The sequence below is a fragment of the Halobacillus aidingensis genome, assembly GCF_900104185.1.
In the GTDB taxonomy this organism is placed as follows: Bacteria; Bacillota; Bacilli; order Bacillales; family Halobacillaceae; genus Halobacillus; species Halobacillus aidingensis.
Map to the genome: position 1 here is coordinate 111,801 of NZ_FNIZ01000007.1, position 57,671 is coordinate 169,471.

Consider the following 57,671-nt stretch of genomic DNA (forward strand, 5'->3'; position numbering starts at 1 on the left):
CTATCTCTGGCTTATTTGTGATGGGATCCCCATACTGGGGCCTGGATAAAGAGTGGTTTAACCGGGAATTTGAACTCTCAAATGATTTTTCTTCAAGAGTTTCACAAATCACGCAAATCTATCTATATCAAAGCCGTAATGATGATGTTGTTCCTTTTAGTCATTTCGAACACTACGAATATAAGCTTCCACACGCGAAGACTAGGGTCTTTGAGAATTATGGACACTTATTTCAGAATGACCTTCCTGAACTTGTTCTTGATATTGAGTCTACTCGATGAGTATAAAAAGTGCCTGACCCCCACTTCGCTAAAGTGTTAACGTGGTGGGGATCAGGCACTTTCAAGCATTCAGTATATCCGCGTTAATATCAGGAGGGTAGGAAAAAGTTATGTTAGGTATCATACTGTCGTCTTTACCCCATATTTTCATAGGAGCTTTGATTGCCTCTATAATTATGGTTAATGATAATGGGTCTTTTCAGAATAAAATAAGGACATTTGTATTTTGTAGTGTTGTTGTAATGTCTCCGGATGTGTTGAAAGTTTTAGGAGTTTTATCTAGTCATGCTTTGTGGCTGTGTCCCGTTTTAGGAATGTTTTTTTCGATTACATATGTTTATATTACAAAAGGAGTAAATTTCTTTATATATTGGATAAAGCTTTCTACCATTATTTTAATTGGACATTTATTTATTGATTTCATTGGAAATGGTGCGCGGTTACTATATCCTTTTGTTAAAGAGGAATTTATATTCAGTATTGTAAGTAAATTGGATTTTATATTTATAATGTTCCTTGCCTTGTTCATGGTTGTTGTCCTTATAACTCCTAAAAAGAAAGGAACAGCATTCGTATGTCTAATGATTATTCTTATGTACTTTAGCTCTCTCACAGTATCCAAAATACAACTGGAGTACAGTTTAAAAGAGAAATATAAAAGTGAGGATATTGTTTTGTTACTTTCCTATCCCAACGAAAGTTTCCATTGGAGTTATCAAGTTAGAACAACAAACATGATAGTCACTGGAAGATCTCCTGTTTTTAGTGGAGAAATTAATGTAGAGACAAAGAGAGAATTTTAATTTTAATGAATAGCTCATTTGTTGAAGAAAAAGTGCCTGACCCCCATTTCGCTAAAGTATTAACGTGGTGGGGGTCAGGCACTTTCATTGAAAAGATACGGCGTCACTATCTCCAGATGGCGTGTTACGAAGTGTTGTGATATTGGTAATTTTTCGAATAAGGGGGAATAGATGTATAAAATTGTGCTGCTTCTTTGGCTTCCTGATTAAACCACAGATGGGGGACAATTTTTTGATTGGTGATTGATATTCCTCCTTTTCATTATGAATGATATCTTACTGATTTTATACTAGTTATTTAACTTCTTTCAGATGCTCTTCCAGGCGGTTCCAAGTTTCTGTGATGCCCTGCAGCATGCCCATATCCATGACTTTATTGAGAGCTTCCGCAGATTCATACTCTGTCCGGTTAATTAGCTTCGTCATTCCATCCATATCGATGAATTCCAAAGTGATCTCGGATGAAGGCATCGTTTCGTCAATATTACCATCAGCATCCGAGAAATAATCGGTATAAGTAATCATCTCTGGTTCAATAATATCCTTGTAAACGACTTTTCCCCAAGACTCCATCCCATAATATTCTCCTTGACCCTGATCCATACACTTCATACAGAAATGCCAAGTGCCACCCGGTCGGAAATCAACGTGGCATACTGGAAGTTCCCAGCCATTTGGACCCCACCAATGCCTGAGATGCTCAGGTTCTTTAAACATTTTAAACACGAGGTCGCGCGGGGCATCGAAGTTGCGCTCCAGTACTAGCACCCGATCGTTCTCTACTCTAGATTTTAATTCATTGATTGACATTATAATTCCTCCCTCGAAATGTATAAGTTTCTTCCATTTACTCTTCACCTGTACAGCAAAGTCATTATCTTCATGATCGTAAAAGTTAAATACTCCTAGGGAAAGGATGACTATAAGTCACAAAAGTTGCTATTTTTACTTGTGAGTCTTTCCATATAAGTTATAAGGGGGCACTGCGGGATGTTTTTTTGTTTTCGTTGCCTAATTATCAATTCAGTGTTTTTTTTCCTTTAAACTATTGAGATAACCTTCCAACCGATCCATCCGCGATTCCCACATTCGACGGTGGGAGTCAAGCCACTTATCCATCTCTTGAAGTGGTTCTGGTCTTAGCTTATATATCCGACGATTAGCTAGCGGCTGAACCTCAACAAGACCAGCTTCGCTCAAAACGCGAAGGTGTTTTGAAGTTTGAGGCTGATTTAGGTTTAACTTCCCCGCAATCTCTCCCACTGGAAGAGGTTCGTCAAGTAGAAGGTCGACTATAGCAAGACGGTTGGGTTCTGCCAGTGCACTAAATGTTTGTACGTTCATGATGAATTTTCTCCTAACATGTGTATTTTTCATAAATAGTGTATGGTGTTACATTATGGATCACCTCCAAGTTTTTCACTTTAATCTATGTCGCTCTTTGGTGTTAAATTAATTATTCCTTATAAGGAATATTCCCGTCAAGGAATGTTCGGGAGTTTTCTCAGAACGATAGGAAATACCTATAAAAAATTTTTCAACATCTCATCATGAAAAGATAAACTTATGAGGTGGTGCTGAGGCGGCTATGTAGAAATTTTTGCTTTAGGGTAGGGAATGGGAAGCTATTCCTTTCTATGAAGCTACTCTTTTAATAAAGGGAGAGTTACATAAGCGTACATATGTACAGTAAAACACTTTAGCAAAAAAATTATCTTCAAAGTTAGATATACCATATTACGAATTAAATAATGTAGTTTTGATAAGGCATAAGTCTAGATATGAGAAGAACTGAACAAGAAAGAGAAAAGATCTAAATAGTATAATACAATCTGAAAGTTGGGTAATTGAAGGAGTTCACAATGAGTATTGGATAAGTAACAGTTTTCATAATGCAGATATGATCATTTTTTTGATACAAGATATTCAATAAGACCTAAAGTTAATTTTTTTAACATCTATGGCATACATAAGGACAAGGTAGAAGTTACTAAAAACGCTAAATTAATCAAGAAATACTTAACTAAAGTCTGTGTTAGTTAAAGACTTATTCAGAGGTATCCTGCATTCAAGTCTTCATATATTCACAAAGGATGGTATTGATTGGGTTAGATTCATTGGGATGAGTCTCGGGGGGATAGTAATTGTAAATAAACTCAGTAAAGTATTTGGGAAAAACGGTAAGAAACCTTAAGAAATATTTAATTTTATAAATATTGATGCTCTATTTATAGATTTACACAAAACACCTCGAATTCGAGTCTTTCAACTATCGGGGGCACATCTTGAATAAGGATTTGTGGTTTCTTTGGTTAAAGCATGTTGGATATGGGAGGGGAATTTTTAAGCACGTCGAAGTTATATTCGGAGGCAACCTTCGGTAAGTCGAAATGATAATGGTTTTTTAATTCAGCTCCTTAATTGCAGCTGGCTAGAGTGAAAATAATTAGACCTGTGGTGATGCGTATCAAACTTCGGTAGTTTGAATAATTCTAGGGCAATAGCGAAGACATTTGTCAGAATGGTTGATTTATTGGGTTTTTGGAATTCTAAAAATCAAGGAGGAGATGACTTTGAAACACATTAACTTATTATTAAACATTCTAGATTCAACATTCGATAATGAGAATTGGTATGCACCATTCAAACACGCAATTGAAGGAATCACAGCAGAACAAGCCAATTGGAAGCCCGCTGGAGAGGCGACCAAATCAATCTGGGAAAACGTCAATCATCTCATTTACTACAAAGAACGACTTGCTGCAAACTTGGAAGGGCGTGAGTGGACACACAACCTTGATGGTGATGCGACCTTTTATTATATCCCACTATCTAATGAAAATGAGGATTGGAAAATAGTCGTTGAACGTGCAGAGACTGCTCACCATCGGTTACGAGAGGTACTGAGTAAAACTTCTGTTGAGAAGCTTGAGAAAAATTCACTTGAAGAGAAGCTATTAGACATTTTTCTTCACGACGCCTATCATACAGGCCAAATTATACAAATCAGAAAATTGCAAGGGTCGTGGCCATCGAATCGTTAACCGTTGTTTATTCATTATAGATCACTCTAGTCAAATAAATGCTTGGATTAACAATATCCTATCCTTAATCATGCGCTTATTACTTATTATCCCGATATCAAGTCTTCAAGTAAAGGGGTCTTGCCTTCAAAAAAAGACGAGACGTTACTGTTTATCTTGGATATAGAGTGAAAAAGTTATTTAATAGGTAATCAAATTTATATTTAATAAGGAGATGTTTCAATGACTCCAAATCAAAATATTAGGATATGCGACAAAGGGCACAAATATTATAAAACTAGCGATTGTCCAACTTGTCCAATCTGTGAAAACGCGCGAAAGCCTGAAAGTGGATTCCTTTCATTACTGCCAGCGCCGGCTAGAAGAGCCTTGGAAAACAACGGTGTAACTTCCTTGGAAATTTTATCAACATACAATGAAAAAGATGTTTTAAAATTTCATGGCATGGGTCCAGCGTCATTACCGAAGCTGAAATCAGCTTTGAAAGAGAAGGGATTATCTTTTAAGAAATAACTTTACTTATTCTGTATCGTTTATATATTTTATCTTGAAACCAAGTCTTATAGGAACGGGGGCGATTGTTCAATATAGGCAATCGCTTTTTTCTAACTACGAAGGACGATTGAGTAATGTAGATACTCTTAATAAGGGGTGAGAAATTCAATGGCAAATTCTGAGGAAGAAGAAAAGCTAGCTGGAGGGAATGTCTCAAATGTATATGTATTTGAAGATACTGTTCGAAGAGAAATAAAACCTGGCAGTTTGAAGATACATAGATTGTTACAGCATTTAGAGAGTAAAGGTTTTAATTATGCCCCGAAGTTTTTAGGTATGGATGAAAAAAATAGGGAGATATTATCCTTCATTGAAGGAGAAGCTGGAAATTACCCTCTGAAAAGATATATGTGGTCAAATGATGTATTAAAAGAAATAGCACAAATGCTTCGTCTTTATCATGACGCAGTTAGTGACTTTCCGTTGATAGATGAGTGGAGTCCAATTGACAATACTCCAAGTAATAGAGAGGTTCTATGCCATAATGATTTTGCTGTGTACAATATTATTTTTAATCATGAACAGCCAGTAGGCATTATTGACTTTGATGTTGCAGCTCCTGGGCCAAGACTTTGGGACATAGCCTACACGCTTTATACATGCGTTCCTTTAAGCAGACTTTATCATAATGAAGCAGGTGAAGCCGTCTATTATAACGTTTCACATGATGCAGAACGGATCAAAGCAAGAATTAAGATATTTTTTGATTCTTACGGTATTGAAGGTATAGATGAAGGCTATTTAGAAATAGTGTTGTTGCGGTTAGAAGGGTTATGTAAATACATGAAGAGAAAGTCAAATGAAGGAGATACTGCATTTCAAAAAATGATAAACGAAGGTCACCTGGATCATTATGAAAAGGATATTGAATTCATTCGTGAACATGGAAGAGAGTGGATTTGATCAGAATTATTAAGTGAATCATGAGTGGCTATTGCTAGATTTTCTGATATCTCGAATCAAGTCTTACAGTAAAGGGGGCCATTTTTAAATATGTGGATCATATTAGGGGTTATTGCTATAGTAGCGACTTTTATAAATCTTTACATGTATAAAGCAGGAAAGGATTATAAACTTGCTATGGCGATGGGATTATCATTTACAGCATTAACAATTTGTGCAGATTACAGTTATCTATCTCGGTGGGTAAAAGCAGAAGATTGGGCAGCTTTATCGGATGTCATACCTGCTATGGCAAGGGCATTTTGGTTTTTGACAATTGTTTCTATATTACTAAATATAGCACCCATATTTTTGGAACGAATACATAATAAATAATGACTTAATACACATCATTTATTTAATATTCAACCATTGTGTAAGTCTTTGTATATAACTTAAGGGTGCGTTAATTCAAGGTAAACTCGAAGATATCTCGACTTCGAGTCTTCAAGTAAAGAGGGCATTTCTTGAATAAACATATTTACAAGAACATCACAGGGGGATATTAAATGATTGATGGAATATATGAATGTATAAGTCAAGCACAGTTAAAAAAGTATGCAGAACTTGCTGTACGAGCTGGTGTAAATCTGCAAAAAAATCAACTATTGATTATTCATAGTGATATACAAAATGCTGCGTTTGCACGTCTAATCCAAACGGCAGCCTACGAGGCAGGAGCTTCAAATGTATTTATAGATTGGACAGATGAACAGTCTACCAAAGAATTTTACCTAAGGGCAGCAGATCGCGTCATTGATCACTTTCCTGATTGGCAGGCTGCTCGTTTTAAGGAATGGGACGAGGCAGGTGCTGCTTACATACATATCATTTCTGAGAACTTAGATGTCTTTAAGGAAGTTTCTACAGAAAGGATCAATCGTTTCCAAAAAGCTTCTCGTACTAAATTGAGGGATTATTATGCAAAAATTAGATCCCACGAGATACGCTGGTGTCTTTTAGCTGTCCCAAACGTTGAATGGGCAACTAAAGTATATCCCAACCTGAGTAAAGAAAGAGCTTTACAATCATTATGGAAATTAATTTTAAAAGGATCTCGGGCAGATGGGAAAAATCCTATAAAAGATTGGGAGAGTCACAATAGAGCCTTCGAGTCTCGAAAAAAAAACCTAAACGAGAGCCAATTTGAAGCCCTGCATTTTACAAATAGCCGTGGAACTGATTTATTAGTTGGTCTACCTAAAAATCATTTCTATATCGGTGGGGGTGTCACAGATAAAAATGGAATACCTTTCTTTCCGAACATTCCTACGGAAGAAATATTTACTGCTCCCCATAAAAATAGGGTGAACGGCAAATTGGTAGGTACTAAACCTCTGATCTATGGGGGAAGGGTCATCGATGAATTTTATCTTATTTTTAAAGATGGCCGGATTACAGACTATTATGCCGCAAAGGGACAGGAAGTGTTACAAAATCTCATCGAAACAGACGAAGGTTCACACTATCTGGGTGAAATTGCCTTGGTCTCTAATAAATCTCCTCTTGCTCAGGCAGATACTCTTTTTTACAATACCTTGTTTGATGAAAATACGTCCTGTCATATTGGAATCGGAAATGCATCGCCCTCCAATATCCAAAATGGCATTGACCAATCCGAGGAAGAGTTGAAGGTAGCGGGTCTGAATACTTCACTATTGTCAGTCAATGTGACCTTTGGTACCGAAGATATGAAAGTAGTAGGTATTAAAAAAGGTGGAACTGAAGTCCTGCTAATGGAGGATGGGGATTTCCAATTCTAAGAGCCGAATCGGCAGTGACCTATATTTAAGGTAATTGAGGAGGAACAACAGTATCACACAAACAAAGAGAAAGGAACGACCTTTCTCTTTGTTTGTTTACTTATTTTCTTTACCTATTTCAGGAAGGACGGTTCTCGCTACTTTTTTGTCCAATGCTTCATAATCGTAATACTTAATGGTTTCATATAGTTCTTCACGTGATTGCATATCCTCAAGCTTTTCTTTTTGAGTATCGGAAGTCATAATCTCTGTAAAGATTCGTTCATAAGCTTTGGCAGCAACACGAAGGGAGGTGACTGGATAAATGACCATGTCCATCCCGAACGAGCTGAAGTCTTCGCCTGTGAAATATGGTGTCTTGCCGAACTCGGTCATGTTTGCTAACAGGGGAGCTTGAATGGCGGAAGAGGCATGGCGAAAATCTTCCTCACTCGTTAAAGCTTCCGGGAAGATCGCATCAGCCCCTGCTTTTACATATTGGTTCGCACGGTCAATGGCTTTGTCCATACCTTCTACAGACTTGGCATCCGTCCGTGCTATGATGACAAGGGTTGGAGCGACTTCTTTGATCGTGCGGATTTTTTGCATCATTTCTTCAGATTCAATCAGCTTTTTACCATTTAAATGACCACATTTCTTCGGTAATAGCTGATCTTCGATTTGTACAGCGGCCACCCCGGCTTCGACCATTTCCCTTGCTGCTCGGGCTACATTAATGACGCCACCATAACCCGTATCGATATCAACAAGCAGGGGGAGGTCCGAGGCTCGGATAAGTTCCTGTGCTTTTTCCGCCATTTCGTTCGAATAGATGAGTCCTAAGTCTGGAAGCGCTCGACTTGCTGTATAGGCAGCTCCGGATAAATAAATGGCTTGGAATCCGACATCTTTTGCAATTTTTGCTGACATACCATCGTGAGCACCTGGAATTTTCAACAATTCTGGTTGATCAATCAGGCGTTTGAAAACTTCTGCTCTTTCTGGCTGGGTAGATGTGGATTCGAATATCCATGACATATGGTTTTCCTCCTTACCATTTAAATTCTAAACAGCTCCATGAATTGGTTGACTGGAGTATCCGTCAGCTCATCATAATCCTCACAAAGGTTAAGGATACGGTTCACTTGACGGAATGGAAAGCGTGTCTTTAAATTATTTTGAAATTTATTCAATAGGAGCGGGATTCCTTCGTCACGGCGACGTCGATGGCCGATCGGATACTCGATAGCGATCTCTTCTGTAGAGGTGCCATCATTAAAGAACACTTGAACGGCATTGGCGATGGAACGTTTGTCAGGATCAAGGTAGTCTTTGCTGTACTGTTCATTTTCAATGGTAACCATAATGTTTCGCAGACGGTCGATTTCAGGATTCGCGGCTACCTCGTCTTCATAATGGTCTGCATTCAAAGATCCATATAATAGACCGATGGCTGTGATGTATTGCAAACAGTGATCACGGTCCGCAGGGTTATGCAGTGGTCCTTTTTTATCAATGATTCGGATAGCAGATTCATGTGTCGTAATGGTTACACGCTCGATCTCGTCGATTCTTCCTTTGACCTGGTCATGAAGTTGTATAGCTGCTTCTGCTGCCGTTTGGGCATGAAATTCAGCTGGGAATGAAATCTTGAATAAGATATTTTCCATCACATAAGAATCGAATGGACGTGCTAAGGTGAGTTCTTTTCCTCCGAAAAGTACATCCTGAAATCCCCAGCCAGGTGCAGACAAGGCAGTTTTGTATCCCATTTCTCCGTTCATCGTCATCAAGGCGAGCCTTACACCACGGCTTGTTGCATCTCCGGCCGCCCATGATTTTCGGGAGCCTGTGTTTGGGGCATGGCGGTAAGTACGAAGACTCGAGTTATCAATCCAGGCTTGGGAAACTGCGTTCACTACGTCTTCTTTACTGCCACCTAACATGGCTGTTACGACTGCTGTTGTGGCTATTTTTACGTAGAGAACATGGTCAAGCCCCTCACGGTTGAGGCTGTTTTCCAAAGCTAAGACCCCCTGGATTTCATGAGCTTTTACAATATTCTCAAGAACATCATCCATTTTCAGCGGTTCTTTCCCCTCTGAAATTCGTTTACGGCTGATGTAATCGGAAATTGCCAGGATTCCCCCTAAGTTGTCGGAAGGATGTCCCCATTCTGCGGCAAGCCATGTATCATTGTAATCGAGCCAGCGGATCATGCATCCTATATTAAAAGCTGCGTGGACGGGGTCCAATTCATAGGACGTACCGGGTACGCGGGAGCCATTCGGAACGACGGTGCCAGGAACAATAGGTCCTAAGTGCTTCGTACATTCCGGATAACGTAAGGCTAAAAAGCCGCAACCTAATGTGTCCATCAGCACGTATTGGGCGGTTTCTAAAGCTTCCTCGCTTGTGATGTTCCCGTAAACCGCGTACTCTGCAATGCGATCCATCACTTGATCCGTCGACTGAGCCGTATTTATTTTCACTTCTGTCATTTTCATCGCCACCTTTTTTATTTTTAAAATGATGTTTGTAAAAGCCGACCGGGACCAGCCCGGCAGCTTGCGATTAAGGGTGCAGACCACGAGGCCCCGTATAGAGAACTCTCGGCCTGAACAATTTGTTGTTGGTATATTGTTCAGATACGTGAGCACACAACCCAAGCGTGCGGGCAGCAAAAAATATCGGGGTGTACAAATCAATCGGTATACCTAAGAGATAGTAGACGGGTGCGGCATAATAGTCCAGGTTCGGATATAAACCCTTTTCTTCTTTCATCAGCTGTTCTCCTGCTTCGCACATCTCAAAAAGATCTTCGCGTTTTCTCTCTACAGCCAGTTCACGTAACGCTTCTTTCATAAGAGCTGCTCTAGGGTCCATCTTCTTCATGTACACACGGTGTCCGAAACCCATGACTTTTTCTTTATTATTAAGTTTTTCATAGAGAAGATGGCGGAATCCATCCGTTGTTTCTCCTTCTAACAGCATGTGCATGACTGCTTCATTCGCTCCACCGTGGAGGTTTCCTTTCAATGAAGCCACTGCTCCAGTGAGGGCTCCATAAATGTCAGCGTTTGTCGAAGCGATCACACGTGCTGCGAAGGTCGAATTTGGCATTTCATGTTCGCTATATACCATCAAAGACTGATCAAAATAGTCTGCTTCCGCTTGAGTCGGCTCTTTTCCTGTAATCATGTATAAGAAATTGGTACTATAGGGAAGTTCCTGTTTGGGTTCGACGACAGCTTCATCATGAAGGATGTGATAGCTGTTCGCCACGATATTTGGAATTTTTGCCAGCAGCCTGAGAGCGGTCTTGCTGATTTCCTCCTCCCGCCGTCCATCTAAATTTTTTTCGTACCCTGCAAGGGCAGATATCCCTGTTCGTAAAGCGTCCATCGGGTTGGTTTCTTTAGGCAGTTTGCTGAATAGGGAAAAGAAATCAGCAGGCAGGTCATATTCTTTTTTCAATTCTTGTTCAAGAGAGGAGCGTTGTTCGTCATCAGGGAGTACACCTTGAAGTAAAAGCTGGACTAAATCAAGATATTGTTTGTTCTCGGCTAGCTCAATGAGTTCATATCCACGAAGGACGATTTCTTCCGCATCAACATCTAAATAAGACAGTTTTGTTTCGGTTGCAATGACACCGTCTAAACCTGGTTTGTAGGCTGTTTGCTCTGCCATGAAAATTCCTCCTTTTTTGTTAACGCTTTCAAAATAAGTATTTAAACTTTTGAAGGCACCTGCGGATATCCACTCACTTCCTCATGAACAAGGGTATAGGCGGCATCGAGATTATCCATCTCCTGCTCTTGGCCGTCCTCACTGGGTATCTCTTTTTTTAATTCGTTATAGGTCGATTCGAGTGAACAGGAAACGGAAGAATACAGGTGATTCATAATACAAGCTTTGAATCTATTGACGTAATACTCGGTTGCAATGGTCAAAGAAAAACACCTCTAATCAAATGGAAATGAAGGCAATAAAAAAACAACTTTCAGAGAAAGTTGTTAAGTTGAGATTTGCAATTTAATAGAGTATAAAACCAATACATCAGGTATAGAGCACCCACTGGTCCAAACTCTTTCACTCGCACTTAACACCTCCTATCCTCGTAGGTATGGATGTTCGCTGACAAAGGCAGGTCTCCTGGCTTATGATCATCACTCCCTGGCTCCTTCCCATTCCCGTTTTTAACGGAGAACAGTGGTCTTTCCAGTTTGCTCCCAAATACAGTTGCGGGACAGCATCGGATTTACACCGATTTCCCTTTTAAGCAAATAAGCTTGAACAAGCTTATTTGCACCTGAGTCTGAAACATATTCAGTTATGACCTTTTCAATATAACAAAGATTTTGAAAATAGACAATTATTTCTAAAATATGAGTGATAAACAAGGTGATTGAAATCTTTTAGTAAGACGGAAAGTGAAATTATTGATATGTTTAAACCTCATGGCTGTAAGAATGGAATCGATTCTATTATGAAATCTATTTTAAAAGCCGAGTGTTACTATTCAAAAAAAGTGCCTGGCCCCCACTGCTAGTGATTGAGTGGTGGGGAAGGCATTTTTTTAGGCTCATTTGGGAATAAATTATTTGCTTTTCTTCTTCTTAAGGTAACTTATATATATGGCTATTACTCCACCTAATGTAAAAGCATGTACAGTAAAAGCTGAAATCTGAGTACTAGGAAGGTCTCTGTTAAAAATGTTATATAGTGATATAGCTGCTATTAATAATAAGCCTATTAGACTTAGAGTCAATTTCAATTAAAAACCTCCTGGTAAATATTTTCTTGTCTCACTATACAATAGACTAATTCACACGTAAAAACAGTAATGGAATTTTGCGAAATAACGCATAAAAAAGTGCCTGCCCCCATATCGCTAAAGTTTTAACGTGTCGTGGTAGGGGACCACTTTTTTTCATGAATTCAAAGTCATTTTCTATTTCATAAGCAAAAAAAGATATATAAAACACATTGACGAAAACGTTTACATGGAGTATAGTCTACTTAAGGTAATCGATTACGTAAACGATTAAGTGAGTTTTAGAAATGAGGATTAACCATGGTTTCTATTAAAGATGTTGCAAAAAAAGCCCAAGTCTCTACAGCAACCGTATCTCATGTGATCAATGAGACCAGATTTGTAGCCGATGAGACCAAACAGAAAGTTTACCTGGCGATGAAGGATCTGAATTACCAGCCGAACCGGATCGCAAGAAGTCTTAGAAGCCGTAAATCGAATACGATCGGACTTTTAGTTCCGTTAGTTGCCGAAGATACATCGAATTTCTTCTTCATGAGCATTGCGAATGGAATTGAAAAGGTGTTGAAAGAAAATGGATATAACTTAATACTTAGCAATTCCGATGAAGATGAAGGAACGGAAAAAGATCAAATCCGCGTTTTCAATACACAATTGATTGACGGATTGATCATCGCTCCTGTCAACGGGAAAGATTCAGCGTATAAGCAGGAATTAACCGGTGACTATCCCGTTGTTTATATCGACCGACATCCGAGCGGCATTGAAGGGGACATGGTTCTTGTTGATAACCTTCGCGGGTCGTATGAGGCAGTCGCTGCTCTCCTTAACAAAGGGTACGAGCGGATCGGCTTTATCACAGGCACCCTCGGGATTACGACTAGTGATGAACGCTTGAATGGGTATAAACAAGCCCTGGAAGAAAAAGGGCTTCCCGTAAGGAACGAGTTTATCAAAGAAGGGCCAGCCACCTTTGAACTAGGCTATCAGTTAGCGAAAGAGCTTCATGAAGCAGGAGTAACGGCTTTGTTTATCGCCAATAATGTCATGACGATGGGAGCTGTTTCTTACCTTAAGGAACATCAGGTTCAAATACCTGAGGAAATCGGCATTATAGGCTATGACGATTATGATTGGATGAAGATCACGTCACCACCTTTATCTGTCGTCAGGCAGCCGGCGTTTGAGATTGGAAAAGTCGCTGTTGAGCAGCTGCTTAAGAGAATAAATGGATCACAAGAGAAATATACAGAAGTCATGCTCGATTCAGAGTTGGTACAGAGAGGTTCCTTTTAAAGAGAACCTTCTCTTTTTAACCATAAAGTAAACGATTACGTAAACGTTTTTATGGAATGGAAGGTTGGTTGTCAGCGTTCAATTATGAAATGGGAGGTACGGAGGATGAAAAAATTATCATTGTTGTTGGCAGGGGTTTTAGTCGTGTTGATGCTTGCGGCTTGTTCGAGTGACAGTAACGCGAACTCAGAAGGCGAAAGTGGGAGTTCCGGGGAGAACACAACAAGTGACACTGTAGAAACGGGCTCTGTTGAAACAAGTGTTGAAGCTACAGGGGACGAAGAGGTGATGCTTGATTTCTGGATTCACCAGACAGGTGAAGACGAGACGAATGCGTACATTGAGTTGATTGATGCTTTCAACAAAGAGCATGAGGACATTCATGTCAACGCAGAAGTCATCATTGATGACGGAGCAAGTGCTTACAGTGACAGCATCAATGCCGCTCTTGTAGCAGGCAACCTTCCAGATGTGATGGCCGTCGACGGCCCTTACGTCTCAAGCTTTGCTGAAGCTGGAGTGATTCAGCCGATTGACGAATATATCGACGAAGAAACGAAAAGCCAATATGTAGATTCGATCATTCAACAAGGCACATACAACGATCAATTGTATTCCTTAGGCGCCATGGAAGCTTCCGTCATGCTTTATTACAACAAAGACTTGTTGGATGAGGCAGGGATCGAGCCGGCTGATTCTATCGAAGAAGCGTGGACATGGGATGAATTGATGGAGAATTCCAAGAAAATGACGACCGAAGACCGTTATGGACTGAACTTGTTCATGAACTATGGCGTTGGTGAATGGCTGACGTTCATGGGAGCACCGCTTGCCTGGTCGAACGGAGGCGCATTGATTTCCGAGGATGGTACGACAGTTGATGGTTATCTGAATAGTCCTGAAACCATTGAAGCATTGAACTATGTAAAAGAGCTATTCGCTGAAGGTGTGGTTACTGATAGTCCTGGGGAGATGCAGTTTGAGGAAGGAAATGCAGCCCTTGCTTTAGGCGGTCCATGGATTGCCGTTTCTGCTGAAGACGCCGGCTTGAACTGGGGAATGATGCCGTACCCTTACAAAGATGAAAAAGTGTCTCCATCCGGAAGCATGGCTTATGCGGTAACGAATAACACAGAAAATCCTGAAGCAGCTGTCGAGCTTATGAAATGGATGACGAATGAAGAAGCAACGATCAAAATTTCGAAAGCCACAGGCATGCCACCGGCACAGAAATCTGCGTTCGAAACCATGGAAAAATTCAATGAGCTTCCATGGAGCGTTATGAAGGAACAAGTGATCCAAACCGCCCATGCCCGCCCGTCTACACCAGCTTATCCGGTATTGACAGATGCATTTGCTCAATCTTTCCACGCTGCTGCTCTGGGTGAAGATGTCGAGAGTGTGGTAGAACAGCAGGTCCAGCGTGTCGAGCGTGAATTGAAACGTTTTGAAGAATAGTCCAACGATTGGACGGGGCCTGTGAGTGCTGCAGGCTCCCTCTGATTTTTAACGACCGTCTACGGGTTTGAAAGAGAGGGTGAACACATATGAAAGGGAACAGTTCTTCTGCAAAACCACTGACCGATCACGATCACTATAAGGCTCCGTCAGAACCATCGATCAAAAAGGTGCCGCCAAAAAGGAAGAAAAGAAGAAGGTCACAGGCCTTCCAGGAAGCTGTGACAGGCTACTTCTTTCTAGCTCCTGCATTAATTCTTCTGGGTGTATTCCTTTTGTATCCGATGGGGGCCGCTTTCTATTATAGTTTTACAGATTTCTATATTTTAAAACCGGATGATATTTCATTTATCGGGTTCGAGAATTTTTCTTATATATGGCAGGATGCTCAATTCCGGCAGGCCTTTTGGAATACCGTTTACTTTTCTGTCATCGTCGTTCCTGTCCAGCTGGCGGTCGCGTTAGGGCTAGCCTTGCTCATTAATAAAAAATTAAAGTTTCGCGTGTTTTTCCGAACAGCGTTTTTCTCGCCTGTCGTGATGTCTTTGGTTGTGGTATCGATTCTCTGGACGTTCATGTACAATCCAAACGAAGGATTGATCAACCAGCTGCTCGGACTTATAGGGATTTCCCCACAACCATTTCTTACAAGCCCGGATCAGGCTATGAATTCCATTATTGTCATGTCTGTCTGGCAGGGGGCCGGGTTCCAGATGATGATTTTCCTGGCAGGCCTTCAAAACATACCGAACCATTTGTATGAAGCGGCAGATATTGATGGAGCAAGCAATTGGCAGAAGTTTTTACATGTCACTCTGCCAGGTTTGAAAAACATTGCACTGTTCATTTTTATCACCATCAGTATTGCTGCCTTTAAATTACTCGTTCAGCCGATGATCATGACACAGGGCGGACCGCTTGGGTCTACCAAGTCTCTCGTCTATCACATCTATGAAACGGGATTCAACTACCGTGATGTCGGTTATGCCTCAGCCATGGCTGTCGTATTCACATTGATTGTCCTTACCATCACCATTATTCAGCGTGTACTTATTCGTGAGGAGAGGGGGTAAAAGCTATGAAAAGAAAGAAAGGAATCCAGCGAGTCGTCTTATATGTTTCTTTGACTTTACTCACATTCATCTTTCTCTTTCCATTAATATGGATGCTCGTTTCATCGTTGAAAGATGAGTTTCAGATTTTCAGGGATATGAAATCACTGAAAGCCTTTCTGCCTCCGGCTCCGAGTGAAGTTGAAGGGGGATATTTCGCCAACTATATCGCCGCTTTTCAACGTGTCGACCTTATGAAGTACATTTTGAACAGCTTGATTTATACGACCGGCATCATTGTCTTTGGGCTTATTGTCAACTCCATGGCAGGTTATGCCCTGGCACGGTTTCGTTTTCCACTGGCCGGTTTCTGGCTTGGTGTCATTATCGCGACCTTGATCATCCCGCCGGAAAGTATCTTTCTGCCCCTCTACGTTTTGGTGTATGACCTTGGATGGGTGAATACGTACACAGGGTTGATTGTCCCGTTTATCGCGAATGCTTTTGCCATTTTTTTATTCCGGCAGTTTTTCCTCGACTTTCCTAAAGAATTGGAGGAAGCGGCCAAAATCGATGGCTGTTCTCAAATCGGCATTTTCTTCCGGATTATTGTCCCGCTTTCTAAACCGGTCTTTGCGACTGTGGCGATCGTCTTATTTATCAACCACTGGAATGATTTCCTCTGGCCGCTTGTTGTCGCTTCGGATGAGAGTATGCGTACGATCCAGATTGGGCTGCAGTACTTCATGAACGAACCACCAATCAAGTGGGGGCAGGTGATGGCTGCGTTAACGATTGCCACTGTGCCGATGCTGTTGATATTTGCTTTTCTGCAAAGATACTACGTCCAAGGTTTAACACACACCGGTTCAAAAAACTAAATGATTTTATCGTTAATGTCAGGCGAAAAGTGGAAAAACGCCGACTGATAATAAGGACTAATGATTGTTGGAAGGAGTGCCATAACATATGATTCAAAGCCAGCCTGTAACGACGAATGGATATTATGAGGAGAGGTACCGGCCTCACATCCATTTCACCCCCGAACAAATGTGGATGAATGACCCCAATGGTCTTGTTTACTTCGAAGGGGAATATCACCTCTTTTATCAATACCATCCAGATAGTAAGCAGTGGGGGCCGATGCACTGGGGCCACGCTGTCAGCAAGGATCTAATCACGTGGGAACATCTTCCTGTCGCTCTCTATCCGGATACTCTCGGCATGATTTTTTCAGGGAGCGCTGTGGTCGACCACAAGGATACGAGTGGTTTTTTCGATGGAAAACCGGGGCTTGTTGCTGTGTTTACCCACGCCGATGGAGATTTGCAAAGGCAGAGCATCGCCTACAGTAAAGACCATGGGCGGACATGGGTGAAATATGACGACAATCCGGTGATTCCAAACCCCGGCATCAAAGACTTTCGTGATCCGAAGGTTTTCTGGCATGAGGAAACTGAGAAGTGGGTGATGGTGCTTGCGGCAGGGAGAAAAGTTCAATTCTACACATCAACGGATTTGAAGCAGTGGACCTATGTCAGTGAATTTGGAGAAGGGTGGGGCGAGCAGAAAGGAGTCTGGGAATGCCCGGATCTGTTTTCGCTCACGAATGAAACGACCGGGGAAAAGAAATGGGTGCTGCCGATCGGGATAGATGCAGGTGCGCCTTCAGGTGGATCCGGCACGCAGTATTTTATCGGCTCTTTTGATGGCAAGCACTTTGTTCCTCATCAGTCAAAAGAAACGGTGCGCTGGCTTGACTATGGCAAAGACTTTTATGCGTCGCAGTCCTTTTCCGATCTCCCGGGGAGGAGAGTAGTCCTTGCCTGGATGAGCAATTGGCAATACGCCAATGACGTGCCGACAGATCCGTGGAGAAGTGCGATGACGATCCCAAGGGAATTGACTTTATCGATGGTGGAAGGTCAGGAACGCCTGATTCAGAAACCTGTCGCAGAGCTTACAAGCTTGATAGAAAAGAAAATGGAGAAGGAGCCTTTCTTCCTTCAAGAAAAGCAGTCCACCGAGCTGGACCAGCCTGCTTCTCCTTTCATCTGGGAATGGGGTGTGGAAATCGAAAAGGGCGGCGTTTTCGAAGCACGCTTATTTGGAAAGCAGGATGGAGGTCTCCGCGTTCGCATTGATCGCGGGAAAAATACGCTATACGTTCAAAGAGACAGGGCGGACCTTGATTTCTCCAAGGAATATGCATGTACTTGTCAGGCACCATTGAATGGTGATCATTCGTCCTTCCATCTCAAGCTCGTTTGTGACCATTCCTCGGTCGAAATCTTTCTAGGTGATGGAGAAATAAGCATGACGAATGTATACTTACCGGCAGCTGATCACGAAGCGAAATTAAAGATGGAAGCTGTCCGCGGAACGGTAGAAGTGAAACAATCGTCGGTTTCAGAATTGAAATCGATCTGGAAGCCCAACGCTTAAAGAAAGAAGAGGAGGATGAAGATGAAAGGTACGGGGAACCTTATCTACCTTGTTTGTGACTGGTTGATGCGGCTTGCGATTTTAAATGTATTGTGGATCACTTTTACACTTATGGGTGGCGGAGTTTTCGGTATCTTTCCTGCTTCTGCCGCCTGTGTCGCTTTATTGAAAGAGTGGATCGCGGACCGGCGCCCTCATCCGGTAGCGTTTTATTGGGACGTTTACAAACGCTCCTTTCTTTCTGCGAATGTCGTGTTCCTATGTACGTTTGTTTTAATGATTCTTTTAGGCTTCAACATCTATACCAGTCTTCAATTCACAGGGGTATGGTTCTACCTTTTTTTCAGTGGTACCGTGTTTTTGGGCGCGGGGGTGTTGATGACGGCCATCTTAACGTTCAACCCTCTCAGTCATGGCATGAAGGCAAAAGAAGCTTTGAAAAATGCGCTTCATCTTCTGTTGCTTTACCCTGGTCGTCTGCTTTCTTTTATCGCCGGGTTTGCCCTGCTTCTCGTCTGTATTCGGTTCATTCCTGGCATCCTGCCGTTGTATTCCGTCAATATCATTCTATTGTTAACCGTCCTTTTGTTTCCTTTTCAACAAGAAGCTCACAAGCCCGTCTGACTGGATGCAAGAACAGACGGGTTTTCTTTTACATGGGTTTTAAAAAATTCGCGCACTATTTTTTGACAGCGCTTACAATTCTAAAGGAGGAAGATCATTTGAGACGTGCGATCCGTCGTTCCACCACCGTTTTGACGATTGCCCTATTAATCTTGGCTTTATTTCCGACCTATCCAATGGCTGAGGAGGGGGCACAGGAGAGTCAGGAAACTTCGCTTGATCCATACAGATCCCAATTTCATTATTCACCTGCTGAAAATTGGATGAATGACCCAAATGGAATGGTCTATTATGACGGGGAATATCACTTATTCTATCAGCATAACCCAACCGGGAATCAATGGGGGCCGATGTACTGGGGCCATGCGGTCAGTAAGGATTTAATCAACTGGGAAGAACTCCCTATCGCGTTGTATCCGGATGAAAAAGGGTTTATCTGGTCTGGGAGTGTCGTCGTAGATAAACAGAATACCGCAGGGTTCCAGACAGGTGATGAAGCGCCTATGGTCGCTGTTTTCACTCATGAAAAAGCAGGACACCAAACCCAGAGTCTTGCGTACAGCAATGATAAAGGACGAACCTGGACGAAGTATGAAGGCAATCCGGTCATGGACATGCCTGACGATACGGATGTTTTCAGAGATCCAAAAGTCTTCTGGCATGAAAAGACAGGTCAATGGAAGATGGTTGTGTCCGCAGGGCAGAGCATCGAATTTTACCAATCTGATAATCTAAAAGATTGGCAGCATACCGACAGCTTCCAACGTCCGGCAGATGCTGAAGGGGTTTGGGAGTGCCCGGACCTTGTAGAACTGCTGGTCGACGGGGATGGAAACGAAAAGAAATGGGCGCTCATCATGAGTGTGAGTGAAGGTTCTTCTGCCGGTGGTTCTGGTATGGAGTATGTCGTGGGAGATTTTAATGGAGAATCTTTTTCCACAGAAATGAATCCGGTTCCTTTGGATTATGGGGCAGACATGTATGCCGGAGTCACGTGGAACAACCTGCCGAAAGAACAAGAGCGTACGGTTTTGCTTGGCTGGATGAACAATTGGCAGTATGGGCAGGACATACCGACAGAAAACTTCCGTGGAGCGATGTCCATTCCGCGTGAATTAAAGCTTCGTACAGCAGAAGATGGAACATACCAACTCCAACAGCAGCCTGTAGCTGAATTTGAACAATTGAGAGGAGAAACCGTAGAGCGAAAAGATGAAGTAGTGAAAGAAGGAAGTCAGAAGCTCGGCGATTCAGTCAATGACTTGCTTGAAATCACCGCTTCTTTTGATATCGATCAGTCGTCAGCGGATTCCTTTGGGTTTACGTTGACGAACGAAAGCGATCAATCGACGACAATCGTTTATCACACCAAAGAGGAGAAGATCGCCCTTGACCGTACGTCATCAGGGGAGGACGACTTTTCAGCAGATTTTGCCGCCGTCCATGAAGCACCGATGAAAGTCGAGGACGGGAAAGTTCAGATGAGAATCCTTCTGGATCGCTCGTCTGTGGAAGTGTTCGGAAATGAAGGGACGACCGTTCTGACCGATCAGATCTTCAGAGATGAGTCCTCTTCCACACTGGAAATGTTCAGTACTGGAGGAGAGGTGTACCTTAGTGAATTAAATGTGACGGATTTAAACAAGGCGAACGTGGAACCTATGAAAAGGATGATTCCTGAAGACGTTCCGAACACCTTGGAAAATGGGGGCTTCGAAACGGGCGATTTAACAGGATGGACGCCGAGCGGAAGTGCTTTTACCCACGGCGTTTCTCAAACAGAAACGTACTGGGACGGTAACCCTTTTGAACAAGAAGGAAACTACCACCTTTGGGGTTTTTCTGAGGACGTGAGCGATTCCGATTTTAGGACAGGGACGCTTCAATCTGATCTTTTTCAATTAAGCGGAAAAGGGCAGGTGGATTTTCTGATCGGTGGTGGGCAGGATAAGGAACGCTTATATGTAGCGCTTGTCCGAGCATCAGATGGAAAAGAACTCTTCAAAGCTACAGGAGCGAACGACGAGAAATACCGCCGTGTCTCCTGGGATGCAAGTGCTTACCTTGGTGAAACGCTGTACTTGAAAGTCGTGGATTACCATAATGATGGATTCGGCCATATTAACGTCGATGATTTTCAAGTGTACACAGAAGGAGAGCCTATCGGAGAAGAGCTTGAGAACGGTGATTTCGAAACGGGTGATTTAACAGGATGGACTGTCGTTGAGGGAGATGCTTTCAGCCCGGCTGATGTTACCAATGATACGGATTGGGGCTGGGGTGGACCTTTCAACCACCAGGGAGACTACCACCTTTGGGGTGCTAAAGATGGTGGGGATGAGCAAACCGGCATCCTGCGTTCCTCTTCCTTCGTTTTATCTGGAACAGGGACAATCTCTTATTTGATAGGTGGGGGAAATGACCCTGATCGATTGTATGTAGCCCTTGTACGGGCGGCCGATGATGAAGAATTGATGAAGGCAACCAATACCGAATGGAACGACACCGAAGAGTATTCGAAAATCGTTTGGGATGCGTCCGAGTATGTAGGGGAAGAAGTGTATTTGAAAGTCGTGGACAATTCTACAGAAGGATGGGGACATATCAATGTAGATGACTTCCAAGTGAAGCAGACCGGCCCGCTTGCTCATTGGTCATTTGATGAGCAGGAAGGGAAGGTTACGAAAGAGGAAGTCAGTGGACAATCTGATCCTGTTCACTACGTGTTTAATGACGCAGTGTATAAAGCATCTTCTGATCCGTTATGGCGGCCGGGACTGGTAGGAAACGCCTTATTGTTTGATGGATATTCTACGTGGGTGACACGTGAGGATGATCAATTTGTCCAGCCCGAAGATGCCCTTACGATAGAAGGTTGGGTAGCTCCACGAGCGTATGAGTGGGGAGACCTAAATCAAATATCAGCGATCGTCAACAAGCATGACAAGTCTAAAGGGGAAGGGTTTCTTTTAGGAATGGGACGTCACGGAAAACTTTCCTTCCAGGCAGGGATCAATGGCGATTGGCAGGAGGTTTCCACAACGTCTGACGAAAGGTTGGAAAAGGATCAGTGGTCTCATGTGGCCGCTACTTTTGATCGGAATGACCAATCGATGAAACTTTACTTGAATGGAGAACTAGTTGGCCAGACAGAAACGCCCAATGGAAAGCTAACAGCATCCAGTGAAGATCTTTTGATTGGGAAACACAACCAGGCGGCCCTGGTTAATGGAGTATTTGATGTCAATATGTTCAATGGTTTGATGGATGAAGTGAAAATCGCAAATGAGGCGAAGACAGCAAAAGAGATTCAGCAAGCGTATCAGTCGATGGTAGAGAGTTTCGACGATCAGACGCTCCCTGAACCAGCACTGGACTGGGACCGCACGCGTTACGATGGCGATCAGCATCGACCACAATATCACTTCATGCCTCCGGAACATTGGATGAACGAACCACACGCACCAATCTATTACAACGGGAAATATCACATCTTCTATCAAAAGAACGCGCAGGGACCGTATTGGCACCATATTCACTGGGGACATGCGATTAGTGAGGATCTTGTGCATTGGGAAGAGCTTTCTACGGCTCTTGCACCTGAAGCGGGCTCAGTGGCTCCAGACGGGGTATGGTCCGGCAGTGCGACCCTCGATGAGAACGGGGAACCGGTCCTATTCTTCACGGCAGGGGATGACAGTAAATTTCCGAATCAAATGACGGGGCTTGCCGTTAGTGAGGACCCAAGTGATCCTGAATTGAAGGAATGGCGCATGCTTGATGAGCCCGTAACGGTACAGGAAGAAAACCTTCCGGCTGAAGAGGGCGAAGTGATGTACGGACAGTTCCGCGATCCATTCGTTTGGAAAGTTGGAGACACCTGGTATCAGCTGATGGGGTCAGGCATTGATCAAGTGGGTGGAACCGCGCTGTTATATTCTTCGAAGGATTTAGAGAACTGGACCTACGAGAAACCTTTCTTTACCGGAGATTCAGAAGCCTATCCAAAAACGGGAGATGTATGGGAACTGCCTGTCTTTCTTCCACTCGGAAAAGATGAATCCGGAGAAGAAAAATATGCGTTCTTTATCAACCCATGGTTCGATGGATACAGTCCGCACAATGTCAAATACACCTTCTACTGGGTAGGCACGTGGGATAAGGAAAATCTAGCATTTGTCCCTGACCATAAAGAACCGAAAATGTTTGACTATGGTGAGCATTTCACAGGTCCAAGCGGGATGGTGGATGAAGACGGCACGCCGATTTTGTTCAGCATTGCCCAGGACAAACGAAGCGAGCAGGAACATTACGACGCAGGCTGGGCACACAATGCCGGGCTGCCTGTGGAACTTTCCTTGAGAGGCAATAACGATCTCGGATTGCAGCCGATAGAGGAACTGGAATCTTTAAGAGGGGAGTCCCTGGTATCCTTTGAAAACAAAGGAATGAAAGAAGCGAATGAGATGATTCAGGATGTGGAAGGCGACATGCTTGAAATCATTTTAGACGTGAATCCGAAAGAAGCGGAGAAAGTGGGCTTGAAAGTACGTCAGAGTGAAAATGGCGAAGAAGAAACGCTCGTGTATTACGATGCCACAGAAGAAACGTTTAATATCGACCGGAATCAATCCAGTCTGGACCCGGATGTGAGTAAAGGCGTCCAAGGGGGAGAATTGAAATTGAACGGTGACCGCTTTCAGCTTCATCTTTACTTGGATCGTTCGATGGTTGAAGCATACGCAAATGGACAGAAGAGCATCACCTCCCGCGTCTATCCTACAAGCTATGATGCGCTTGGCATAGAACTTTGGAGTGAGGGAGGCGATCCAGAGATCGTGTCCATGGATGTCTGGGAAATGAACGGTGCCTTCGGTGAGACCGCTCCGGTTTATGAAAAAGAAACAGAAACGGTCCTACCCCATGGGGAGCTTGAAAACCATGATTTCCAAATCGGTGACTTAACGGGCTGGAACATCGTAGAAGGGAATGCTTTTTCTGATGAACATGTAACAACGAAAGATGATTGGGGCTGGGGCGGCCCGTTTGATCAGGCCGAAGACCACATAGACCCTGAGCGTTATCACCTCTGGGGATTCCTTGATTCAAGCGGTGGCGACGCAGCCACAGGTATTTTAGAATCGCAGGCCTTTGAGCTTGGCGGTAATGGAAAGATCGACTTTCTGATCGGCGGTGGCAACAACATCGATCAACTATCTGTGTCCCTGATCCGGACCTCGGACGGAAAAGTACTGAAGCAAGCGACAGGAAGAAACCAGGAAACGTACCGTCGAGTCGAATGGGATGCTTCTGAATATGTGGGAGAAAACCTCTTGATTCGCATCACAGACAAGGCCGAAGGGGGCTGGGGTCATATCAATGTGGATGACGTCAACGTCCCCGTCGCCTTGAGTGAAGAAGAGAAACTCCTCGGGCAGCTGAAAGCGATGGATCTGCAAACAGGCGAAGATCTTGATGAGAAAATCGAACTCTATCAGGATGCAGAAGAGAAAATAGAGGAGAAAGAAGAGACATTCGTTTCAATCAAGAACGAAATGATAGACTTCCTTGAGAAGAAACTGAATTTGAAGAAAAAAGAGTACACGCTCAGTTCGATCCAGCTCCATTTTTATGTAAAGCATGCGATTGGAGAAACAGGAGCGCAACAACCTTCGGATGCAGGAAAAGTCCAGGGGTATGTGATGAAGAGAGTGAACAAACATGCGACAGGGAAAGAGGTGCGAGGTGTTATCAAGGAATATTTGAAATAGGGGAAGTGGTTCTGTTCCGATGTGGGACAGAACCTTCTTTTTTTGCAAACAGTCATGTTTCTGTCATTTGCAAAAGTGGCTGCTGGACCTTCCAGTGTCCTTATGGAAAAATGAACCAGTACTTTAATACCAGTAAATATCTGAACTTTACGACAATTACTACTATTATCGCATTTACCAAAAGCCTATAGTCTTGTACACTTTAATCGAAACGTTTCACCAATTTCTGAAAGGGAGTGTTTTTTTGAAGAAGAAGGTTTCTCTATTATTTTTATCACTCATCCTGATGCTGAGTGTAGCTGTACCAACCACTTCTCTAGCGAAACAGGCACCGAAAGGAAAAGAAATTGCTTTATCCAAACAATTGGAAGCGATTTCAAAGAAAACGTATCGGTATTTTGAAGATTTTACAGTGGAGGAAACAGGACTGACTTATGATGCTGTAAGATATGATGAGGACGGGGAAATGACGGCACAGAAACATACCTCACCAACCAACATTGGAATTTACATGATGAGTACGATTGCTGCAGAAGAAGCGGGGCACATTTCCCGTGATTCAGCCGTTGATAAAATCCAGACGACTTTAACAACCCTCGAAGACATGGAAAAATGGAATGGGTTGTTTTATAACTGGTACAATACATCAGATGGGTCTCTTTATACGGACTGGGGGGAGTTCATTTCAACAGTAGACAATGGCTGGCTGTCTGCGGGTTTGATCGTCGTAGGACAAGCTTACCCGGAGCTCTATGATCAGTCCAATGAAATCGTACAGGATATGGATTATTCCACGCTCTATACGCCTGAAGTCGGGCAGATGAGAGGCGGATATGATGTCGCGGCAGAAAGCTATACGTCCCACCATTATGGAGCTTTCTACACGGAACCTCGTGTGGCCAGCTACATCGCAATTGGTAAAGGGGATGTACCTGAAGAGCACTGGTGGAAGATGTACCGCACGATGCCTGACAGTTGGGATTGGCAAGCCCAGAAGCCGGAAGGATATACAGCCACATATGATGGTGTGGAAGTGTTTGAAGGACACTACTCGTACAACGGTAAAAAGTATGTACCAAGCTGGGGTGGAAGCATGTTCGAAGCTCTCATGCCGCCTCTTGTATTAAAAGAAAAAGAACTGGGTAAAGATGCACTAGGACTGAACAATAAGCGTCATGCTGACATTCAAATCGAATATGCGAAAGAGGAAGGGTACGCCGCTTGGGGAATGTCCCCTGCCGCGACGCCGGAAGATTATTCTGAGTTCGCTGCTACACCGCTTGGTATGGATGGATATAAATCAGACGGCACAGTAACCCCTCATGCCACTTTCCTGGCTCTTGAATATGCACCGATGGAAGCATTCAAAAACATCCAACAATTGAAACGTTTCGACACTTATAGCAAGTATGGTTTCTTAGATTCTGTTAATGTAGAAACAGGGGAAGTGACCAACGCTTATCTCGCTCTAGACCAGGGAATGACGATGGTTTCGATCATCAATTATCTTAAGGATGGGGTAATCAGAGACTATTTCCATGAATCGGACATTGGACACGGCCCCGAAGATCTACTGATCAAAGAAGAATTCTCCATAAAATAATAAATAACCCGGTGACTCTCAAGAGAGAATCACCGGGTTATTTTATTTGCTTCTTACAGAAGAGCGTTTCACAAACTCTGTGGAAAGATCAAACGACTGATCAACCTGCTCTCCTGCGAGCATTTGAAAAATGGTATGGACCGCTAATGCGCCTGCTTCATACTTCGGTTGCTTGACGGTCGTCAATGGTGGGTTTACATACTCAGATAACTGGATGTCATCAAATCCGACGATAGAAACGTCATCCGGAATGGATATCCCTTTTTCTGAGAACGCCTGAAGGCCGCCGATCGCCATTTCATCATTGGCATAAAACAGCGCATCTGGCAATTGCTGCTGGGCAATGAGCATTTTAGTTGCCCGGTATCCGCCATCACGAGTGAAATTCCCACTTATTTTAAAGCGGGATTGAAACGGGATTTCATAGTCTTTCAATGCATCTGAAAAGCCTTTGAACCGTTCTTCATTGTCATGAGAATCATGGGGGCCGCTGATATATCCGATCGTTCGGTGTCCGTTCTCGATCAAATGCTCCGTGGCTTGATAGGCTCCGTGACGGTTATCGACTTTAACATGGATGGCAAAAGGATTTTGAACTTCACGATCCAATACAACGATAGGGAAGTCTTCCCGTGCTGATTCTTCAATGAGCTGGGTGCTTATATTATTCGCGAGTATGATCGCTCCATCCACTCGTTTCTCCCGCAGGAATTTCGTGGCTGTTGAACGATCGCCTCCCAAGGAACTGCAGGCAATCAAATCATACTGATGGCTTGCTGTCACTTCCTGGACACCTTTGATCAATTCAGAAAAGTAAGGCCCTGACATATCACTCAATATCAAGGCGATGGTATTTGTTTTGGTGCGCTTCAAATCAGAAGCGAACCCGTTCTTTTGATAATTCAACTCTCTAGCGGCTTTAAGCACTTTTTCGATCGTAGAGGCACTCACTTTTTGATTGCCATTCAATGCATAGGAAGCTGTCGAAAGCGCAACCCCTGCACGCTTAGCCACATCTTTAATTGTAGCCATTTTAAATCCTCCACCTGTCTATTCATATACTTAATTATAACAGTTTTTACAAGAAAACCGGCTTATTTGATTCCTGACATCGTAAAACCTTCCACGATGTACTTTTGGAAAAAAGAGAAGATGATGATAATCGGTACGACCATGAAAGCAGCCCCTGCCATTTGAAGAGCAAAATTATTCGCATACTGTCCCTGAAGGAGGGAGAGTCCGACGGATAAGGTGTAAAGACTTTCATCGTTGGCGATAATCAATGGCCATAGGAAGCTGTTCCACCCCGCGATGAAGGTCAAAATTCCCTGTACCGCAAAAATAGGTTTGGCAATCGGCATGACCAACCTGAAAAAGATATAAAATTCGCCAGCACCATCCAGCCTTGCTGCTTCAATTAAATCATCGGGGATGGTCGTCATAAACTGACGGAATAAAAAGATGCTGAAGGCGACAGCTAAACCCGGTAAGATAATGCCTGTCATCGTATTCGTAAGGCCCATAGCATTCAACAAAAGATACACAGGAATCATGGTTACTTGACCAGGGATCATCATTGTAGCTAAAACGATATAAAAAACCTTATCCCGGCCTCTAAAATTATATTTAGCGAAGCCATAGCCTGCCATCGCGTTAAATAATAACCCTAAGAAAGAGAAGAGCACAATGACCAGCGTATTCCTCAGGTAGACGGCAAAATTCATATTGGTGAACAGGTTGATATAATTATCAAGGGTCGGGTTATCAGGGATAATGGTGGGTGGAATGGACAAGACTTCACTTTCAGGCTTGAAGGAGCTTGAGATCATCCATATGAATGGAATCGAAACGAGAATTCCTCCCGCTACCATAATAAAGATGACAAGCGCTTGTTCCCACTTGTTTTTCTTAGTCGCTAGTGCCATAACTTCTGGAACTCCCTTCTATTAATATTCCGTATCTGATTTTCTGAACTTGAATTGGATCATCGTTACAAGGATGATCATGGCGAAAAGCACAAAGGAGGCAGCGGCCGCATAGCCGAATTCACTGAATTGGAAACCTTCCTTGTAAATGAAGAGAGCAATGGAAATCGTTCCATCCAAAGGTCCGCCATCTGTCATGACGAATGGCTCTTCGAAAAACTGCATCCATCCGATCAGAGTGGTAACGGTCACGAAGAAAGTGGCGTAGCGCAAGAGCGGTAACGTTACATTAAATAGCACCTGCAAGCGGTTCGCTCCATCCATTTCGGCTGCTTCATAATACGATTTCGGAATTCCCTGCAATGCTGCGAGGAATATGATCATATTGATACCGATTCCTTTCCAGACCGCTAAGATGATCAGGGAGATTTTAGCGATGGTCGGTTCTTGCAGCCAAGGAACGTTTTCAACCGTAAGTAATGAAAGTAAATAATTAAACAAGCCGTACTCTGTGTTGTATAAATAACCCCAAATAACAGCGACAGCAATGATATTTGTGATTGAAGGCATATAGTAAACGGCACGGAACATGGTGAAAAGTTTGCTTGTCCCGTAATTGAGCAATAAAGCGATGGACAAAGAACAGATAATCACTAATGGAACTCCAATAATTACATAAAAGATCGTGTTGAAAATGGACTTGATAAATTTATCGTCTGCGAATAGGGATTGGTAATTTTCCAGACCGACAAATGAAACAGATGACCAATCGGCCAGACCTTTCAAGTTCATATCTGTGAAACTGATAAAAAATGCAATAAGGATCGGAATCAAACTGAATAATGATAACAATAGAACAGCTGGAGATATGAACATATAAGGGTGTCTATTTTTTAATTTCATGAAAACCCACCTATCTTGTCGTGACATGGATAAAAGAAGATGGAATGGGGGTTCCATTCCATCATTCCATGTTGTGTTTTATTCCTCGATCAAGCTTTGAGCTTCCTGATTGAACTCCTCAAGCTCTTTTTCTACGTCAGCTCCACCTACGGTAATGCGTTCGATATGAGCCAGTAGTTCCTGGGCAATTCTTTCAAACTGTTCGGTCTGCAAACCAGGTTTCGTATTTTCAAGCTGTTCTCCGAATGTCGCGTACATCGGATTTTCCTGCATCACTGGATCTTCCCAGGCTTCCGTACGGGGTGGTAGAGTATTGGACTCTTCCAACCAGCTCAACTGTGTTTCCACATCCGTCATATAGGAAATGAACTCCAATGCGCCTTCGACATTATCAGAGCTCTCAAATATAGATAGATTGGCTCCACCCATGCTCGATGTATTCGTTTCTTTTGTCGGCATAACAGCTGTGGCCCATTTTCCTTCAAGGTCAGGAGCTTGATCATTGATGATATTAATCATCCAGGGACCACTGAAGAACATTGGTTTAGAACCATCTTTGAAAGCTTCGACGATGTCTTTTCCTTCTTGTTTCTGGCTGATGCCCTCTTCAAAATAACTGGTATAGTATTGGATCGCTTCTTTGAATTCCGGAGAATCAAAATTCAAATCTCCTTCCTCAAGATTCGCTTCATAACCATTCTGCCATGCGAAAATGAATGGAGTGATCTGATCATTTCGATCAATGTCAAGACCATAGGAACCTTCACCGCGGTCTGCTAATTTTTTGGCAGCGTCCTTAAGCTCATCCCACGTTTTAGGTGCTTCTTCATAACCCGCTTCTTTCAATACATCTTTCCGGTAGTAAATGACTCGTGTATCTGCATACCAGGGAATTCCTACGACCTGGTCTTCGTGTTCCATCGTTGTTACAGAACCGTCAAAGTAATTTTCTTTTGCAAAATTAGGGTAGTCTTCCATGTGTTCGGATAAGTCTAATAGTGCTCCTGCTTCTGCAAATTCCGGAACCCAAGTGGTGCCCAGCTGAACGACATCCGGCCCATTCCCTGAGGCTACGGCTGTCAACAATTTGTCATGAGCTGTATCCCACGGAATAGCCTGTACATCAACCGTCAAACCTTCGTTCTTTTCCTCGAAATCTTTACTGAACTCTTTAAGTTTTTTACCTTCTTCACCCATCGCCCACACCGTTACCGTGTGTTCATCCCCTCCGGAGGATGAACTATCCGAGCATCCTGTCAATGTCAACGATGTCAAAACAACTGCGATCAACAACCATAGTTTTCCTTTCACTTAAAGCACCCCTTTTAAATAATTTAAGTTTATTGAAACGTTTCGATAACTGTATTATAATTTACTTTGTATCCGCTTTCAACTACTTCTTTGATTTTTCTAATAAAAATAATTTGACCTTAATTAATGCTGTTATATAAAGGTTGACGGAAAGGGTTGGCGGGATTATACTTCAATTACATTTATTCGAAACGTTTCACTTATTACTCAATTGAGGGGGATCATTCATGGGAGAACAACAATTGAAAAACTTATTGAATCAAATGACAGTAGAAGAAAAAGTAGGGCAGCTCGTCCAATTGGCCACACCTTTCTTTAAAGGAGCTTCCGATCGAGGTGAAATTACAGGTCCAATGGTTCACATGAACATAGATGAAGAAGATATCAAACGTACAGGTTCGGTATTAGGAGCTTCAGGAGCGAAAGAAACGATCAATATTCAAAAGGTTCATATGGAAGAGAACCGTTTAGGGATTCCTTTGTTATTCATGTCGGACATCGTTCATGGGTTCAAGACCATCTTTCCTGTACCCTTAGCCATAGGCTGCTCTTGGGATTTGGACCTTGCTGAAAAGAGTGCTTCGATTGCAGCTAGAGAAGCGGCTGTCGCCGGCGTTCACGTCACATTCGCTCCAATGGTGGATTTATCACGGGAACCGAGGTGGGGTCGTGTCATGGAGGGCACAGGGGAGGACACCTTCCTCAACAGCCAATTTGCCCGTTCCTTTGTCAGAGGTTTTCAAGGAGATTTAGAAAATGATCCTTATAAAGTGGCCTCCTGCGTCAAACACTTCGCTGCCTATGGGGCGCCGGAGGGTGGTCGTGATTACAATACCGTGGATATGTCAGAATGGCAGCTGCGTGAAAACTATCTCCCAGCATACAAGGCTGCCTTAGACGAAGGTGCTCAGATGGTAATGACGGCTTTCAACATTTTAAATGGCATGCCTTCGACAGGCAATGAACCTTTAATGAGGGGACTCTTAAGAGATGAATGGAACTTTGATGGTGTGCTCATCTCTGATTGGGGGGCGGTGAAGGAATTGATCCCTCACGGAGTCGCCGAAAATGAAAAGCAGGCAGCAGAAAAAGCCATGAAAGCAGGCGTCGATATCGAAATGATGACTTCCTGCTACGTCAATCATGTCGAGGACCTAATTGAGGAGGGCACATTGGAAGAAAACATCCTTGATGAAGCCGTGCTGCGCATCCTTCAATTGAAACAAAAGCTCGGCCTGTTCGATAACCCTTACCGGGGTGCAAGTGAAAAAGAGGAAGAGGCTTATATTCTCTCCCCTGAAAACAGAAAAGCTTCTCGTGAATTGGCCTCAAAATCGATGGTTCTTTTAAAAAACGAAGGGACCCTGCCGCTGCAGAAGGATCAGAAAGTCGCTTTGATCGGTCCTTTCGCTGACAATACCGATATACTCGGCCCATGGTCTTGGGGAGGTTCAGCCGAAGACACCGTTACGGTTGCGAGCGGTTTCTCACAGTATTTGAATGAAGACCAGCTTCTAACTTCAGCTGGATGCGGCATTGAGACTGGAACAAACGAACAATTGGAAGTCGCATTGGAAAAAGCAGCACAAGCGGAAGCCATCGTCGTAGCGCTTGGGGAGCATTCCGACATGAGTGGGGAGGCTGGATGCCGTGCAGACATCCGCATTCCTGAGGTCCAGTTAGAACTTTTGAAACAAATCAAATCCTTAGGAAAACCAGTTACAGCGGTTCTTTTCAATGGACGTCCGCTTGATTTACGTGAAGTCATCGAGAACGCCGATGCCGTCATTGAAGCCTGGTATCCAGGAACAGAAGGTGGGAACGCGCTGGCAGATATCCTATTCGGCGAAGTGAACCCTTCAGCTAAGCTGACGATGTCGATGCCTTATTCCGTCGGACAAGTGCCGATCTACTATAATCGTTATAATACAGGCCGTCCTAAAGGTGCACCAGATGCGCAGGAGCGCTATGTATCTCAATATCTCGATATCCCGAACGAACCCCTATTTCCGTTCGGTTTCGGATTGAGCTACACTCGGTTTGAATATGAGGGACTTACGCTTTCCTCGAAGCGGATCCAACAAGATGAGTCTTTGACTGTCTCTGTTAAAGTAACCAACACAGGCGATTATGCCGGAGAAGAAATCGTTCAATTGTATGTAAGAGATCTAGTCGGAGAAGTTGTACGCCCGCTGAAAGAGCTGAAGCATTTCGAAAAGGTTTATCTCCTTCCTGGTGAGAAGAAGGTCGTCCAATTCACTCTTACAGAAGAGCAGCTCAGGTATTATCACGCGAACATGGAACACAAGAGTGATGCAGGGGAGTTTGAGGTTTTTGTAGGGTCGAATAGTCGGGATACGAAGTCTGAAAGGTTTAGGCTTGATCGAAAATAATTTCTCTTTAGAACCACATGGAATCTTTCCGTGTGGTTTTTTTGTTTAAGAAAGATGCGAGGGGGATGGTACTTTTTTGTAATATTAATTATCTGGTTTGAAAATGCCTGACTACGCTAAGGTGCTGATTTGATAGGTGTTGGGACCATCACTCCATCAATGTATTGAACTAAGGGGTTCTGTTTTAAGAAAAAGTGCCTGACCCGCACCGCGTTAACACTTTAGCGTAGCGGGGGTCAGGCACTTTCATAAGGAGATATCTCGAATTTAAGTTTCTCACGACAGGGGGCGTTTCTATAAAATACTTTATGGATTTATTCTCAAGTTTTTCATATGTCATCGGGTGGTTCGTAGTAGTTGTTGCTACATGTTACCTTATTCCATCCATAATTCTTGGAGGAATGTTTTTATTAATTTCTGTTTTGGCTATTTTATTCGGAGTCTTCCTTGTTTGGGTATCAAAAAGTATTTAGCTGCTAAACGGCAATCACGTGATAATGAATTATCTTTAAATCGAGTACTACATAAACGGGAGCTTATCCTTAATAGGGTAGGCCCCTTTATAGTGTTTAATTATTGATGCATATCTTATATTTTGAAATAATTGGAATGGCTAAAGGTAAGAACAAACCTACTAATAATTGCTATGGAGGATAATCCCTTTTAAATATATATACAATTAAAGAGACAGGGAAGTGAAAATGATGAAAAGCCTTAAGGGGGTATTTGGGATACTTGTAATAGTTCTTGTTATATCCGCATGTCAAACGGAAGAAAAAGAAATATCCTCCCCAACTAATGATGATATTTCTGAGGATAGAGTTGTACTGGAAGAAATACCAACAATCATTCTTCAGACGAACTCAAAAGATCTTGATATTGAAACTGTTTTAGAATGTTGGGCGGAGAATTGCAATGAGGGGACAGTAACGTCTATGGAAGGCACATCAATAGAGAATGAAACGGAAGGAATACCTTCTACTGTGGTTCTTAGTGGTACTGAAATTAAAGTTGAATTTGAGGGAAGTCAACCTGAACGTTTGAGTTATAGAATGAAAGAAGACAGCAGGGTCGTAAGTGAATATTTGGAAGATCAAGTGATAGAAGTTTATGGGGAAGGGAAGCAGCATTATTTATTATCAGCCGAATGGCGAACGGAAGAAGAAAGTTTCAAGGATCAAAGACAATAGGATTTGTGTTAGACGTGGAAAAGGAAAAAGGTAAAGAAGTTAAGGAAGTAGAACTAAAGGATACAACGTTTACACATAAGGGAGAATCTTATCCAGCCGAATATCATGTGAACTGCTTAAATGAAACTGCTTGCGAAGCACCTCCTACTAATGCTATTGATCCATACAGTGAATGGAAAGATGAGGTAAATCCAGCTGAGGTTAATGCCAACATTGGAGATGAAGTGAAAATTGCTTTTCCAGAAGATGTCCCAGCTCCCAAACGACTTTCCATACATAAACAACAAGGCGCAACAGGTGTGCAAGAATATTTACAGGACAATGTCATTGAAATCATGGGTGAAGAAAATACCAAGATTACCTACATCGTTCACGCTGAATGGAGTGAAAAAGGAAAAAAGACAGCTGATGTACAGTTTGCCTTTATTGTACCTCGTCCATCATTGGCCGAGTAACTTTGAATTGAAAAATATCTTTATTTCGAGTCTTCAAGAAACGGGAACATTTCATGAAGAACATGTTGATAAGGATGGAATATGAATTATTCATTAAGAACCATATCTCCAAATATAAAGATAGTTGGAAGAAATTGTGTACCTGTCAGTAAAAAAGAAGGAAGTGAATGGGGTGCCTAAGATACGCGAATCACTGAACAGAGTATATCCAGTAAATATAAATAAAGTTGAATCAGTGACTGATGAAATTTTCAGATGCACTGCCAAAGAAGATACTTACTTTGCAAGGATTACAAACTATAAAAGTGTAGATGAACAATTAGAAGAGGTTAAATATACTGATTTCTTATATAAAGAAGGCTTGGGCGTGTCACCAACAATACCTTCTATAAACGGTATGAATGGTTGCATTGCTATTAGTTAACCTTATGCACCGAATATCACGATATCAAGTTATACATAAACACGGCGATGCTCAATAGGTTGTTCTCCATTTTTCTAAGTAAGCTGAATATAAGAATTAGGGCAAGCAATATTGTTGAACACCTTAGTGGAACAAGAGGAATTTGAGGAGGCGTAAGATGATGAATGTTTACATTTATGCACTGGACACATTAGCGGACTGGGAGCTTGGGTATGTGACGTCAGAGTTGAATTCGGGTCAATACTTAAAAAAAGTGCCTGACCCCCACCACGTTAACACTTTAGCGTAGGGGGCAGGCGCTTTCATTATAAATAAATTTCTAACTTATGTATGAGAAAAGAAGCTCAGAGTGATCAACTCTGTGCTTCTTTTTTTGAGAATAAAGTTTTATAGATGTTTTTTGCTATTATTCCAACACCGCTTGGCATTTGATTGATTAAGATGGTTAGGCATGCATGCTCGTTTGGGAAATAAAGGGCGAGCGATTCGTATCCTTGGATTCCTCCATGGTGACCGACTGCATTTGTTCCATCATAGAATTCAAACTGAGCTAGTCCTAATCCATATTTTTCTGTCTCATCGCCAGTATATGAAAAACTCATCATTTCCTTCAGTGACTCGTCTTCAAGTAATTCTCCATTCATGAGCGAATAAAGCCATTTATTAATCTCGTCAGGGGTCGACACCATTGCTCCAGCTGTCCAGGGGATAGAAGGGTTGTAAAAGGAAAGTTCTTTTCTTTCACTTGTTTCTTCCATTAAATCATCCGTCAAACGGGAATGTCCATGAGTGGATAATGGAATGGCCTGCTTGGGAAGACTGGTATTTTCTAGTTCTAGAGGGTGAATAAATAATGCATCTAAGACGTCGGATACCGATTGACCGGTAATCTCTTCAATGATCATACCGAGGATAATGAAGTTCGTATTGGAATAGTTAAATGGAGCTCCGGGCTCTTGATTTGGAGATCCATCTGCTGCTGTCTTAATTAAAAGGGTTGGAGGCAGATAGTAGTCTTGCAACCCATATGAAACCAGTGCTTTGCCTTCATGCTCCATGGATATGTAATCTTTTAATCCACTTCTATGTGTAAGAAGGTGACGGATCGTTAAGGTCGGATGTAGATTTGGGAGATGGACAAAATCTAATACTTTTTGATCAAGGTCTACGCTCCCTTCGTCTTTTAATTTCAATATAGCCGCCGCGACAAACATTTTCGTCAGGCTGCCAACTTGAAAACGATCATTTGAAGAAACCGGTCTTTTGGTGCGAGCGGATGTGTACCCGCTCTGTAAAAGTATGTGATCTGTATCTGAACGCAGACTCATACTAATTCCGGGAACGTTTTTCAAGTGCACGGCTTCGTCAAGAATGTCCTGGAGATCCTGCATCGTATCACTTCCCTATAGTTGATCCTTTCATTATAATGGAATTCCTTCAAGAATCCATCCGTCTAAAAACTGAATGAAGGACATCCTTCAGATGGTTCAAAACAGGAAGTTTAAGCGATCCACACGATATTTCCTCTATTATTATGATTATTATTTATTGAGAAATCAGAAAGTTTCTGACTAATATTTATTTCAGTACCTTGTATTGTTCAGTACTGAATGGTATATTATGGATGAGGAATGGAGGAACATGCTTCCATTTTTGTAGGAGGAAATGATGATGAATACGCAATTTAAAAAAGGAGCACTCGAGTTATGCGTGTTGGCTCTGATCTCAGAGAAAGATCGATATGGATATGAACTCGCTCAAGACATCATGGGTTCTATCAATATTGCTGAAGGAACTTTGTACCCTTTGTTAAGACGATTGAACAAGGAAGGTTTTTTGGAGACTTACTTAGCTCCTTCCACAGAAGGTGCTGCAAGAAAATACTACTATATAACGAATCATGGAAAAGAAAGGATGGATCAACTGGTGGAAGAGTGGAAAGATTTCACAAGTTCTGTTGAGCATCTATTAAAGAATGTGGGGAGGGAGTAGTTATGAGACAGGAACTGTTTTTACAAAGACTCAAGCACGCATTATCAAATTTGCCAGAAGAGGAAAGGGAGGAGATCATCCTCGACTATAAAGAGTATATTGATTCGGCCGTTGGGGAAGGAAGAGGCGAAGAAGAAGTGATCTCACATCTTGGAAAACCTGAAAAAATCGCCCAGGAGATTAAAGCAGAAACGATTTGGGACAGCGCCGAGAAAGATCGTTCGGTTACACAATTTCTACGAGCCTTGGCAGCATCATTAAGTATAAGCTTTTTCAACATTATTTTAGTGTTAGGCCCGGCGGTCGGGGTATTTACTCTATATGTAGGATTTCTTATGGGCTCCATTGTCCTTTCCTTATCTCCATTTGTGTTTGGTTTCTCGCTTCTTATGGAAAATGCAGTTTTCATACCTGCTGAATTTTTTCTCTCTATCGTCTTAGGAAGTCTCGGAGTGATGTTGACGATGGGATTATGGTTTGCCGGGAAAAAATTATATCTGCTTAGCCTCATTTACTTAAGGTTTAATAAAAAAATGATGATGGGGGAATCACATTGAAGAAATTTTTAATTGGCGTAGTTAGTGTGTTTATTGTAGGTCTCGTTGGTCTGGGTGCTTCCCTTTTGACAATGGATCGTTTCAAAGAGGAGGTACGTGCCATGGAAGCATACCCTGTAAAAAATGTTCAGCACATAGATATCCAATTGTCCTCGATGGATGTTGAATTGTATCCTAGTAAAGAAGATGAAATTAATGTCTTTGCCAAAGGAGAAACAAGGAAGGAAGAGGAGCCTTTTTACCAAGTGAAATTAGAAAATGGTGGACTGGAAATTCAGCAGACCGAACAAAAAGGGTTCCATTTATTTTCTTTTTTTAGATCGAAGGATGCAACGCTTAAAATGGAAGTTCCTGAGAAAATGTTCAATCGCCTCACTATGGAGACGACTTCAGGTGATATGATGATCTCGAACGTGCAAGTGCAAGAAGCCAATCTAACTTCTACATCGGGATCGATCGATATAAAGGAGAGCGTGTTCGGGAAAGACTTCGCTTTGAAAACAACCAGCGGGGATGTGAAAGTAAATTCGAATACCATTCCTAATGGAAGTTATCATACAACAAGTGGTTCAATTTCGGATGAACGGACACAAGGGGAAAGAATAAATTATCAAACGACATCTGGAGATTTGGAAGTGGAGCGCCGCCATCCTATCCAATGGACAAAAGTCCAGACAAACAGCGGGGATGTGACTTTTCTTTATCAATCACCTGCTGGGTCATTAGCCGTAGACTTTGGGAGTAATTCGGGTGAACCGGTTATAGAGTGGGATAGTATGGTTTATAAGGATAAATCAGATCACAAAGTTATTGGAATGACCGGTTCAGGGAATGCTGCTAACCAATTAAAAGTCCGTACCCAATCGGGAGATTTTAATTTGAAAAAGGAATAAAGGGAATTGTCATTAAAATAAACCCTCCCACTATATATACTTTAGATATAGAATCCAGCATAGTCCTTGTAATGAAAATAGCTGAAGTTCACAGCATAAATTCAACTGTACTGAATTCAAGTCTTCAGCTATCGTGGGCTTTACTTTTAAACATACAGCATCGATTCTGCATAATTGGAGAAGAGAGCTGAAAGAAAAAGTGTATATCTAATAAAAAGGAGAAGCTTATGGCTATTAGAGCCTTAAGCTTTTTTTGTGAATGTCCACCTCCTCTCACTTTAAAGAGAGTACACAACTGTTTTTTCCGTTAGAGGAGCATTATATAGTGGCTTTTAGTAAATATTAGAGGTGGACACAGGAGGTGAAGGAATGAAAATAAAAGGACCGATTTTATTAGGCATATTAATTGCAGCTGTATTGAACGGTTGCGCAGGCAACGAACCAAATGAACCGGAAGATGTGAATTACCAACCGACACGCTATGACCAGGACGATCAAGGAAACCGTTTGGACAGGGATAACGGCGAGGATACAAGGCCTGATGTTGATTATCCGATCATCGATAGAGAGGATCAGGAGATCGAATTTGGTGACAGGGAAATTGATCTTGAGGAACCTTTTGAAGAAAATAACAATAAAGACGATAACCGGGAAATGGATGAATAACTGATACAAAGCATCGGTAAACATCTGAAAAGCCCTGGCCTCTGCCAGGGACGATCTTGTCCTGTCGACTTTTTAGGAGTAATATTCGTTGTCATTATGAGACCGGAAAACTCTAAATTTTCATTGAATTTATCAGGTCATCCACTGAAATTTATCTGCTTCAGGAGAGGGTCTGCTTGAGCATCCATACCTTTCCGCGCTGTTTTCCCCAGGATTTTATCCTTATTCACGCATGATTAAAGACCTTCATTTACCAGTTTACTTCTAATGCGCGTGTGGTAACATATACATAAATAGAACAAACGTTCGTATTTATGTTAAGGAAGTGATGATCAATGAATGGAGTATTGAGAAGGGCTCTAGAGGAGAAGCAACAACTGGAACTCATCTACATGGCTGACAAAGGGAAGATCTCACAGAGGGTCATCCGCGTTGTATCCATCAAAAAGGAAACAGTCCTGGCTTATTGTTATACACGTAAGACTGTCCGGTCATTTAAGCTTGCCAATATTTTGTCGGTAACCCCTTATAAAAAGTGGGCGAAGTATAAAAAAACACCTTGAAATCAAGTTATAAAATTATAGTAAATATTCGGTTGTTCTAGCAGGAACTATTGGAGCTGCGATGTAGTGAAGATATTTGAATGTGTATAGAAAAAGAACCACAAAATAGTGGTTCTTTAGTCTTTTATGGATCCTGCCTCACGCGATGTCATGGCGCCTATCCCTGCGTTTACATCCTTTTGAATTTCCTGCTTTACTTTTTGTGGGTCTGTTCCGGAATGACCCGGGTTCATCGCTGATTTCGGATTCTCTATTCTTCCTTGTCCAACTTCAGTGCCTGCCTTTGTCTGGTTCTTTGCCACTATCCATCACCTCCATACCCGTAGGTTTAGCCATAACTCAAATATTAATCGGATTTAAAAGTTCCTGGCTTCAGGGCGTAACCCCGGAAAAGTGATTAACCCTTACGTCGTTAAAGTATTAACGAGGCAAGGGCGGTCACTTTTCCAATGTCTAGGGATTAATCAGTTTCGAGATCATTTCCTGAAAAAAATGACCTTCAATATCCATCAATCATAACAATGGTGAGATATTGAATGCCTTTTAAATAAAAAAATATGCTGTTTTAGGGATAGTGCCTGCACCCGCTGCGTTAAAGTGTTAACCAGCAGGGGCAGGCACTTTTTTTAATCAACAATTCTGCAATCACCATTCTTGAAGAGGGAAAGACAATAACTAAAAAGTAATTATTACTATTTACAAATCGTAATCATTACGATAAAATCAAGTCTGGAATTAAAGGAGGAGAGCAGATGTTTAAGAAATTTTTAGGATTATTTACTTTATGTTTCATGATCTTTACCATGGCTGCATGTAATGGAGAAGAGGCAAGCAGTGATGAAAGTGAAGAAGAATCTCAGGATACAACGGAAAAGATGAAGGTGTTTACTACGGTTTATCCCCTTCAGTTTTTCACAGAACAGATCGCTGGAGATCTAGCTTCAGTAAAATCTATTCTGCCACCTGGAACCGATCCACATACTTATGAACCAACGACGAAAGAAATGATAGAAATCGCTGAATCAGATGCTTTCATATATAACGATGCAGGATTAGAGCCTTATGCGAAGAAAATCTCTGAATCTATCGAGTCGGAAGATGTTCAAATTCTTGAAGCATCCAAAGGAATTGATTTAAAAGATCATAGCCATAACCACGACGAGGAAGATAGCCATGACGACCATGCTGACGAAGAAGGTAGTCATGACGAACATGCAGATGGTGAAGGTAGTCACGAAGGGGAACATGAGGGGCACAATCATGGCGACCAAGACCCGCACGTGTGGCTGGATCCGATTCGATCTATTGAAATGGCCGAACATATTAAAGAGACACTGGTTGAAATAAACCCAGAGCAGGAAGAAGTACTTAATGAAAACTTTGAGAAGCTGAAAGAGAATCTTGAACGTTTAGACGAACAGTTCCATACGAAGATGGAAAGCTTGCCTGGAAATAAGATTATCGTATCCCATGCCGCCTATGGATATTGGGAAGAAAATTACGGAATAGAACAGGTGGCGGTGTCTGGACTAAGCCCTGCGAATGAACCTTCACAGAAGGACTTGGGAAATATCGTGAAAACGGCTGAAGAAAATGGCTTGGACCATGTGCTTTTCGAACAGAATGTAACCCCTAAAGTAGCGGAAGTTGTACGCCAGGAAATCAATGCCGAGACGTTACGCATCCACAACTTATCTGTCTTAACAGAAGAAGATATCGAAAATGATGAGGATTACTTCAGCCTTATGAAGCGTAACTTAGAAGTCCTTTCAACCGCTTTAGCGAATCCTTCAGCCGCTTCAGACAACGCGGACGAATCGGAGGAGCACGATCATGACCACAGCCATGAACATGGGCATGACGAAGAAGCGGAGAAAATTTATGAAGGCTACTTTGAAGACAGCCAGGTGGAGAACCGGAAACTTTCCGATTGGGAAGGGGACTGGCAGTCGGTGTACCCTTACCATAAAGACGGAACGCTTGATGAAGTCTATGCTCATAAAGCAGAAGACGGGGACAAGACAGCGGAAGAATACAAGGAATATTATGAGCAGGGGTATAAGACAGATGTGAATCGCATTGATATCCACGGAAAGACTGTCACTTTTTATGAAGATGGAGAAGAACGATCCGGGGACTATGTCTCGGATGGTTATGAAATCTTAACTTACGAAGCAGGTAATAGAGGGGTAAGATATATCTTCAAACTGGAGGAAGAAGCGGAAGGTCTTCCGAAGTACATTCAGTTTAGTGACCACAGTATCTACCCAACAAAAGCGGATCACTATCACCTATACTGGGGCGATGACCGTGAGGCTTTGCTTGAGGAAGTGACGCACTGGCCGACCTACTATCCATTAGATATGGATGGACAGGAGATTGCCCATGAAATGATGGCCCATTAACTTTCTATACTCGTTAAGAAAATGCTGGCTGTTCTATATAGAAAAGGTGAAAGCTGAGGGCTTATCACGGTCTTAAGCTTTCCTTTACCTTTGGACATAGAAATTAATCCATAAGGGTGATCAGGGATTGATTTTTAAATAACACACCAATCTGGAGGATGGAGAAAGATAAGCATGAAACAAACTCAAAAAACGATTGATATTACACGTAAAAGTGATTTCAACATGCCTGTTAAATGGAGAAGGAAATTACAAATAGAAGACGGAATGAGAGTCGTGTTTAAGGTCGAGAATAATGATATCGTTATAAAGCCCGCTTCCAATAAAACCCTTGATGTGATGAGCACGGTGGGTAGAAAAGGGCTGATCTACCTTCCGAAAGAAATCCGTACCTACTTTGAACAGAAAGGATTGAAAAGCTTCCATATTGACATAGAAGAAGTAGAGAAGGCGATGATCCTGACACCTCTGAAAGAATAGGGCAGGGCTCATGCCTTTTTCATACATTGTAATAACGAAAAGAGCGAACCATGCTGCTGTGGGTCGCTCTTTTTGTTATGTAGTGGTTCCATCCTCTCCGGAAAGAATGGTCGAAGGGATGATAAAAAAATTCTCCAGCTTGATGAGGCTCATGTATTGTTTTTCATCGTTTCCATCAATGTCCAAGAGGCCTATGATTATCGTTCTGACTGAACCCCCACCTACACCCTTAAATTTGAAGTTCTCCAATCGAATGAGGCCTTTGAGTTAATTTTCAGGAGTATATTTTTCATTTTCAAATAGTATATTGGGTTAAATAGTAACTGTTACGATTTATTGAATGGAGGAGGATGTTGTTCATGCCCATACCGACTTATATGATTAGTGGCTTCTTAGGCAGTGGAAAAACCACCGTTTTATTAAAAATGATAGAAGAATGCGAGAGGAAGAACCGACGGGTAGGCGTGATTTTAAATGAACTGGGAGAAGTGAATATAGAAAAACCTCTCTTTCAGAAACAAAACGTGAAAGAACTATTAAACGGCTGCATATGCTGTACTATCAAAAAGGATTTAGAGACGACGTTGGATGAATTTATACTAGAGGCGCAAAAGAATGAACTGGATCTTTTAATCATAGAAGGAACAGGCGTTTCCAACCCTCTCGAAGTAAAGAAAGTATTAGATAATCCTATGTATTTGTCTCATTTCCGTTTGTATTCGATGATTAGTTTGATAGATTCGAGTACCTTTTTAGAGTATCAGAGTGTGTTTTCAAGCACGGCGGACATACGGAAACTGCTGGAAGAACAGATCACCAGCGCCGATCTCATTCTATTAAATAAACAGGACCTGACCAAAGGGAAGACCTTAAACAAAACCATCAGAAAAATCAAGGGGCTTGCAGGGGAGTCCGTCCCGATCTTTCAAACATCCTATGGGCGTATCCCATCTCTGGAGTTATGGAAGAGCCGAATACAACCTTCGATCCATTCTTCAGCGGAAAGGAGAGAAGAGGAAGCCCATTCCCATCACTACTCCGGGTTGCGTGCCGTGAAAATCGAGCCCGTACCAAAGATGAAGAAACGAGATTTGGAGAGTTGGTTGAGCGACTTACCTAAAACCATTTTAAGAGGGAAAGGAGTCGTGAACCTTGAAGGTCATGAAGGCTTTTATTCCTTTCAATTTTCCTCAAACATGCTCGAGTTTGAGAAGATTCAACATCCAGCAGGCATACACCCGGCTATCATTTTGATTGGTAATCAGCTTCAACGAAAAGAACTCATGCACAGCTTCAGCCGGTTCGGAAAGGTCTGAGATTGGTGAAGCAGCTAAGACGATGCAGAATGGATGCTCGAAGGTAAAGGGAAAACGAGAAAAAGTATGGGATAGGAGGAAGCTATGACTTTCAGGCTTTACAACACAGTATTGGATGTAACAGCCGTTTTAGCTTTTGTGATTGTTGCTTACTTTGTTACGTATAGTCAATGGCTTGGAAAGAGTGCTTCAATCATTCTACCCGGTTCTTTCAACCAGCTGAACACGATCTTTCTCAGTCTCATCATTGAAGCGATTCCTTTTGTACTTATTGGTGTTCTCATTGCCGGGTGCATTCAAATGTTTATTACAGAAGAACATGTGAAGCGGTGGATCCCGCAAAATAAATACCGGGCCATCCTGATGGGCTGCCTGGTAGGATCTGTTTTTCCTGCCTGTGAATGCGGAATCGTCCCCATTGTCAGGCGGCTAGTAGCAAAAGGAGTGCCCTTGCACGCAAGTATAGGATTTCTTCTGACTGGACCATTGATCAACCCGATTGTCATTTTATCGACGTATATGGCCTTTGGGAATGATATGAAAATGGCAGGTTTACGGATGGGAGTGGGTTTTGTTGCGGCGCTTCTGATCGCCCTCTTGATCAGCACTTTATTCAAGTCGAACCAGCTCAAACATTCGGTTTCAGGTTTGTATGGCTCTGAAACGCTCCCGCAATCAGAGGTATCGTTCATGAAAAAGCTTAAGGGTATGTGTGTCCATTCGATTGACGAATTCTTTGATATGGGAAAGTATTTGATCATTGGTGCTTTCGTTGCTGCCTTTGTGCAAACCTATGTACAAGCCCAGTCCCTCTTTTTGTTCGGGGAAGGATTGATGGGGGCGACGGTTGTCATGATGGGGCTGGCTTTCTTTTTATCCTTATGTTCAGAGGCAGACGCTTTTATCGGAGCTTCCTTTAGTAGTCTGTTTCCATCCGGCGCAGTTTTAGCCTTTTTAATCTACGGACCTATGATTGATTTGAAAAATACCATCATGCTGTTGAGTGTGTTTAAATCCAGGTTCGTGTTTACATTATTCCTTTCCATCACGGTCATTGTTTTCGTATGTACGATCACTATATCTATGGTGGGCAGGTGAGTAGGCGTTGCGCTTTCACTTTTATCAATTCCTGAAACTACTCCTATTAGCCGCCTTTGCATTTTTTCTTATCCAATTGCACCATACCGGGGAAATCGTGAAATTGATCAACCCCAAATATGTCCTGATGAGTCAGGTGGCCGCAGGAGTGATCGTTCTCCTGTTTTTCGTCCAGTTGGGAAGAGTATGGCAGGGAAATGCCGACGAACATGCCTCCTGCGCTCCCGGGTGCACCGAGGACCACGATCACAAGCAGTCGTATGTAAAGAGGTGTGTGAGTTACCTGGTTCTCCTTTTTCCTTTATGTACAGGGTTTGGACTGGACCTAACCTCCCTGGATGCAACGATTGCCAAAAATAAAGGATCCCTTCTCCCGCAAGGAGAAAATGCTTATCAAGAGGAACCATCATCGAAACCACCGACTCTCGATGAGAACAAGCCGATCCCCAACAATAATTATTTGACGGATGAAGAATATGAACAAAAAATGGGTCGTCTAAACGATGATGTGGTAGAGATGAACGAAGATATCTTCGCTTCGTATTATCATGAAATAGAAGCAAATCCCCATAAATATAAAGGGAAAACGATACAAATGAAAGGTTTTGTGTATAAAGAAGAAGGATTAGATTCCAATCAGCTCGTTGTGGCAAGGTTTCTGATCACCCACTGTGTCGCCGATGCCAGGGTCATTGGGTGGTTGAGCGAATCTGACCAAGCAGCCCAATTTAGTGAGAATACGTGGGTGGAAGTACGTGGTGTGATTGATGTAGGAAAGTATAATGGTGTCGAACTTCCAATCATCGAGATAAAAGAAATCAATCCTATCCCTGAGCCGGCCAATCCATACATTTTCCCTATTTTGACGAAAGTTCTTTAAAGTCAGCTTTAATAAGTGACAAACCTTTTCAAAAAAAATAAAAAAACTTTCCATTTCATAGACACCAAACACACACTTCCTTCGATTATAGAATTGAGGAAGTGTTTTTTTATGCACAAATCCTCCATCTTTCCATAAGAATAGGAGCATCCAAATGAACTATATCAAAGCGATCAACGCCTTCTACGATCACCAGGAATTCAACCCTCTAACTTCTGCCGCCATCAACCTTTGGCACAGCCTCATGCATGTGAACAACAAATCCCGTTGGAAAAAAGAATTTACGGCTTCGATGACCGTCCTTTGTCTGAAATCCAATTTGAGCGAGAGCAGCATTCGGAAAGCACGCAAGGAACTTGTGGAGAAAGGATATGTGACGTTCACTTCGAGGCAAGGCAACCAGGCTCCCATCTATCGGATCCTCCCTTTATATGAAGAAATGGACAATGAGAACGACAGTGTGGAGGAGAACAGTGGCGGCAAGTCGAACGGCAGTGATACCGGCAACACGAACACATTAATTAAACAAAACGAAACGAAAGAAAAAGAAGTAGTAGTAGAAAAGCCAGACGACAATCCCCACCATTTTTACGAAAACAACATCGGAACGTTATCGCCGTTCATCGCAGAAAAAATTTCCGTGTGGTGTGAGGAAATGTCTGATGAACTCGTCATCCAATCGATGGAGCTTGCGGTGGAGAGCAACAAGCGTTTCTTCAGCTATTGTGAAGGCATTCTGAAACAGTGGCAGCAAGGTGGTGTCCGCACCCTGAGAGGAGCGGAACGAGCACAGCAGGATCACAAGAAGAAGAGGGCCAATTCGAAGCAGGAGAAAAACAAATCGGTGTTCGAAAAGTTGAGAGAGGAGGTACAGGCATGAAGAGAGAAGAAGCCATAGAGGTGCTCGAGACGATCAGTGAATTGTATCCGCAGAAGTTCGATATCACCGAGCGTGTCGCGAATATGCTGATACCGAAGCTTTTGGAAATGGATTATAGAGGAGTGCTGGCCAAGCTTTCCGATTTCGCCGTCCGCAGTCCGTTCCCGCCGACCATCGGAGAAATCGCTGTCTATGAACCTGAGGAAAACCATCACTTGGAGCAGATGAAAGTGTGGGAGGCGGAAGCCGCGGAAGTATCTGATGAGATCCGCCAGCGGTTTATGGACAAGCTCCGTTCGCTGGCAGAGGAGAAGTCCCATGAGTCATAATCTACAGACAGAACAGGCAGTATTAGGTATTTTTCTAGTAGACGGGGAGAAAATCAAGCAGACGACTCTCGCCCCTGAGCATTTCTCCCGACACGATCATCGACGCATATTCTTAGCGATGCAGCAGGTGGACGACGCTGGGACACCGGTGGATATGGTGACGGTAACCACAAGTCTCGGGGAAGAGGTCGCCCAGGTGGGAGGAGTAAGCTACTTGCTCGGGCTGGCTGAATCCGTCCCGACGACCGAGAACTTCCACTTCTATGAAAAACTCCTCATCGAATCGTACACGAACCAGCAAATGAGACAGTCGGCGATGGAGTACATCGAGAATCCGAGTGCTGATGCGCTGCTTGGCTTGAAGCAGCAGCTCCATCTGATGGATCAGGACCCGGAAGCGGATGAGCAGACGGTGAAAGATCAGCTCAGTGACATCGCCATGGAGATGATTTCCTCACCTGTCCAGACAGGGTTAGCCACAGGGTTCGAAGACTATGACAAAATGACCGGAGGCGCGCAGCGTGGCGATTTGATCATCGTCGCTGCCCGGCCTTCGATGGGTAAGACAGCTTTTGCCTTAAATATCGCCATGAACCATTGCAAGAACGGAGGAGCAGTCGACCTGTTCAGTCTGGAAATGGGATCTAAACAGCTCCTGCAGCGGATGATTTCTTCAGAAGCACGCATCGACGGGCAGAAGTGGCGCTCGATGTGTTTCTCCGCCGAAGACTACAAACGTTCCTTCCACGCCATAGGGGAAATCGCCGAGTGGCACCTCTCCATCCACGAGCGCCAACAAACCGTCCAAGACATCACGGCAAAAATCAGAGCCTCCGTAGCTTCCGACCCCGATCAAAATCACCTCATCATCATCGATTACTTGCAGCTGATGAATGTCAAAGGACGTTATGAACGCCGGGACCTCGAAGTCGGCGCCATCACCCGCGAACTGAAACTCCTCGCCCGTGAACTCGACATCCCCATCATCCTTCTCTCCCAACTCTCCCGAAGTGTCGAACAGCGTCAAGACAAACGGCCGATGATGTCGGATTTGAGGGAATCAGGTAATATCGAACAGGACGCTGACGTCATCAGCTTTTTGTACCGAGATGACTATTATTCGCAGGAAGGAAGTGATGTGGTGGAGGTGATTTTGAGGAAGCAGAGGAATGGTCCGGTGGGGACGGTGATGTTGGGGTTTGAAAAAGAGTTCGGGCGGTTTGCGTGATTTGGATTCGATGAGTCATAAAATGAAACGTCTAGTAATGTTCAGATGACCGGTTGTACTTCGAGAAGAATACATCCTCCGTTCAATCCTTCACGGTTCTATACATATCAAGAAAACTCCATTTATTCCGGCTGCTTCCTGTATTATACTGGAAGGAGATTCGAAATAGGGGAGGCCGTATCATGGAATTGAACAACAACACACGACTACTCAAACTGAGGGATATCCTTTTCGAAGAGACGGATGAGCATCATGAACTCAGCATCCAGGAAATCTGTGAAAAACTGAAGCTCTACTTCGGACCCGAAGCGAAGTTCGATGCTCGTACACTCAAGCGTGATATGGACGTGCTCGAAGATGCGGGAATAGAAATTATCCGCAATACCGGACGTTTCGGTAAGGTGTATTACAGCTATCAGGACCGCGTCTTCGAGACCTATCAGCTGCGGCTCATCAATGACGCCATCCTATCCGCGAAGTTCATCACAGAAAAAGAGAAGAAGGATCTGATCGAGCGGAACAAACAGCTCACAAGTAGACATATCGCAAAGACCCTCCCGGATCCGCTCCTGTACTCCCAGTCTGCGAATGACGATTATGAACTCGTCAAATTGAGCATCGATAATGTGCACAGGGCGATCTCAGAACAGAAGGTATTGCATTACCAGTACGGGAAATACAACATGGACAAGGAATTCGAATACCACCGGAACGGCGATACATATCATGTCGAGCCCTATGCCCTCATCTGGCAGAACGATTTCTATTATCTGATCGGAAGGTTCCGCGGAAACGGGGAAATGCGCCACTACCGTTTGGATCGGATGCGGAACATCGAAATATCGGAAGAACGTTTCAAACGGAAGCAGGATTTCTTAGTTAAAGAATACGTCGACCAAAGCTTCCACATGTTCGCTGGGGAAGAGGCATGGATCAAAATCGAATTCGATGCAAGCCTACTGAACGTAGTCCTCGACCGTTTCGGAAAAGACGCCTCAATAAAGGCAATCAGTGACGACCGGTTCATCCTTTCGACGAAGGCGAAAATGAGCATCGGACTCATTGGCTGGATCCTCACCTGGGGACACAAAGCGAAAGTCGTCTCACCAGAATCCCTCGTCGCTCAAGTGAAAGAAGAAGTGCAAAAGATGTCCAAGCAGTATGAATAGAGAACGTGTGTTGGGAGTGCAAATTTTTGATCACCCCATCCGTTATCCTTGAGTTAACACAAATCAAGGAGGAACAAACACATGGCAAAACAAAAGAAAAGCTTCATCAAAAAATGGTGGTTCTGGGGAGTCGTAATCCTCGTAGTCTTCGCAGCAGCACAAGGCGGAGGAGAAGAACAGGACCAGGCAGAAGCAGAACCGGAAGGAACTCCAGTCGAGGAAGTGGAAGCGGCCAGCACAGAAGCCGAAGAGACCTCAACGGAAGAAAACGAAGCATCAGCTGAAGAGGAAACCGAAGAACCTATAGTGGAAGAGACGGAAGAAGAAGTACCGGCAGAAAATGACACCGTAAAAGTCTCTACAGGCATGCACGAAGTCGGAACGGATATCGAACCAGGCCTCTATAAATCAGAAGGATCCGTCTACTACTGGGAACGCCTCGCCGGATTCAGCGGTGAATTCGACGACATCATCGCAAACGGCAACCCACAAGGCCAAGAATACGTTGAAGTGAAAGAATCCGACACCGCCTTCAGCACTCAGGGTACAGGCAGCTGGACGTTGATTGATGACACCTATGCTCCGGAAACACAAACGAGTTTCGGTGATGGCACGTACCTGGTTGGAAAAGACATCGAACCCGGCACGTACAAGAGTGAGAGTGGTGGAGGCTACTGGGCTCGTTTGAGCGGGTTCAGTGGAGAGCTTGATACCATCATCGCGAATGATAATCCTGGTGGTTCTTCGATTGTAGAGATTCAAGAATCTGACCGTGGTTTCCAAACGTGGGGGAATGGTGAATGGACGAAGGTAGAGTGAAGTTAAAGGAGGCCATCTGAGCCTCCTTTTTCCATTAATTGATAGATGATAGAATGTAAATAAGCATATTACAATTGAATGACATAGGTTACATAAATGTTAATTTACTAATCATTCAATAAAAAAGAATAGTTGTGATTTATCAGTTGTTCATGGATGATCATCAGGGAATATCTCGGAGTTGCTGTTCAGTCTTTCGTTCATTAGTTTGAAATCGAAGTGCCTGTAATGTCGCCAGAAACACTGAGCGATATTGTGGGCACTTTTCATTTATATAAATGGGGGTCATGTAATGATTTTTGAAACTGAAGGAATGTTGCTTGAGTACACTGAAGGCATTGTAGGTAGAACTTTCCGCGAAATAGATAAAACAGGTATTTTGGAAGGTAAGAACAGTGATAAAGGAAGGTTGGGTAAGGCGGTCGAAGAGGGCTTTTATGGATATGAATTGAACAGTAATCCAGAAGCTGATTTCGATAACCTGGGGATAGAGCTGAAGGTTTCGGGTTTCAATAGGTTGAAAGACGGTTCATGGTCAGCGAAAGAACGCTTATCTTTGAGCATGATCAATTACAATGAAATCATCCATGAGGAATTCGAGTTCAGTAAACTGATTGCGAAAAATAAGAAGATATTGATCATTTGGTATGAATACGTCAAGGGAGTAGAATATGCTGATTTCGTTATCAGAGACTACCAGATATACGATATGACGAAAGATGAAAAAATCATAGAGAATGACTTCAATACTATCAAACAAAAAGTCATTGAAGGCGAGGCCCATAAATTGTCAGAAGGTGATTCGGTAATCCTCGGCGCAGCAACAAAAGGCCAGAAAGGTCAGAAGGCTGGTCAGCCCAATTCCCATGTCCTGGCCCCTACGAGAGCATTTTCATTGAAAAATTCATTCTTCAGGGGAATACTCAGGGATCATCTGAAGGGTGTTACATATCACCATAGGAACCTTGAGTTTGTCACCCCTGAAAGTTACGTATGGAACAGAATCACCCGATTCAGAGGGATGAGCCAATTAGAAATCCTAGAATCGCTGACCGGTCGGGATGTCAGTGAAAAAGTACCGAAGCAAATCGGGAAAATGGTCTCTGACGCTTTGATAGGTAAAGATAAAGATTTGGCTGACAGACATGAAGTCTTCAGCAAATCCACGTATATGATCAAGAACATTCCAGTGAAAAATGGGACGATTCCTATGGAAAAGGCAACCTTCAGCACATTGAAATTCGAGGATTTCTCGACCGACTGGGAAGAATCCGAATGGAAGACGTTCTTCGAAGAGGTGACTTTCCTATATATAACTTGGGTAGGTCAAAAAGACGGAGTGAAGTTGAAAAATGGAGAAAGGCTGTTGGATCGAGTATATAAAATTACATTCACAGAGGATGAAGTAGAAAGTTTCAGAAAAACGTACGACTTGATAAAGAAGGCGATAGAACAAAGGGATATCAGTTTCTTACCGAAGTCATCCTCTGAAATCTCGAATGGTCTGGACCTTGTGATATCCACCAAAAGCAATAAAGGTGGGGTATATGAAAGGTTCTTTGAAGATAAAAAGGAAAATTGTTTCATGTTGAATAAAGATTTCATAAAGAGAAAATTGGAAGACGCAACTAGGGAATGATAAGTCCTATTGAGTAGGGCCTCCCGTTTTTCATCTTGATGTCGAATTTTTGTTACAATGATTCTTAAGAATGTTAATAAATATATTGAAATGGAAGTTCTTCAGGACAACAGAATGAGGTGTAGGCATATATGATAAAGCAGAATCATGCTTTCCAGTTCTTGACTCATGTTTCAGATTCATGGGCACGAATGGGTGAAAGTATTGAAAGATCGATTTATAAAGATAAAGAAACGGCGATATTCAAGTCCAGGAAGCTTGCTGAACTAGTGCTGGAAGAAATCCTGATAAATGAAGAAATAGATGTGCCTGATCGGACAACTGCAGCCGAAAAAATGAGCAGGCTGTATCATATGGGTATCATCACAGATGATGTCAATAAATCTTTCCATAGAGTGAGAAGAAGAGGAAATCAGGCGGTCCATGAATTGAGGGAGCTCCCGATGATGGATGCGTTGAAGGTCCATAAGAGCCTTTATGAAATCTGTGCCTGGTATGTGGAAACATATGGACCGTTGGATGCAGATATACCTGGTTACCAAGATCCTGAACCGGAAGATGATGAACAGAGGATGTATGAAATGATGAAAAAGCATTTCAATGATTTCCTCAGTAAAGGATCCACCAAAGAAGAAACGGAAAGTGGAGTTGAGGAAGACTCCGTTTCATCAGAAGGTCCATACAAAAAGTATTATGGTAGCCATCTTCTATATCAGTTGAATAAATTACGCGAATCATCCCAAGAAGCGATTGAAGGGTATCAATCTTTGAGTTCTTTTAAAAAGTATCTCCATATAAAACGTCCTATCCAGGAAGAGTTGGAAGAGAAGCTCGAAAATGCCTCGTCTACAGATCAATCACAGTTAGTCTTTCTATGCGGTAGTGTAGGAGATGGGAAATCGCACCTGCTTGCATACTTGCAGTCGACATATCCGGACTTGATGGACAATTTCGAGATTTATAACGATGCTACAGAGAGTTTCGATCCGAAAAAAGATTCACTCGATACTCTAGCGGACTCCCTGACCCCCTTTGATGATGAACATATCCATACGAGTTCGAAGAAAATGGTTTTGGCTATAAATCTCGGCGTGTTGCACAACTTTTTGGAAACCGATTACGCAAAGGACAGGTACAAAATCCTCAAGACATTCATCGGAGAAGCGAAAGTCTTTGATGAGACTTCCATCAACCGTGAGGTGGAACATGAGAATTTCAGTCTCGTGAGCTTCGGAGATTATCATGAATTCGAGTTGACCGAAAATGGGCCTGTATCTCCATATATAGAAACAATGCTCGAGAAAATCGTGGCAGAAACAGAGGATAACCCTTTCCATAAGGCATACTTGAAGGACCTGAAAAATGATTGGAATCATCCGATACTCATGAACTATAAGTTCCTGAAAGCGGAAAGTGTCCGTACATCTATCACCAGAATCCTTATAGAAACCATCATGAAAGATAAAGTCATCATCTCTACCCGTACTTTATTGAACTTCATATACGACATTCTGGTACCTACATTCGTCGAGGACATAGATTCTTCGGACATGTTCGATATGATTCCTTATCTCCTTCCTGCTTTGCTGTTCGAAGGGGAACAAAGGTCTACGTTGTTGAAGGCCGTATCAAACCAGGACCCGATTCACTATCGCAGTCAAGAAGTGGATGAGAAGATAATAGGGCTTCACAACACGAACAACTTGGGAGCCTTCATGAGGAGCACTATAACGGATCCCTTTGCAGAAGAATGGATCGATATGATTTCTTACGAACCTATGCACTTCATTGACAGTAAATCATCCAAAAAGAGCATAGGGGAGATGTTCATCAGATGCTCGTTCTTATTCCGATCCACTTTGAATTCATCATTCAAAGACGTCGTCTACGATAAATATACGAGTTACCTCTATGCTTTCAATAGCGGAGATATGCAAAAACTCAGTGACATGTATTACGAAGTCCAGAATTCCATTTTCCTATGGAAAGGTTCACCTCAGAAGAATTACATTTATCTTGACGATGAGATGGAGAATATGAGGATTGCTGAAGAATTGAAACCGAGGAAAAGCGACGTCTTCACTATTGAAAAAAGGGAAGGGACGTTGAAGCGATTCCTCATGTATGTAGTCCTCGGGTACAGAGTCGGGTCTGAGACGATTCCAGTAGACATCGATTATCCATTGTTCAAGACATTGAGCAAGGTTCGTGAAGGATATAGATTGAGCAAAAAAGACAAAGAGGACTCTATCAAGTTCGAGGAGTTCATCGACAAATTACTGCCGCTTGGCAACCAGAAAGAAGAAATCCTCATCCAGGATCATGAAGAAGGCCTGAAATTCTTATTGGAATACGAAGGCTACGGTGAGTATTCATTCAGCAGGGAGTCGTGATTCATTTGGAAAGATTGGAAGAGTTGAGAAAATCGCTGAGAGTAAAAGGCGAAGGCGAAAAGAAAGAATTATCACACATCATAAATAAAAGGGCCCACATGCTACCGTTCCAAACACGTAACCCCGAACGTGCCAAATTCAAGAACGGATTCCTTCCGGTCATCGGCCAATTCGTAAGATACGCGGATTCAAAGAAGCTGGGAGCCGATATCGACAATAGGGAAGTCATACAGAATATAAAAGACAAAGTCCGTATGGATGAGTCCGATGCTCCACACTTCGAAAAAGTGCTGGAGAAATTCTTGTTGCAATCAGAGAATTTCAGGATATTGCATCCTTTCATGTTATCCTATGTTCCTCTATCCGATTCGCAAGAAGCTACCGGAGAAAAGAATATCGCTTTATATATGCATAATGCTCTTTTGAAGGGAGATGAATCGGTCTTCCATGATATTCTGCATGGCTCAGAGAAAGGGCATGTGCTTACGAAACTGGTCCGGGATCATATGCCTGAATTGGAAAAGGAAGCAGCTCAGAACAATTATCCTCAGCCACTGGATTTCATCAGTGGATACTTCAAGGAAGACTTGCTGTTCTTGGCAAGACATGAAGAGTATTTCCTGCAACACATCGAGCTTTTCCTTGCCTATTATTATTTCTTTTCAATCTCGCAACTGACATTGAAATTGAACCAATTTGACAAGGCTGAAGATGATCGACCTACTGATTTATACTATAACCTCGATTGGGAAGCTTCCAGCAGGAACAGAGCTGCATATAAGAGAGGGTATTCCCAAGTGAAGGAATCAGCGAGGAATCTCCTGGTCCATATCAACACTCTTGAACATCTGAATTTCATTTTCGATGTGAAAAACCAGGATTACTTGAGGTTGTTGACCACTTTCGAAAACAAGGACGAAAATGAGCGGAAAGAGGTCATAAGCGCTTTGCGCCATTGGATCAAGGAATATTCTTCTATCGCTATGAAAGAAGAGGTAAGTGTCCAGGATGATATGACAGTCAATGACTTGATGAGGGAATTGTTCAAAACCATCAAAAAAGTTTATGGACAATCCACTCGTGCCGGTACAGAGTCGAGGTACGCATTGGGTATCGAGGAAATCGGAAAAAGATACTTCCTCAAAACTAGGGGAGCCCTTGGACATACTTTGAATGTGACCCAGGACTTTTTATTGCTGATGGCAGCATTGGTAGTGAAAGATGAGAAAATCTCCTTGAAAAAAATGTTCAAAGAACTGGAGAAAAGAGGTCTGTTCTTTGATAGACAATCTCAAGAAGAGATACAGGAGATGTTCGACAAACTTAATCTAATAGAGAAGAAGAGTGATAGTGGTGATGCTCAATATGTCAAACCGATTTTATGATTATCTTACAGGTAACTTGAAGGACTTCTTCAAAAGGCAGAATCTAGAAGGTGGCGAAAGGTTTTATCTGCAACTCGAAGAAGAACCTGAGGTTGCTGATTTTTTCAATAGCCTTTCCCAGTCAGAGTTCAGTCATGAATTCAAGTACCAACATGAGCATGGCGAATTGTACCGTACGATAGCTCTCCACATAGATGGTGTCAGGATTGTGGTAGCGGCTACGATCGATGAAGTGAAACCCGATTTCCTCGTCACTTTGAGGAATAATGTAAGTGAACAAAAAGGGGAATGGGAACGTACAGCTTTGCTCAGTATCTGTCATGAAACGCTTGACAGTATCCGAGGCGGGAGCAGCGACTTACAAAGAGAAGGCATGCCTTTCCATGTGAAGTCGATAGCCAATAAATTGAAAAGTGACTTGGAAAAGGATACTACCTTATCGGTTCAAGAAAAAGAGGTCCTTCATTTCCATTTGGACAGGAAACTCAAAGATTCTCTCCTCCAGCCGTCAATCTGGGATTATGAAGAAGTTCTGAGCCTACTCCATAAAGGTCGTATCGACAGGGAGGATTTCAACAGTCTTTCCCTTTTCCCTGATAATCTCATACACCAAGAACCTAACATGAAACGGAACGAAGTCAGAAAGCGTTTGGATGACAACTCGAGCCTGTTCGAGCGCGTACAAAGAATACATGAATACGGAAATGAAGAAACAGAACTGGAAAAAGTCTTTGATGATAAGATTGCAGCGAGTTTGAAAAAAGAGAGTTGGCAGAATACAGAATTCAAGCCGATCATTGATTCTTATTCTCAACGGAAGTCCAAAACCCTCAATTATAAGGACACTGAAACTAAGAAATTGAACAAAGATGTTTCTTATTGGGAAAAACCTTTGTCAGAAACGAAAGCGGGCAACAGGAAGAGGCATATCATCATTTTCGCTTCACCTGAGGAATCCAAAGTGGAAATGTCATTCGAATTCGACGATTATCTGTCCAAAAATTATGTAGATAACAAGAATAAAGACAAAGAAGCTCAAGCGGATGCCAGCGGAAAGAAATTCAATGTCAAATTACCTGTGTATCCTGATCACGCAGGTTTCTTCAAAATGAGATATAAACACAAAGAGGAAAACAAGTCCACTTATGAATTCATGTTCTGTGTATTGCCTATCTCTGAAAAGACGTTGATAGGGATAGAAACCTCCTATGAAGTCAAGGTCACACAAAGCAAGTCACATATCTCAATCAACTATGAAGGTCAACTTATGAAGCTGGGTGAGGGTGTTGACGTCGTAGAGAGAAATATCACTGAGTCCGGTGAAAGCATCGCATTGGCAGAGGATACGGTTACGAAGCTGGAAGTGGATACTGCTGCTTGGGGTGAAGGACCACTTCCTGTGAATATCATCGTTGATGGAATACAGATACCTATGCAAATCAATGATAAGGAGACCCGCGCAAGGCCGATTCTAGCGAAGAATGTATGGAAGTTGAAGAGGGAGAGAGAGCAATCCTTCCATCTAGTGGAAAACCGTCTCAAACAAGGTACTTTCGAAGCGTATATGCATAATGATTTCAAGGGGAAAGTCGAATTAGAACAGAAGTGGATCCAAGAAGGTATGGCATCAGGAACGATGGAGTTCGGAGAATTACAGGCGATAAGACTGAATTTGCCCCATGATGTAAAGGAAGCATATGATAACCTATTGGATATCATGGATGAAAAAGAATTCCTACCTAGTTTGGGGTATTTGGATGGCGATATCAAAGAAGCGGCTGAGAAGTTCGTCTTCAGTTACCAGAAAGAAATCTCGGAAATCCAAGAACATGTCTTGTTGGACGATTCGCAAAAGGGTCTTATGAATCTGGGCTTCATAAGGAATAAGGAAGACATTTGGATGACTCCTTTCCATCCTCTGAACCTTTCATACCAATTGTATCTGAATGAAATTCTGGGTGCTGAAGAAGTGGATGCGCATATCT

General features: G+C 42.7%; 51 protein-coding genes, 1 pseudogene and 1 riboswitch (2 of these 53 cut by a window edge). Of the genes and pseudogenes, 39 read left to right on the plus strand and 13 right to left on the minus strand.

The window, feature by feature from the left end:
• Window positions 1-281, plus strand: partial view of an alpha/beta fold hydrolase gene (locus tag BLS23_RS08950; RefSeq protein WP_089652205.1) — the 3' portion only. It extends 274 nt beyond the left edge of the window; only the last 281 of its 555 coding nucleotides appear in the window; its start codon lies beyond the left edge, outside the window; it ends in the stop codon at window positions 279-281.
• 110 nt (window positions 282-391) lie between these two features.
• Complete coding sequence (locus BLS23_RS08955; RefSeq protein ID WP_089652206.1) at window positions 392-1,084, plus strand: hypothetical protein; 693 nt, start codon at window positions 392-394, stop codon at window positions 1,082-1,084.
• A gap of 124 nt (window positions 1,085-1,208) precedes the next feature.
• Here BLS23_RS08955 and BLS23_RS22010 read toward each other — a convergent pair whose 3' ends face one another.
• The 3 genes from BLS23_RS22010 to BLS23_RS08970 form a co-directional block, all read right to left on the minus strand.
• On the minus strand, window positions 1,209-1,334 hold the full coding sequence (locus BLS23_RS22010; RefSeq protein WP_341845043.1) for a VOC family protein: 126 nt from the start codon (window positions 1,332-1,334) through the stop codon (window positions 1,209-1,211).
• A 44-nt stretch (window positions 1,335-1,378) separates the two neighbouring features.
• Window positions 1,379-1,894, minus strand: coding sequence for an SRPBCC domain-containing protein (locus BLS23_RS08965; RefSeq protein WP_089652207.1), 516 nt, complete (start codon window positions 1,892-1,894; stop codon window positions 1,379-1,381).
• A gap of 213 nt (window positions 1,895-2,107) precedes the next feature.
• Entirely contained in the window at window positions 2,108-2,428 is a 321-nt protein-coding gene (locus tag BLS23_RS08970; RefSeq protein ID WP_089652208.1) for an ArsR/SmtB family transcription factor, read from the minus strand.
• Between the two features lie 1,229 nt (window positions 2,429-3,657).
• On the opposite strand from BLS23_RS08970, the gene BLS23_RS08980 reads away from it, so the two are divergent.
• The 5 genes from BLS23_RS08980 (at window position 3,658) to BLS23_RS09000 (ending at window position 7,388) form a co-directional block, all read left to right on the plus strand.
• Window positions 3,658-4,128: a DinB family protein gene (locus tag BLS23_RS08980; protein ID WP_089652209.1), complete on the plus strand. Its 471-nt coding sequence runs from the start codon at window positions 3,658-3,660 to the stop codon at window positions 4,126-4,128.
• Between the two features lie 222 nt (window positions 4,129-4,350).
• Entirely contained in the window at window positions 4,351-4,641 is a 291-nt protein-coding gene (locus BLS23_RS08985; protein WP_089652210.1) for an RNA polymerase alpha subunit C-terminal domain-containing protein, read from the plus strand.
• A gap of 150 nt (window positions 4,642-4,791) precedes the next feature.
• Entirely contained in the window at window positions 4,792-5,586 is a 795-nt protein-coding gene (locus BLS23_RS08990) for a phosphotransferase (protein WP_089652211.1), read from the plus strand.
• A gap of 90 nt (window positions 5,587-5,676) precedes the next feature.
• Window positions 5,677-5,961 carry a hypothetical protein gene (locus BLS23_RS08995; RefSeq protein ID WP_089652212.1) on the plus strand — a complete coding sequence of 95 codons (285 nt, stop codon included), beginning with the start codon at window positions 5,677-5,679 and terminating at the stop codon, window positions 5,959-5,961.
• A 173-nt stretch (window positions 5,962-6,134) separates the two neighbouring features.
• The gene (locus BLS23_RS09000; RefSeq protein ID WP_089652213.1) at window positions 6,135-7,388 is read left to right on the plus strand and encodes an aminopeptidase; all 1,254 of its coding nucleotides are present in this window, start codon (window positions 6,135-6,137) and stop codon (window positions 7,386-7,388) included.
• Between the two features lie 96 nt (window positions 7,389-7,484).
• Here BLS23_RS09000 and prpB read toward each other — a convergent pair whose 3' ends face one another.
• The 4 genes from prpB to BLS23_RS09020 all read right to left on the minus strand — a co-directional run bounded on the left by prpB (window position 7,485) and on the right by BLS23_RS09020 (window position 11,320).
• Window positions 7,485-8,405 carry a methylisocitrate lyase gene (prpB, locus tag BLS23_RS09005; RefSeq protein ID WP_089652214.1) on the minus strand — a complete coding sequence of 307 codons (921 nt, stop codon included), beginning with the start codon at window positions 8,403-8,405 and terminating at the stop codon, window positions 7,485-7,487.
• Between the two features lie 20 nt (window positions 8,406-8,425).
• Window positions 8,426-9,868, minus strand: a complete 1,443-nt coding sequence (locus tag BLS23_RS09010) for a bifunctional 2-methylcitrate dehydratase/aconitate hydratase (RefSeq protein ID WP_089652215.1) — start codon at window positions 9,866-9,868, stop codon at window positions 8,426-8,428.
• A gap of 73 nt (window positions 9,869-9,941) precedes the next feature.
• The gene (mmgD, locus tag BLS23_RS09015; RefSeq protein WP_089652216.1) at window positions 9,942-11,057 is read right to left on the minus strand and encodes a citrate synthase; all 1,116 of its coding nucleotides are present in this window, start codon (window positions 11,055-11,057) and stop codon (window positions 9,942-9,944) included.
• 41 nt (window positions 11,058-11,098) lie between these two features.
• On the minus strand, window positions 11,099-11,320 hold the full coding sequence (locus BLS23_RS09020) for a hypothetical protein (protein WP_089652217.1): 222 nt from the start codon (window positions 11,318-11,320) through the stop codon (window positions 11,099-11,101).
• 175 nt (window positions 11,321-11,495) lie between these two features.
• Window positions 11,496-11,698: riboswitch (cobalamin riboswitch) on the minus strand.
• Window positions 11,699-12,444: 746 nt separating this feature from the next.
• Between BLS23_RS09020 and BLS23_RS09025 the strand changes: the two genes are divergently transcribed.
• The 8 genes from BLS23_RS09025 to BLS23_RS09060 all read left to right on the plus strand — a co-directional run bounded on the left by BLS23_RS09025 (window position 12,445) and on the right by BLS23_RS09060 (window position 26,393).
• A complete protein-coding gene (locus tag BLS23_RS09025) occupies window positions 12,445-13,440 on the plus strand; it encodes a LacI family DNA-binding transcriptional regulator (protein WP_089652218.1) in 996 nt (331 codons plus the stop codon).
• A gap of 105 nt (window positions 13,441-13,545) precedes the next feature.
• Window positions 13,546-14,898, plus strand: coding sequence for an ABC transporter substrate-binding protein (locus BLS23_RS09030; RefSeq protein WP_089652219.1), 1,353 nt, complete (start codon window positions 13,546-13,548; stop codon window positions 14,896-14,898).
• An 89-nt stretch (window positions 14,899-14,987) separates the two neighbouring features.
• Window positions 14,988-15,971, plus strand: a complete 984-nt coding sequence (locus BLS23_RS09035; RefSeq protein WP_089652220.1) for a carbohydrate ABC transporter permease — start codon at window positions 14,988-14,990, stop codon at window positions 15,969-15,971.
• Window positions 15,972-15,976: 5 nt separating this feature from the next.
• Complete coding sequence (locus BLS23_RS09040; protein ID WP_089652221.1) at window positions 15,977-16,831, plus strand: carbohydrate ABC transporter permease; 855 nt, start codon at window positions 15,977-15,979, stop codon at window positions 16,829-16,831.
• 88 nt (window positions 16,832-16,919) lie between these two features.
• Window positions 16,920-18,395 carry a glycoside hydrolase family 32 protein gene (locus BLS23_RS09045; RefSeq protein ID WP_089652222.1) on the plus strand — a complete coding sequence of 492 codons (1,476 nt, stop codon included), beginning with the start codon at window positions 16,920-16,922 and terminating at the stop codon, window positions 18,393-18,395.
• Between the two features lie 21 nt (window positions 18,396-18,416).
• Window positions 18,417-19,019, plus strand: a complete 603-nt coding sequence (locus BLS23_RS09050; RefSeq protein ID WP_167356050.1) for a YesL family protein — start codon at window positions 18,417-18,419, stop codon at window positions 19,017-19,019.
• A gap of 98 nt (window positions 19,020-19,117) precedes the next feature.
• Window positions 19,118-24,790, plus strand: a complete 5,673-nt coding sequence (locus BLS23_RS09055) for a GH32 C-terminal domain-containing protein (RefSeq protein ID WP_167356051.1) — start codon at window positions 19,118-19,120, stop codon at window positions 24,788-24,790.
• Window positions 24,791-25,034: 244 nt separating this feature from the next.
• A complete protein-coding gene (locus BLS23_RS09060; protein WP_244157143.1) occupies window positions 25,035-26,393 on the plus strand; it encodes a glucoamylase family protein in 1,359 nt (452 codons plus the stop codon).
• Window positions 26,394-26,435: 42 nt separating this feature from the next.
• Here BLS23_RS09060 and BLS23_RS09065 read toward each other — a convergent pair whose 3' ends face one another.
• From BLS23_RS09065 to BLS23_RS09080, 4 genes are all read right to left on the minus strand, one after another.
• Window positions 26,436-27,425, minus strand: a complete 990-nt coding sequence (locus BLS23_RS09065; protein ID WP_089652225.1) for a LacI family DNA-binding transcriptional regulator — start codon at window positions 27,423-27,425, stop codon at window positions 26,436-26,438.
• A gap of 62 nt (window positions 27,426-27,487) precedes the next feature.
• Window positions 27,488-28,318 (minus strand): carbohydrate ABC transporter permease, encoded by an 831-nt coding sequence (locus BLS23_RS09070; RefSeq protein WP_089652226.1) that lies wholly within the window; start codon window positions 28,316-28,318, stop codon window positions 27,488-27,490.
• Between the two features lie 21 nt (window positions 28,319-28,339).
• Window positions 28,340-29,221 carry a carbohydrate ABC transporter permease gene (locus tag BLS23_RS09075; protein WP_244157145.1) on the minus strand — a complete coding sequence of 294 codons (882 nt, stop codon included), beginning with the start codon at window positions 29,219-29,221 and terminating at the stop codon, window positions 28,340-28,342.
• Between the two features lie 78 nt (window positions 29,222-29,299).
• Complete coding sequence (locus BLS23_RS09080; protein ID WP_244157146.1) at window positions 29,300-30,532, minus strand: sugar ABC transporter substrate-binding protein; 1,233 nt, start codon at window positions 30,530-30,532, stop codon at window positions 29,300-29,302.
• 227 nt (window positions 30,533-30,759) lie between these two features.
• On the opposite strand from BLS23_RS09080, the gene BLS23_RS09085 reads away from it, so the two are divergent.
• From BLS23_RS09085 to BLS23_RS21365, 5 genes and pseudogenes are all read left to right on the plus strand, one after another.
• Window positions 30,760-32,925 carry a glycoside hydrolase family 3 N-terminal domain-containing protein gene (locus tag BLS23_RS09085; protein ID WP_089652227.1) on the plus strand — a complete coding sequence of 722 codons (2,166 nt, stop codon included), beginning with the start codon at window positions 30,760-30,762 and terminating at the stop codon, window positions 32,923-32,925.
• A 695-nt stretch (window positions 32,926-33,620) separates the two neighbouring features.
• The gene (locus tag BLS23_RS09090) at window positions 33,621-34,115 is read left to right on the plus strand and encodes a hypothetical protein (RefSeq protein ID WP_089652228.1); all 495 of its coding nucleotides are present in this window, start codon (window positions 33,621-33,623) and stop codon (window positions 34,113-34,115) included.
• A 14-nt stretch (window positions 34,116-34,129) separates the two neighbouring features.
• Window positions 34,130-34,570: a hypothetical protein gene (locus BLS23_RS09095; protein ID WP_089652229.1), complete on the plus strand. Its 441-nt coding sequence runs from the start codon at window positions 34,130-34,132 to the stop codon at window positions 34,568-34,570.
• A 217-nt stretch (window positions 34,571-34,787) separates the two neighbouring features.
• A pseudogene (locus BLS23_RS09100) lies at window positions 34,788-34,967 on the plus strand (protein kinase); the annotation flags it as partial.
• Window positions 34,968-35,151: 184 nt separating this feature from the next.
• Window positions 35,152-35,283: a hypothetical protein gene (locus BLS23_RS21365; RefSeq protein ID WP_425250617.1), complete on the plus strand. Its 132-nt coding sequence runs from the start codon at window positions 35,152-35,154 to the stop codon at window positions 35,281-35,283.
• A gap of 64 nt (window positions 35,284-35,347) precedes the next feature.
• Here the strand turns inward: BLS23_RS21365 and BLS23_RS09105 are convergent, their stop codons facing one another.
• Entirely contained in the window at window positions 35,348-36,385 is a 1,038-nt protein-coding gene (locus BLS23_RS09105; RefSeq protein WP_089652230.1) for a serine hydrolase domain-containing protein, read from the minus strand.
• Between the two features lie 280 nt (window positions 36,386-36,665).
• Here BLS23_RS09105 and BLS23_RS09110 point away from each other — a divergent pair, with 280 nt between their 5' ends.
• The 5 genes from BLS23_RS09110 (at window position 36,666) to BLS23_RS09130 (ending at window position 39,665) form a co-directional block, all read left to right on the plus strand.
• Entirely contained in the window at window positions 36,666-36,986 is a 321-nt protein-coding gene (locus tag BLS23_RS09110; RefSeq protein ID WP_089652231.1) for a PadR family transcriptional regulator, read from the plus strand.
• A gap of 2 nt (window positions 36,987-36,988) precedes the next feature.
• Complete coding sequence (locus tag BLS23_RS09115; RefSeq protein ID WP_089652232.1) at window positions 36,989-37,543, plus strand: DUF1700 domain-containing protein; 555 nt, start codon at window positions 36,989-36,991, stop codon at window positions 37,541-37,543.
• Complete coding sequence (locus BLS23_RS09120; RefSeq protein ID WP_089652233.1) at window positions 37,540-38,436, plus strand: DUF4097 family beta strand repeat-containing protein; 897 nt, start codon at window positions 37,540-37,542, stop codon at window positions 38,434-38,436. Before BLS23_RS09115 ends, BLS23_RS09120 begins: the two co-directional genes overlap by 4 nt.
• A 369-nt stretch (window positions 38,437-38,805) precedes the next feature.
• Window positions 38,806-39,102, plus strand: a complete 297-nt coding sequence (locus BLS23_RS09125) for a hypothetical protein (RefSeq protein WP_089652234.1) — start codon at window positions 38,806-38,808, stop codon at window positions 39,100-39,102.
• Window positions 39,103-39,437: 335 nt separating this feature from the next.
• Window positions 39,438-39,665, plus strand: a complete 228-nt coding sequence (locus BLS23_RS09130; protein ID WP_089652235.1) for a WYL domain-containing protein — start codon at window positions 39,438-39,440, stop codon at window positions 39,663-39,665.
• A 116-nt stretch (window positions 39,666-39,781) separates the two neighbouring features.
• Here the strand turns inward: BLS23_RS09130 and BLS23_RS09135 are convergent, their stop codons facing one another.
• Entirely contained in the window at window positions 39,782-39,967 is a 186-nt protein-coding gene (locus tag BLS23_RS09135; protein ID WP_089652236.1) for a hypothetical protein, read from the minus strand.
• Window positions 39,968-40,417: 450 nt separating this feature from the next.
• On the opposite strand from BLS23_RS09135, the gene BLS23_RS09140 reads away from it, so the two are divergent.
• The 14 genes from BLS23_RS09140 to dptH form a co-directional block, all read left to right on the plus strand.
• The gene (locus tag BLS23_RS09140; RefSeq protein ID WP_089652237.1) at window positions 40,418-42,070 is read left to right on the plus strand and encodes a metal ABC transporter solute-binding protein, Zn/Mn family; all 1,653 of its coding nucleotides are present in this window, start codon (window positions 40,418-40,420) and stop codon (window positions 42,068-42,070) included.
• A 174-nt stretch (window positions 42,071-42,244) separates the two neighbouring features.
• Window positions 42,245-42,550 (plus strand): AbrB/MazE/SpoVT family DNA-binding domain-containing protein, encoded by a 306-nt coding sequence (locus tag BLS23_RS09145; protein WP_089652238.1) that lies wholly within the window; start codon window positions 42,245-42,247, stop codon window positions 42,548-42,550.
• Window positions 42,551-42,909: 359 nt separating this feature from the next.
• The gene (locus tag BLS23_RS09150; protein ID WP_167356052.1) at window positions 42,910-43,866 is read left to right on the plus strand and encodes a CobW family GTP-binding protein; all 957 of its coding nucleotides are present in this window, start codon (window positions 42,910-42,912) and stop codon (window positions 43,864-43,866) included.
• Window positions 43,867-43,950: 84 nt separating this feature from the next.
• Window positions 43,951-44,964: a permease gene (locus tag BLS23_RS09155; protein ID WP_089652240.1), complete on the plus strand. Its 1,014-nt coding sequence runs from the start codon at window positions 43,951-43,953 to the stop codon at window positions 44,962-44,964.
• A 7-nt stretch (window positions 44,965-44,971) separates the two neighbouring features.
• Window positions 44,972-45,844 (plus strand): TIGR03943 family putative permease subunit, encoded by an 873-nt coding sequence (locus BLS23_RS09160; protein ID WP_089652241.1) that lies wholly within the window; start codon window positions 44,972-44,974, stop codon window positions 45,842-45,844.
• Between the two features lie 154 nt (window positions 45,845-45,998).
• On the plus strand, window positions 45,999-46,724 hold the full coding sequence (locus BLS23_RS09165; RefSeq protein WP_089652242.1) for a DnaD domain protein: 726 nt from the start codon (window positions 45,999-46,001) through the stop codon (window positions 46,722-46,724).
• Window positions 46,721-47,053 carry a hypothetical protein gene (locus BLS23_RS09170; protein WP_089652243.1) on the plus strand — a complete coding sequence of 111 codons (333 nt, stop codon included), beginning with the start codon at window positions 46,721-46,723 and terminating at the stop codon, window positions 47,051-47,053. The genes BLS23_RS09165 and BLS23_RS09170 overlap by 4 nt, the downstream gene beginning before the upstream one ends.
• On the plus strand, window positions 47,043-48,281 hold the full coding sequence (dnaB, locus tag BLS23_RS09175) for a replicative DNA helicase (protein ID WP_089652244.1): 1,239 nt from the start codon (window positions 47,043-47,045) through the stop codon (window positions 48,279-48,281). The genes BLS23_RS09170 and dnaB overlap by 11 nt, the downstream gene beginning before the upstream one ends.
• A gap of 182 nt (window positions 48,282-48,463) precedes the next feature.
• Complete coding sequence (locus BLS23_RS09180) at window positions 48,464-49,450, plus strand: helix-turn-helix transcriptional regulator (protein ID WP_089652245.1); 987 nt, start codon at window positions 48,464-48,466, stop codon at window positions 49,448-49,450.
• A gap of 81 nt (window positions 49,451-49,531) precedes the next feature.
• Window positions 49,532-50,269 (plus strand): Rv1352/Rv1906c domain-containing protein, encoded by a 738-nt coding sequence (locus tag BLS23_RS09185; protein WP_089652246.1) that lies wholly within the window; start codon window positions 49,532-49,534, stop codon window positions 50,267-50,269.
• Between the two features lie 292 nt (window positions 50,270-50,561).
• Window positions 50,562-51,908, plus strand: a complete 1,347-nt coding sequence (locus BLS23_RS09190; RefSeq protein WP_089652247.1) for a Sau3AI family type II restriction endonuclease — start codon at window positions 50,562-50,564, stop codon at window positions 51,906-51,908.
• A 131-nt stretch (window positions 51,909-52,039) separates the two neighbouring features.
• Window positions 52,040-54,301, plus strand: a complete 2,262-nt coding sequence (gene dptF / locus BLS23_RS09195) for a DNA phosphorothioation-dependent restriction protein DptF (RefSeq protein ID WP_089652248.1) — start codon at window positions 52,040-52,042, stop codon at window positions 54,299-54,301.
• Between the two features lie 5 nt (window positions 54,302-54,306).
• The gene (dptG, locus tag BLS23_RS09200; RefSeq protein ID WP_089652249.1) at window positions 54,307-55,686 is read left to right on the plus strand and encodes a DNA phosphorothioation-dependent restriction protein DptG; all 1,380 of its coding nucleotides are present in this window, start codon (window positions 54,307-54,309) and stop codon (window positions 55,684-55,686) included.
• On the plus strand, window positions 55,667-57,671 hold the 5' portion of the coding sequence (gene dptH / locus BLS23_RS22015) for a DNA phosphorothioation-dependent restriction protein DptH (protein WP_244157150.1). It continues 3,248 nt past the right edge of the window; the window shows 2,005 of its 5,253 coding nt (coding positions 1-2,005); it begins with the start codon at window positions 55,667-55,669; the stop codon falls past the right edge of the window. The genes dptG and dptH overlap by 20 nt, the downstream gene beginning before the upstream one ends.

Excerpts from the sequence above, each read along its gene's own strand:
- BLS23_RS08955 (WP_089652206.1), top strand. The coding sequence starts at position 392 with ATGTTAGGTATCATACTGTCGTCTTTACCCCATATTTTCATAGGAGCT.
- BLS23_RS08965 (WP_089652207.1), bottom strand. The coding sequence starts at position 1,894 with ATGTCAATCAATGAATTAAAATCTAGAGTAGAGAACGATCGGGTGCTA.
- BLS23_RS08970 (WP_089652208.1), bottom strand. The coding sequence starts at position 2,428 with ATGAACGTACAAACATTTAGTGCACTGGCAGAACCCAACCGTCTTGCT.
- BLS23_RS08985 (WP_089652210.1), top strand. The coding sequence starts at position 4,351 with ATGACTCCAAATCAAAATATTAGGATATGCGACAAAGGGCACAAATAT.
- BLS23_RS08990 (WP_089652211.1), top strand. The coding sequence starts at position 4,792 with ATGGCAAATTCTGAGGAAGAAGAAAAGCTAGCTGGAGGGAATGTCTCA.
- BLS23_RS08995 (WP_089652212.1), top strand. The coding sequence starts at position 5,677 with ATGTGGATCATATTAGGGGTTATTGCTATAGTAGCGACTTTTATAAAT.
- BLS23_RS09000 (WP_089652213.1), top strand. The coding sequence starts at position 6,135 with ATGATTGATGGAATATATGAATGTATAAGTCAAGCACAGTTAAAAAAG.
- prpB (WP_089652214.1), bottom strand. The coding sequence starts at position 8,405 with ATGTCATGGATATTCGAATCCACATCTACCCAGCCAGAAAGAGCAGAA.
- BLS23_RS09010 (WP_089652215.1), bottom strand. The coding sequence starts at position 9,868 with ATGACAGAAGTGAAAATAAATACGGCTCAGTCGACGGATCAAGTGATG.
- mmgD (WP_089652216.1), bottom strand. The coding sequence starts at position 11,057 with ATGGCAGAGCAAACAGCCTACAAACCAGGTTTAGACGGTGTCATTGCA.
- BLS23_RS09025 (WP_089652218.1), top strand. The coding sequence starts at position 12,445 with ATGGTTTCTATTAAAGATGTTGCAAAAAAAGCCCAAGTCTCTACAGCA.
- BLS23_RS09030 (WP_089652219.1), top strand. The coding sequence starts at position 13,546 with ATGAAAAAATTATCATTGTTGTTGGCAGGGGTTTTAGTCGTGTTGATG.
- BLS23_RS09035 (WP_089652220.1), top strand. The coding sequence starts at position 14,988 with ATGAAAGGGAACAGTTCTTCTGCAAAACCACTGACCGATCACGATCAC.
- BLS23_RS09040 (WP_089652221.1), top strand. The coding sequence starts at position 15,977 with ATGAAAAGAAAGAAAGGAATCCAGCGAGTCGTCTTATATGTTTCTTTG.
- BLS23_RS09045 (WP_089652222.1), top strand. The coding sequence starts at position 16,920 with ATGATTCAAAGCCAGCCTGTAACGACGAATGGATATTATGAGGAGAGG.
- BLS23_RS09050 (WP_167356050.1), top strand. The coding sequence starts at position 18,417 with ATGAAAGGTACGGGGAACCTTATCTACCTTGTTTGTGACTGGTTGATG.
- BLS23_RS09065 (WP_089652225.1), bottom strand. The coding sequence starts at position 27,425 with ATGGCTACAATTAAAGATGTGGCTAAGCGTGCAGGGGTTGCGCTTTCG.
- BLS23_RS09070 (WP_089652226.1), bottom strand. The coding sequence starts at position 28,318 with ATGGCACTAGCGACTAAGAAAAACAAGTGGGAACAAGCGCTTGTCATC.
- BLS23_RS09075 (WP_244157145.1), bottom strand. The coding sequence starts at position 29,221 with ATGAAATTAAAAAATAGACACCCTTATATGTTCATATCTCCAGCTGTT.
- BLS23_RS09085 (WP_089652227.1), top strand. The coding sequence starts at position 30,760 with ATGGGAGAACAACAATTGAAAAACTTATTGAATCAAATGACAGTAGAA.
- BLS23_RS21365 (WP_425250617.1), top strand. The coding sequence starts at position 35,152 with ATGATGAATGTTTACATTTATGCACTGGACACATTAGCGGACTGGGAG.
- BLS23_RS09105 (WP_089652230.1), bottom strand. The coding sequence starts at position 36,385 with ATGCAGGATCTCCAGGACATTCTTGACGAAGCCGTGCACTTGAAAAAC.
- BLS23_RS09110 (WP_089652231.1), top strand. The coding sequence starts at position 36,666 with ATGAATACGCAATTTAAAAAAGGAGCACTCGAGTTATGCGTGTTGGCT.
- BLS23_RS09115 (WP_089652232.1), top strand. The coding sequence starts at position 36,989 with ATGAGACAGGAACTGTTTTTACAAAGACTCAAGCACGCATTATCAAAT.
- BLS23_RS09125 (WP_089652234.1), top strand. The coding sequence starts at position 38,806 with ATGAAAATAAAAGGACCGATTTTATTAGGCATATTAATTGCAGCTGTA.
- BLS23_RS09130 (WP_089652235.1), top strand. The coding sequence starts at position 39,438 with ATGAATGGAGTATTGAGAAGGGCTCTAGAGGAGAAGCAACAACTGGAA.
- BLS23_RS09140 (WP_089652237.1), top strand. The coding sequence starts at position 40,418 with ATGTTTAAGAAATTTTTAGGATTATTTACTTTATGTTTCATGATCTTT.
- BLS23_RS09145 (WP_089652238.1), top strand. The coding sequence starts at position 42,245 with ATGAAACAAACTCAAAAAACGATTGATATTACACGTAAAAGTGATTTC.
- BLS23_RS09150 (WP_167356052.1), top strand. The coding sequence starts at position 42,910 with ATGCCCATACCGACTTATATGATTAGTGGCTTCTTAGGCAGTGGAAAA.
- BLS23_RS09155 (WP_089652240.1), top strand. The coding sequence starts at position 43,951 with ATGACTTTCAGGCTTTACAACACAGTATTGGATGTAACAGCCGTTTTA.
- BLS23_RS09165 (WP_089652242.1), top strand. The coding sequence starts at position 45,999 with ATGAACTATATCAAAGCGATCAACGCCTTCTACGATCACCAGGAATTC.
- BLS23_RS09170 (WP_089652243.1), top strand. The coding sequence starts at position 46,721 with ATGAAGAGAGAAGAAGCCATAGAGGTGCTCGAGACGATCAGTGAATTG.
- dnaB (WP_089652244.1), top strand. The coding sequence starts at position 47,043 with ATGAGTCATAATCTACAGACAGAACAGGCAGTATTAGGTATTTTTCTA.
- BLS23_RS09180 (WP_089652245.1), top strand. The coding sequence starts at position 48,464 with ATGGAATTGAACAACAACACACGACTACTCAAACTGAGGGATATCCTT.
- BLS23_RS09185 (WP_089652246.1), top strand. The coding sequence starts at position 49,532 with ATGGCAAAACAAAAGAAAAGCTTCATCAAAAAATGGTGGTTCTGGGGA.
- BLS23_RS09190 (WP_089652247.1), top strand. The coding sequence starts at position 50,562 with ATGATTTTTGAAACTGAAGGAATGTTGCTTGAGTACACTGAAGGCATT.
- dptF (WP_089652248.1), top strand. The coding sequence starts at position 52,040 with ATGATAAAGCAGAATCATGCTTTCCAGTTCTTGACTCATGTTTCAGAT.